The 57671-nt window shown below is 54.7% G+C and carries 49 protein-coding genes and 3 tRNA genes (1 of these 52 running past the window's edge); 26 read left to right on the forward strand and 26 right to left on the reverse strand.

Going from position 1 to position 57671, the window contains the following annotated elements:
- The 5 genes from Q371_RS13440 to Q371_RS13460 all read right to left on the reverse strand — a co-directional run.
- Positions 1-323, reverse strand: a 323-nt coding sequence (locus Q371_RS13440; protein ID WP_034341460.1) for a GTP-binding protein, incomplete at its 3' end; no start/stop codon positions are given.
- Positions 324-394: 71 nt separating this feature from the next.
- Positions 395-469: transfer RNA gene (locus Q371_RS13445), tRNA-Thr, on the reverse strand.
- Between the two features lie 5 nt (positions 470-474).
- A tRNA-Tyr gene (locus Q371_RS13450) sits at positions 475-560 on the reverse strand.
- Positions 561-606: 46 nt separating this feature from the next.
- Positions 607-682 (reverse strand) — tRNA-Thr (locus Q371_RS13455).
- 178 nt (positions 683-860) lie between these two features.
- Positions 861-1790, reverse strand: coding sequence for an L-lactate dehydrogenase (locus Q371_RS13460; RefSeq protein WP_034341462.1), 930 nt, complete (start codon positions 1788-1790; stop codon positions 861-863).
- Positions 1791-2116: 326 nt separating this feature from the next.
- Here Q371_RS13460 and Q371_RS13465 point away from each other — a divergent pair, with 326 nt between their 5' ends.
- The 5 genes from Q371_RS13465 (at position 2117) to Q371_RS13485 (ending at position 9407) form a co-directional block, all read left to right on the forward strand.
- Complete coding sequence (locus Q371_RS13465; RefSeq protein ID WP_034341463.1) at positions 2117-3952, forward strand: ABC transporter ATP-binding protein; 1836 nt, start codon at positions 2117-2119, stop codon at positions 3950-3952.
- Complete coding sequence (locus Q371_RS13470; protein WP_034341464.1) at positions 3949-5805, forward strand: ABC transporter ATP-binding protein; 1857 nt, start codon at positions 3949-3951, stop codon at positions 5803-5805. The genes Q371_RS13465 and Q371_RS13470 overlap by 4 nt, the downstream gene beginning before the upstream one ends.
- Before the next feature lie 230 nt (positions 5806-6035).
- A complete protein-coding gene (locus Q371_RS13475) occupies positions 6036-6965 on the forward strand; it encodes a phosphotransferase (RefSeq protein WP_169743848.1) in 930 nt (309 codons plus the stop codon).
- 272 nt (positions 6966-7237) lie between these two features.
- Positions 7238-7840, forward strand: coding sequence for a TetR/AcrR family transcriptional regulator (locus Q371_RS13480; protein ID WP_034341468.1), 603 nt, complete (start codon positions 7238-7240; stop codon positions 7838-7840).
- A gap of 127 nt (positions 7841-7967) precedes the next feature.
- A complete protein-coding gene (locus tag Q371_RS13485) occupies positions 7968-9407 on the forward strand; it encodes an ATP cone domain-containing protein (RefSeq protein ID WP_034341469.1) in 1440 nt (479 codons plus the stop codon).
- A gap of 73 nt (positions 9408-9480) precedes the next feature.
- Here Q371_RS13485 and Q371_RS13490 read toward each other — a convergent pair whose 3' ends face one another.
- The 3 genes from Q371_RS13490 to Q371_RS13505 form a co-directional block, all read right to left on the reverse strand.
- Entirely contained in the window at positions 9481-10353 is an 873-nt protein-coding gene (locus Q371_RS13490; protein WP_034341471.1) for an NAD(P)-dependent oxidoreductase, read from the reverse strand.
- A gap of 64 nt (positions 10354-10417) precedes the next feature.
- Positions 10418-11059, reverse strand: a complete 642-nt coding sequence (locus Q371_RS13495; RefSeq protein ID WP_157442701.1) for a hypothetical protein — start codon at positions 11057-11059, stop codon at positions 10418-10420.
- Positions 11060-11130: 71 nt separating this feature from the next.
- Positions 11131-11721, reverse strand: coding sequence for a hypothetical protein (locus Q371_RS13505; RefSeq protein WP_034341475.1), 591 nt, complete (start codon positions 11719-11721; stop codon positions 11131-11133).
- A gap of 121 nt (positions 11722-11842) precedes the next feature.
- Between Q371_RS13505 and Q371_RS13510 the strand changes: the two genes are divergently transcribed.
- Positions 11843-12145: a hypothetical protein gene (locus Q371_RS13510; RefSeq protein ID WP_034341476.1), complete on the forward strand. Its 303-nt coding sequence runs from the start codon at positions 11843-11845 to the stop codon at positions 12143-12145.
- 114 nt (positions 12146-12259) lie between these two features.
- On the opposite strand, the gene rpoC is transcribed toward Q371_RS13510, so the two are convergent.
- From rpoC to Q371_RS13525, 3 genes are all read right to left on the reverse strand, one after another.
- A complete protein-coding gene (gene rpoC / locus Q371_RS13515) occupies positions 12260-16837 on the reverse strand; it encodes a DNA-directed RNA polymerase subunit beta' (protein ID WP_034341478.1) in 4578 nt (1525 codons plus the stop codon).
- 71 nt (positions 16838-16908) lie between these two features.
- Positions 16909-20373, reverse strand: a complete 3465-nt coding sequence (rpoB, locus tag Q371_RS13520; RefSeq protein WP_034341479.1) for a DNA-directed RNA polymerase subunit beta — start codon at positions 20371-20373, stop codon at positions 16909-16911.
- Positions 20374-20593: 220 nt separating this feature from the next.
- The gene (locus Q371_RS13525) at positions 20594-21391 is read right to left on the reverse strand and encodes a hypothetical protein (protein WP_157442702.1); all 798 of its coding nucleotides are present in this window, start codon (positions 21389-21391) and stop codon (positions 20594-20596) included.
- Between the two features lie 115 nt (positions 21392-21506).
- Here Q371_RS13525 and Q371_RS13530 point away from each other — a divergent pair, with 115 nt between their 5' ends.
- Complete coding sequence (locus Q371_RS13530) at positions 21507-22940, forward strand: serine hydrolase domain-containing protein (protein WP_169743849.1); 1434 nt, start codon at positions 21507-21509, stop codon at positions 22938-22940.
- A gap of 164 nt (positions 22941-23104) precedes the next feature.
- Here Q371_RS13530 and Q371_RS13535 read toward each other — a convergent pair whose 3' ends face one another.
- Together Q371_RS13535 and Q371_RS13540 are read right to left on the reverse strand one after the other, a co-directional pair.
- The gene (locus Q371_RS13535; RefSeq protein WP_034341484.1) at positions 23105-24661 is read right to left on the reverse strand and encodes an acyl-CoA carboxylase subunit beta; all 1557 of its coding nucleotides are present in this window, start codon (positions 24659-24661) and stop codon (positions 23105-23107) included.
- A 144-nt stretch (positions 24662-24805) separates the two neighbouring features.
- A complete protein-coding gene (locus tag Q371_RS13540; RefSeq protein ID WP_034341486.1) occupies positions 24806-26101 on the reverse strand; it encodes an RNA-guided endonuclease InsQ/TnpB family protein in 1296 nt (431 codons plus the stop codon).
- Between the two features lie 305 nt (positions 26102-26406).
- Between Q371_RS13540 and Q371_RS13545 the strand changes: the two genes are divergently transcribed.
- On the forward strand, positions 26407-27264 hold the full coding sequence (locus Q371_RS13545; RefSeq protein ID WP_169743850.1) for an alpha/beta fold hydrolase: 858 nt from the start codon (positions 26407-26409) through the stop codon (positions 27262-27264).
- A 27-nt stretch (positions 27265-27291) separates the two neighbouring features.
- Here Q371_RS13545 and Q371_RS13550 read toward each other — a convergent pair whose 3' ends face one another.
- A complete protein-coding gene (locus Q371_RS13550; RefSeq protein WP_034341489.1) occupies positions 27292-28134 on the reverse strand; it encodes an N-acyl homoserine lactonase family protein in 843 nt (280 codons plus the stop codon).
- Positions 28135-28238: 104 nt separating this feature from the next.
- Between Q371_RS13550 and Q371_RS25775 the strand changes: the two genes are divergently transcribed.
- Positions 28239-28814: a TetR/AcrR family transcriptional regulator gene (locus tag Q371_RS25775; protein ID WP_051964325.1), complete on the forward strand. Its 576-nt coding sequence runs from the start codon at positions 28239-28241 to the stop codon at positions 28812-28814.
- Between the two features lie 61 nt (positions 28815-28875).
- On the opposite strand, the gene Q371_RS13560 is transcribed toward Q371_RS25775, so the two are convergent.
- Together Q371_RS13560 and Q371_RS13565 are read right to left on the reverse strand one after the other, a co-directional pair.
- Entirely contained in the window at positions 28876-30084 is a 1209-nt protein-coding gene (locus Q371_RS13560) for an aminotransferase-like domain-containing protein (protein ID WP_034341490.1), read from the reverse strand.
- 177 nt (positions 30085-30261) lie between these two features.
- On the reverse strand, positions 30262-30819 hold the full coding sequence (locus Q371_RS13565) for a DUF4384 domain-containing protein (RefSeq protein ID WP_034341493.1): 558 nt from the start codon (positions 30817-30819) through the stop codon (positions 30262-30264).
- Between the two features lie 211 nt (positions 30820-31030).
- Between Q371_RS13565 and wrbA the strand changes: the two genes are divergently transcribed.
- The 13 genes from wrbA (at position 31031) to Q371_RS13630 (ending at position 41786) form a co-directional block, all read left to right on the forward strand.
- A complete protein-coding gene (wrbA, locus tag Q371_RS13570) occupies positions 31031-31678 on the forward strand; it encodes an NAD(P)H:quinone oxidoreductase (RefSeq protein WP_051964328.1) in 648 nt (215 codons plus the stop codon).
- Positions 31679-32236: 558 nt separating this feature from the next.
- On the forward strand, positions 32237-33322 hold the full coding sequence (locus Q371_RS13575) for a GrpB family protein (RefSeq protein ID WP_034341495.1): 1086 nt from the start codon (positions 32237-32239) through the stop codon (positions 33320-33322).
- The gene (locus Q371_RS13580; RefSeq protein ID WP_034341496.1) at positions 33322-33804 is read left to right on the forward strand and encodes a DinB family protein; all 483 of its coding nucleotides are present in this window, start codon (positions 33322-33324) and stop codon (positions 33802-33804) included. The genes Q371_RS13575 and Q371_RS13580 overlap by 1 nt, the downstream gene beginning before the upstream one ends.
- Positions 33798-34274: a GNAT family N-acetyltransferase gene (locus tag Q371_RS13585; RefSeq protein WP_051964331.1), complete on the forward strand. Its 477-nt coding sequence runs from the start codon at positions 33798-33800 to the stop codon at positions 34272-34274. Before Q371_RS13580 ends, Q371_RS13585 begins: the two co-directional genes overlap by 7 nt.
- Positions 34275-34294: 20 nt before the next feature.
- Positions 34295-34579, forward strand: a complete 285-nt coding sequence (locus Q371_RS13590) for a YkgJ family cysteine cluster protein (RefSeq protein ID WP_034341575.1) — start codon at positions 34295-34297, stop codon at positions 34577-34579.
- Between the two features lie 119 nt (positions 34580-34698).
- Complete coding sequence (locus Q371_RS13595; protein WP_051964334.1) at positions 34699-35745, forward strand: 4Fe-4S binding protein; 1047 nt, start codon at positions 34699-34701, stop codon at positions 35743-35745.
- Positions 35746-35847: 102 nt separating this feature from the next.
- On the forward strand, positions 35848-36696 hold the full coding sequence (gene murI / locus Q371_RS13600) for a glutamate racemase (protein ID WP_051964380.1): 849 nt from the start codon (positions 35848-35850) through the stop codon (positions 36694-36696).
- Positions 36689-37393 (forward strand): ribonuclease PH, encoded by a 705-nt coding sequence (gene rph, locus Q371_RS13605; RefSeq protein ID WP_034341497.1) that lies wholly within the window; start codon positions 36689-36691, stop codon positions 37391-37393. The genes murI and rph overlap by 8 nt, the downstream gene beginning before the upstream one ends.
- Before the next feature lie 36 nt (positions 37394-37429).
- Positions 37430-38002, forward strand: coding sequence for an RdgB/HAM1 family non-canonical purine NTP pyrophosphatase (rdgB, locus tag Q371_RS13610; RefSeq protein ID WP_051964336.1), 573 nt, complete (start codon positions 37430-37432; stop codon positions 38000-38002).
- A gap of 10 nt (positions 38003-38012) precedes the next feature.
- Complete coding sequence (locus tag Q371_RS13615; RefSeq protein WP_034341499.1) at positions 38013-38324, forward strand: antibiotic biosynthesis monooxygenase family protein; 312 nt, start codon at positions 38013-38015, stop codon at positions 38322-38324.
- A gap of 236 nt (positions 38325-38560) precedes the next feature.
- Positions 38561-39832: a VanW family protein gene (locus Q371_RS13620; RefSeq protein ID WP_051964340.1), complete on the forward strand. Its 1272-nt coding sequence runs from the start codon at positions 38561-38563 to the stop codon at positions 39830-39832.
- A gap of 287 nt (positions 39833-40119) precedes the next feature.
- The gene (locus Q371_RS25780; protein WP_084571429.1) at positions 40120-40716 is read left to right on the forward strand and encodes a TetR/AcrR family transcriptional regulator; all 597 of its coding nucleotides are present in this window, start codon (positions 40120-40122) and stop codon (positions 40714-40716) included.
- A gap of 125 nt (positions 40717-40841) precedes the next feature.
- Entirely contained in the window at positions 40842-41786 is a 945-nt protein-coding gene (locus Q371_RS13630; protein WP_034341501.1) for an oxidoreductase, read from the forward strand.
- A 170-nt stretch (positions 41787-41956) separates the two neighbouring features.
- Here the strand turns inward: Q371_RS13630 and Q371_RS13635 are convergent, their stop codons facing one another.
- From Q371_RS13635 to glnA, 9 genes are all read right to left on the reverse strand, one after another.
- On the reverse strand, positions 41957-42913 hold the full coding sequence (locus Q371_RS13635) for an ABC transporter permease (RefSeq protein ID WP_034341504.1): 957 nt from the start codon (positions 42911-42913) through the stop codon (positions 41957-41959).
- A 7-nt stretch (positions 42914-42920) separates the two neighbouring features.
- The gene (locus Q371_RS13640) at positions 42921-43949 is read right to left on the reverse strand and encodes an ABC transporter permease (RefSeq protein WP_034341506.1); all 1029 of its coding nucleotides are present in this window, start codon (positions 43947-43949) and stop codon (positions 42921-42923) included.
- A gap of 87 nt (positions 43950-44036) precedes the next feature.
- Positions 44037-45620 (reverse strand): ABC transporter substrate-binding protein, encoded by a 1584-nt coding sequence (locus tag Q371_RS13645; RefSeq protein ID WP_034341508.1) that lies wholly within the window; start codon positions 45618-45620, stop codon positions 44037-44039.
- A gap of 346 nt (positions 45621-45966) precedes the next feature.
- Positions 45967-47133, reverse strand: coding sequence for a branched-chain amino acid ABC transporter substrate-binding protein (locus Q371_RS13650; RefSeq protein WP_034341511.1), 1167 nt, complete (start codon positions 47131-47133; stop codon positions 45967-45969).
- Positions 47134-47369: 236 nt separating this feature from the next.
- On the reverse strand, positions 47370-48080 hold the full coding sequence (locus tag Q371_RS13655) for an ABC transporter ATP-binding protein (RefSeq protein WP_034341513.1): 711 nt from the start codon (positions 48078-48080) through the stop codon (positions 47370-47372).
- Positions 48080-48868: an ABC transporter ATP-binding protein gene (locus Q371_RS13660; RefSeq protein ID WP_034341515.1), complete on the reverse strand. Its 789-nt coding sequence runs from the start codon at positions 48866-48868 to the stop codon at positions 48080-48082. Before Q371_RS13660 ends, Q371_RS13655 begins: the two co-directional genes overlap by 1 nt.
- Complete coding sequence (locus Q371_RS13665) at positions 48868-50172, reverse strand: ABC transporter permease subunit (RefSeq protein ID WP_051964347.1); 1305 nt, start codon at positions 50170-50172, stop codon at positions 48868-48870. The genes Q371_RS13660 and Q371_RS13665 overlap by 1 nt, the downstream gene beginning before the upstream one ends.
- 9 nt (positions 50173-50181) lie before the next feature.
- Complete coding sequence (locus Q371_RS13670) at positions 50182-51162, reverse strand: branched-chain amino acid ABC transporter permease (RefSeq protein WP_034341517.1); 981 nt, start codon at positions 51160-51162, stop codon at positions 50182-50184.
- Between the two features lie 662 nt (positions 51163-51824).
- A complete protein-coding gene (gene glnA, locus Q371_RS13675; RefSeq protein WP_034341594.1) occupies positions 51825-53165 on the reverse strand; it encodes a type I glutamate--ammonia ligase in 1341 nt (446 codons plus the stop codon).
- A gap of 246 nt (positions 53166-53411) precedes the next feature.
- Here glnA and Q371_RS13680 point away from each other — a divergent pair, with 246 nt between their 5' ends.
- On the forward strand, positions 53412-54254 hold the full coding sequence (locus Q371_RS13680; protein WP_034341518.1) for an AAC(3) family N-acetyltransferase: 843 nt from the start codon (positions 53412-53414) through the stop codon (positions 54252-54254).
- A gap of 52 nt (positions 54255-54306) precedes the next feature.
- Here the strand turns inward: Q371_RS13680 and Q371_RS13685 are convergent, their stop codons facing one another.
- A complete protein-coding gene (locus Q371_RS13685; protein ID WP_034341519.1) occupies positions 54307-54906 on the reverse strand; it encodes a helix-turn-helix domain-containing protein in 600 nt (199 codons plus the stop codon).
- Between the two features lie 403 nt (positions 54907-55309).
- Between Q371_RS13685 and Q371_RS13690 the strand changes: the two genes are divergently transcribed.
- The 3 genes in view from Q371_RS13690 to Q371_RS13700 are tightly spaced (at most 55 nt apart) and all read left to right on the forward strand, a layout consistent with a single transcriptional unit that may run on beyond the window.
- A complete protein-coding gene (locus Q371_RS13690) occupies positions 55310-56026 on the forward strand; it encodes a class I SAM-dependent methyltransferase (protein WP_034341522.1) in 717 nt (238 codons plus the stop codon).
- Between the two features lie 37 nt (positions 56027-56063).
- Positions 56064-56957, forward strand: coding sequence for a helix-turn-helix domain-containing protein (locus Q371_RS13695; protein WP_034341523.1), 894 nt, complete (start codon positions 56064-56066; stop codon positions 56955-56957).
- Between the two features lie 55 nt (positions 56958-57012).
- Positions 57013-57671 carry the 5' portion of an SDR family oxidoreductase gene (locus tag Q371_RS13700; protein ID WP_034341525.1) on the forward strand. Its footprint extends 217 nt past the window's final position, so the window shows 659 of its 876 coding nt (coding positions 1-659); it begins with the start codon at positions 57013-57015; the stop codon falls past the right edge of the window.

Consider the following 57671-nt stretch of genomic DNA (forward strand, 5'->3'; position numbering starts at 1 on the left):
GAGACCACGAGGATGGCGCCGTCCATTTGGGCAGCTCCGGTGATCATGTTTTTGACGTAGTCAGCGTGACCGGGGCAGTCCACGTGGGAGTAGTGGCGGGAAGGGGTGTTGTACTCCACGTGGGCGGTGTTGATGGTGATGCCACGGGCCTTTTCCTCAGGTGCCTTGTCGATCTGGTCGTAGGCGAGCTTTTCGATGGTGGGATCGGCAGCTGCTGCGGTAAAGGTGATCGCGGCGGTGAGGGTGGTTTTACCGTGGTCCACGTGACCAATGGTTCCCACGTTCACGTGGGGCTTGGTGCGTTCAAACGTGCCTTTAGCCATGCTAATTTCCTCCTATATATCATGATGATGTGGTCCGCTTTTCACGGACCCCCTCATCGAACCAAAATTTTTGGAGCTCGTGGTCGGGATTGAACCGACGACCTCTCCCTTACCAAGGGAGTGCTCTACCACTGAGCTACACGAGCGTTCCTGGTGGGCAGGGCTGGATTCGAACCAGCGAAGGGGAAACCCGTCAGATTTACAGTCTGATGCCTTTGGCCGCTTGGCTACCTACCCGAGTTTTATACCACACTTATCCTACACTACAAACCCTTTGAAAGTTTGGAGCCACCCATCGGAATTGAACCGACAACCTTCCGATTACAAGTCGGGTGCTCTACCAGTTGAGCTAGGGTGGCGACCGTTCCTTTGGGCTTGGAATTCGCTGATGCGCTTTCCGAGGAGGAATAGTAGCATACCACCATAGGGGTGTCAAGCAACATGGGGGCGGGTCACTTTTTCACCCCACCCTTGACATGGTCAACCCGAGAAGAATGATTGTTTGGATTAGAAATTTCGGTGTTTTTTGTACTGAGTTCAAGCATAAAGATGGTCCATTGCAGAACGGGTGGCTTCACGCAAAACCTCCACACTTCTGGACAGTTGCAAAGCCTCTCGGGTGCTGAGGGGAACCTCAAGGGTTTCCTTGATTCCATCTCCGCCCACAATTCGGGGAAGGGCGTAAGCCAGACCTTCACTGTCAGGGGCAGTCACAGAAAGAATGGCCCTTGCATCCCGTGTGATCACTTCGGTGATGCGGGCCAGAGCCGCACCGATGCCGTAATAGGTCGCGCCTTTGCCTTCAATGATGGTGTAAGCGGCTTTGCGCACTTTCTCATCGATGCTGGACTTGATGGCATCGTCCCACTGGATGCCTCTCTGAACGCAGTATTCTCCGATGGGAATGCCAGAGATGCTGGCGCTTGACCATGCCAGCACTTCACTGTCTCCATGCTCTCCCAGAACAAAAGCATGCACATGTTGCGGATCAATCCCGACATGCTGCCCCACCAGAGCCCGAAACCGTGCGGTGTCCAGTGTGGTCCCTGAGCCCAAAACCCTCCCCTCTGGCAACCCTGCAATTTTTGCGGTGATGGCTGTCAGGACATCCACAGGATTGGTGGCCACGATCAAGATGGCCTCTGGGGCTGCCTGAACGACCTGAGGCACCATCTCCGAAAAGATGTTGACATTTCGTTCGAGGAGTTGCAGGCGGGTCTCGCCGGGTTTCTGGTTGACCCCTGCCGTCAGGATCACCACTTTGGCCCCTTCCAGATCCTCATATTTGCCTGCGGTCACCCGCACTGGATGGGTGAAGGGTGTGGCGTGCTGGATGTCTTCGGCTTCAGCGAGGGCTTTTTTGGCGTTGATGTCAGTGAGCACCAGTTCGGTGCAGCTTCCCCTCAGGGTCAGGGCATAGGCTGCCGCTGCACCCACAAATCCTGTTCCCACAATTCCGACTTTCATGGTGACTCCTTTCAGGAGGCCGAGGGCCGAGAGCAACAAACAAATCACTGTCCAAGATCCATGTGTGGATCATTCAAGGCATGGGCCGAAGCTTCACATGCCCTCGGCCCTTTGCTCTCGGCCCTCGGCTTTGAAAAACACGTCCAAAACCCCATTCCTGTGCATGATTATACCGACCTGCTTACTTGCAAATATGTCATTCGTTCTATGTTTCTTTTACGTCAAAAGGATTAGACTGACCGCACATGGGCCATGATAGGCTTTTAAACCCCCTTGACAATGTCCCGAATTCGAAGTGCGGGACGCTCTTTTCCCTGAGGTGAACAGTGAACCATTTGAAGAAGCTCGCTCCGTACTTGCGAAATCACATGCGCCAGTACGTGATCGGCGTTCTGGCGGTGCTGGTGTCGAACGTGGCCGTGTTGCTTGGCCCTTATGTGGTCCGACTGGCCATTGATTCGATCAGTGCCGCCTTCAAAAACCAGCAGGCCCTGCCCAACCTCTGGATGTATGCCGCAGGCATCATCGGATCGGTGCTGGTCTCAGGCGGTCTGATGCTTCTGGTGCGCAGGCAATTGGTGGTGGCAAGCCGACAGATCGACTACGAGATCCGCCGGGACATTTTTGCCAACATGACCCACCTCGACAAAAGTTTCTTTGACCGGAGCCGCACCGGAGACATCATGAACCGCCTGACCGCTGACCTGAGCGCTGTACGTGAAATGCTCGGGTTTGGTGCTTTTCAGGGGGCTTCGGTGATTTCGGTGTTTGCAGCATCTCTGGTGGTGATGTTCAGCATTTCGGCCAAATTGACGTGGTTGGTCCTGACCGTGATTCCCATCATGATCCTTGTGCTGGCCCTCTTGATGCGCCTGATTGCCAAGCGGTATGTGAAAGCACAGGAACAGTCTTCTCTGATCAGTGCCAAGGCACAGGAAAACTTCTCTGGTGTGCGGGTGGTCAAAGGTTACGCCATCGAAGACACCGAAATCAGAGAATATCAGGCCCTGAATGACGAACTGATCAAGCGCAACCTGAAAGTCACCATGCTGGAAGGTCCCCTGTGGGCTTTTCTGAGCATGTTGATGGGCATCGCTTACGTGCTGGTCCTGATTTACGGTGGGCAAATGATCCTGAGGGGGCAACTGACCCTCGGGGAGTTCACCCAGTTCACCATGACCTTGGAGCGCTTCACCTGGCCCATCATGGCTGCGGGCATGATCCTGACCATCTCCCAGAGGGGTGCCAGTTCATGGGAGCGTCTGCTTGAACTCATGGAAGCCAAACCCGAGATCAAAGACGATGCGGCAGACCAGAGCATCACCACCCTCAAAGGGGACATCGAGTTCCGTGATGTGACCGTGAGGTATGGCAACCGTACCATCCTGAAAAACCTCAATCTGAAAATTGCTGCGGGGCAAACCCTCGGGATCACCGGGGCCACTGGATCAGGCAAGACCATCCTGATGCAACTGGTGACCCGCCTGATTGACGCCACCGAAGGTGAAGTGCTGATTGATGGGGTGCCCATCAAGCGGATTCCCTTGCAGGTGCTGCGTTCCCACATTGGGGTGGTGCCTCAGGAGCCGTTCCTGTTCAGTGAAACGATTGCACAGAACGTGGCTTTTGGGGTCAACACCAGCAACTACCCCGAGATTCCTGTAGGTGTGTCGGTCCTGAAATCTGCTGCTCCAGAGAAAGCCGAACCCATTATCGACATGGAGAAGGTGCGCTGGGCCACCGACATTGCAGGCCTCACCCATGACATTGAGGGCTTTCCCAAAGGCTTTGACACTGAAATTGGTGAGCGTGGTGTTTCGCTCAGTGGGGGCCAGAAGCAAAGGACCGCTCTGGCCCGTGCGATTGCCCGTGAGCCTGAAGTGCTGATTCTGGACGACAGCATGAGCGCCGTGGACACCGAAACCGAAGCCCGCATCCTGAGTGGCCTGAAGAAAGTCATGCCCGGAAGAACCGTGATGCTGGTCAGTCACCGGGTGTCCACCCTCAGGCACGCCGACCACATCATTTTGCTCCAGAACGGTGAAATCATCGAGCAGGGCAGCCACGAAGAACTGGTGTCTCTGGGAGGCGAGTACGCCGAACTGGAACGCCTGCAATCTCTGGCCAGTGATCTGGAAAACGACAAAGAGGTAAATGCATGACCCAGCCTGATGATGCAGGAACCAAGGCTTTTGACTGGGAATTGGCCAAACGGATTTTCACTTACCTGAAGCCTTACCGTTATCTGGTGGGGTTCACCATGGTTGCAGCCGTGTTGATGGCTGCCTTGCAACCCTATTTCGGGGTGCTCCAGAGAAACGCCATCGACTGCTATCTGGCCCCCACCCACTCTGCCAACTGTGGGAATGTGGGCAGCACCGAAGAGGCCCTTTACCGTGGTGTGGTGCAAATTGGCCTGCTGTATCTGGGCCTGAAGGTCTTTGAATTTCTTTTCAAATATGGCTTCACTTATGCACTGAACTGGATTGGTCAGCACGTGCTGTATGACATCCGCAGTGACATCTTTGGCAAACTCCAGAGGCTGCACCTCGGGTATTTTGACAAGAACCCAGTGGGCCGATTGATCACCCGTGTGACCAGTGATGTGGACGCCATCAACCAGTTCATCACCAACGGTTTGTCCTCTCTGGTGACCTCCTCCTTGCTGATTCTGGCTTATGTGGTGATCATGCTCTCCCTGAGCTGGAAACTGGCTCTGGTGTCTTTTACGGTGCTGCCTTTCCTGTTCTGGGCTTCCACCTTCTTTCGCAACAAAATGCGGATTTCTTCCAGAGATGTGCGCATCAAACAGGCCATTGTGAACACCCAACTGAACGAGAACATCACCGGGATGCTCACCGTGCAACTGTTCAACCGTGAAGGGCGCAACCAGTCCAAATTTGACCTTGCCAACCGGGCTTTTCTGGGTGGAATGCTGGAAAACGTGCGCTGGTTCTCCCTGTACATGCCCACAGTTTCTTTGTTGTCCAACGTGGCCATGGCCATGGTGATCTGGTATGGTGGCCGTGAAATCTTGGAAGGGCAGGGCATCACTCTGGGCCTCTTGATTGCATTTACGGCATGGATCACCCAACTTTTCCAGCCGATTCAGGACCTGGCGGATGTGTTCACCAACATGCAGATGGCCATGGCCAGTGCAGAGCGCATTTTTGGAGTGTTGGACACCGATGAAGAAATCAAAGATCCTGCCAACCCCAAAACCGTGGACGGCTTCAAAGGCGAAGTGAAATTCGAGAATGTCTGGTTTGCCTATGACAGCCAGACCCCAGCAGACAGCCCAGAGAAAGACGACCGCTGGATTTTGAGGGGCATTGATTTGCACATCAAGCCCGGTGAAAGTGTCGCTCTGGTGGGGGCCACCGGAGCAGGGAAGACCAGCATCATTTCTCTGGTGTCCCGTTTTTACGACATCCAGAGGGGCAGCGTGAAAGTGGATGGCATCGATGTGCGCGAGTACAGCCAGCACAGCCTGAGGAAACACATCGGGGTGGTGTTGCAGGATGTGTTCCTGTTCGCTGGAACCATCGAAAGCAACCTGCGTCTGGGCAACGAGAGCATCCCCATGGAGCGCATCGTGAACGCCTGCAAATACGTTGGGGTACACGAATTCATCATGACGCTGCCAGATGGCTACCAGAGCGAAGTGCGTGAACGCGGGGCCACCCTCTCTACGGGGCAGAAGCAACTGCTGGCCTTTGCCCGTGCCCTGATTCAGAACCCCGACATTTTGCTGGTTCTGGACGAAGCCACCGCCAGTGTGGACACCGAAACCGAGCTCTTGATTCAGGACTCACTGACCAAACTGATGCATGGGCGCACCAGCATCATCATTGCCCACCGCCTGTCCACCATTGAGCACTGTGACCGGATTGTGGTGATGCGCAAAGGCAAAATTGTGGAACAGGGCAGCCACAAAGAGCTTCTGGCCAGAGGCGGTTACTACGCCAAGTTGCACCAGTTGCAATACTCGGGTCATGCCATGAGCGCCGACTGAACAGGTGTTGCACCGTTTATAGCATTTGACAGAAGAACAAAAGGATGTCTCTCTGGAAAGGGTTTTTTGAAACAGGAGGATTCACCTGAATCCTCCTGTTTCACTGATAAACGCAGCAGAACAGGACCGCAGGGTTCTGTTTTTTGGTGTTCTTGCATGGATTGACATGAATTTGACCACCATCAAGGGGTTGTTATTGCTGAAACCGAGCGTTTAGGATGGTGAGAGCCATGATCCCCGACCCGACCGTGCAACTCTTGACCGAAGCCACCAGCATTCTGGTTCCCAACATTCCTGTTGCCAAATTGGAAGAATTGGCGATCATGCAGGGACGCTCTGGAGCCACTGTGGGTCGGTTCAAAGTGACACCTCAGGGGCAGAAATCCATCACGTTGGTCACCAAGGCTGCCACAGTCATTGAGAGGCGGGTGCTTCACCGACTGCATTTGCAGCGTCAGGCTGTGCCCTGGAGTTACAGTCAGGATCTGGAAAGCCTGCTGCCCATGCAGATTGCCATGCAGGACATCAAAGGTGAGCATCGCCCTGATGTGATGTCTTACATCGATGAGGAAGTGCAACGCAATGAAGCGGCTGCTCTGGCCGCCATCCACGCCCGCAACCTCAAAAAAGAACATGAATTGGGATGGTTGCCCAAGGTGGACTGGGAATTCTTGAATCAGAGCCTTGAGAAATGGTGGAGAACACCCTGGCAGAAAGCTTTGGAGATGCCAGAGTTCAGGCGCACCTTTGGTCCATTGATTCCCAGAATCGAGTCTGCTGCAGACAAAATGCTCATTGAGGTGGCCAGTTTGAATCAGGATTTTCGGAGCTTGACCCTGATTCACAATGACCTGTGCCCTCCCAACGTCTTGATCACCCCCGAAAAACAGGTCTTCATTCTGGACTGGGAGCAGGCCAGATGGGGTTCTTTTTACATGGATTTGCCTCCACACATGCCCACCTTTGAGAGCACTGCGCCTTACCGTCGGGCTCTGGTGCGTGAGGGGGTGACGGTGTCCATTCCAGAGTTCAAAGACAGGTACCGCGCAGCCTGCCATTATGTGGGTTTCGTTAACCTCTGGTCTGCTTTGTCTGCATGGAAACGCAATCCTGCAGATGAGGGGCATGTGCGCCATTGGATGAATTTGATTCTGTGTTGATGGAACGGCACCGTTTTTGACTCAATTCAAAAACTTGTGATACATAATTTCAGCTTTGGATGTTCGGGGTTTGAAGTCACAGTCTAAATTTAGACTCCACGGTCTAAAAATGTCTATACGAATTGAACCGGGTGTTTTCTTGAACTCAAACCAAAAAATCCCCACAGCCACGAAAAATGCCCTTGAAACCGTACCCTTTTTGATGGTCGGTTAGACATCTGAGCTAGAGCACGCGATTTTCATCAAAAAGCAGACACGCTACAATTCTTGTCATGGAGCCGATCACCTTACGGGAACGCCAGAAAGAACGACGCCGTAACCGCATTTACGCCGTTGCCATAGACCTGTTCAAACGCAACGGGTTTCAACAGACCACCGCCACGGACATTGCAAAAGGCGCACACGTTTCCCGAGGCACCTTCTTCAACTACTACCCCTACAAAGAAGCCGTTCTGCTGGACTTCGGAGCAGAACTTGTAGACACCCTTGCAGACCAGGCCGAGAGACAACTGCAAAACGGGGTTTCTCCAGAGCAGGTGCTGCAAGAAATCTTCAAACAACTGGCCCAGTTCTGCAGCAAAGACAAAGATTTGTTTCCCCCTCTGGCTTACGAAGTGCTGAATCCAGACCCTGACCGTGCCAGAACGGCTTATCAGGCCCTGCCCCTCTCCAAAGTCATCGAGATGTGCTTGCGTCCCCTCAAAGAGCAAGGACGCCTCAGAGACGACCTGTCGCTGGAGCGCATGTGCAACCTGATTGCCGACACTTTCCTGATGGTGGCTTTGCGCTGGAGCGCCTACAACTCCGAAGGTGATCTCGAACAGGAATTGAGAAAATCTCTGGCCATGATGCTGGATGGGGTTTTCAAACGCTGAAGGTTCAGGGCAGATGCCCACAACCCTTGCCAGAGGAGGATGTCTCCTCTGGTTTTGTTTTCTTCAGGTGCAGCTTCTCCAATTGAGGTAGAATTCAGGTCTAATCCACTTTCAAGGACATCAGGCAATGCGAAAGATCTTCATCAGCAGCGGAAAACACCAGTGGCCTTTCTCCAAAGGACTTGTGGTGGAGTCGTTGCTGAACGTGGGCATTGATCAGGACGCCGCCACCGCCATCGCCCGCAGTGTGGAACAACACATCCGCAACAAGAAAAAGCGCAACGTCACCCCCGAGGAACTCAAAGACATCGTGACAGCCTTCACCCGCAAGCGGCTCGGGAAGAAGATTGCAGATGATTTCACCCACCAGATTCCTACCTTTACGGACATCACCGTGCAGGATGAGGGAGGGCTCAAGTTGCCTTTCTCCAGAGGCATTCTGGCCCGCAGCCTTGAAGTGGCCCGCCTGACCCCCAAGCAGGCTTACGAAACCGCCAAAGAGGTGGACCGCAGGCTGCGCATGAAGGGCGTGGAAGAAATTTCCTCGCAGGAAATCGAAGCCATCACCGAAGAGGTTTTGGAAGAGACTGTGGGCACAGCTGGACGCTCTTCTTACCGTGAGCGCTACCACTCTACAGGTGCCCTGATGGTTCAGGATCCCAGTGGCCTGATGTATCCCTTCTCCAAGGGTATTCTGGCCCAGTCCTTGCTTGCGACAGGGCTCACCTCTCTGGTGGCCCACCGCATCTCCAGAGACTCTGAACTGCAACTCCGCGAATTGGGTCTCAAGAGCGTGACCCGTGCCCAGATTCGCAACGAAGTGGAACAGGCATTGATCCGCGAAGTTGGAGAAGACATTGCCCTCAGGTACCGCCTGATGCGCGTGATCCGCAACCCCGAGAGACCACTGGTGGTGCTGGTCGGAGGGGTTTCGGGAACAGGCAAGAGTTACATCGCTGCCGAGATTGCCTATCGTCTGGGGATCACGCGGGTGGTCTCCACCGACTCCATTCGTGAAGTGATGCGGGCCATGATCAGCCCTCAACTGACCCCCACCCTGCATGCCAGCACCTTCGAGGCATGGCAGAGCCTGCTCGGACCAGACGATGACCGCGAACTGCCCACCGAAGAACAGTTGCTGCAAGGGTTCCGTGAACAGGTGCAACAGGTCAGCCTCGGGATCCATGCGATCATCCAGAGGGCCATCAAAGAGAACACCAGCATCGTGCTGGAAGGGGTGCACATTGTACCGGGCTATTTTGGCATGATTCAGGAGCCCGGAGCCCTGTTCATTCCCATGCTGATGGCCCTGCCAGACGAGGACACCCACCGTTCACGCTTTTACAGCCGCGATCAGGAGACCCACCAGCTCAGGCCCAAACAGCGCTACCTCAACCACTTTCAGGAAATCCGGTCTTTGCAGGATTACATCATGGGACTCGCCACCAAAACAGGGGTGCCCATCCTGCAATCGGATGGACAGGACCGCAATGTGGAACAGGCCATGGAAGTGATTGCCAACCGGGTGCTCCAGAGTGTGCCCATTGGCATGCCAGAGAAACGCTGAGCACCAAACACAAAAAAACACAAAAAGTGTTTTGCTCGTTACAGCAAAACACTTTTTGTAACCTGTGTAGAGGTTATTTCAAAACCACACCATTCCACGTTTCAAGCATCTTCACCACAGCGGTGTGGTCTTCTGCTGCTCCCACGGTGTCTCTGGCAGCCTTGTACAGGCTTTCTGTGAGGGCGAACAGGGGAGTGGAAGCCCCCGAGGAACGGGCCACATCCAGAGCAATTCCAGCATCTTTGGCAAGCAATCCCAGTGCAAATGTGGCTGGAAATTCACGGGTCAGGACCCTCTGGGGAATCAGGTTCTGGGTGGCGTTGCTGCGCCCACTGCTGACATTGATCACTTCCAGAGCCGCTTCCAGATTCACGCCCAGTTTGGCCAGAGCGACCAGCCCCTCTCCTGCAGAAAGCAAGTTGATGGCCAGCAGCATGTTGTTGACGGCCTTCACCGCATGGCCTGAGCCCACCTCGCCCACATGGACCACTTTGGAGGCAAAGGATTGCAAAACAGGTTGTGCCCGTTCAATCTCTGCTCTGGGACCACCCACCATGACACTCAGGGTGCCCTGAATGGCTCCTGTTGTGCCTCCGCTGACAGGTGCATCCAGATAAGTGACTTCTGCCGCTTGAAGCCTTTGTGCCACTTCCAGACTCTTGACCGGATCTCCAGAGGTGCAATCGATCCACAGGCCGCCTTTCTTCAGGTAAGGCAAGACCTGTTCAAGGACTTCGATGACTTCTCGGGTGGTGGGCAAGCAGGTGAACAGCACGTCCACATCCTGCAGCATGGCAAAACCATCCAGCACAACTGTTCCAAATTCATTGCTGTGCTGATGGGCTTTTTCTGCTGTGCGGTTCCAAACCAGGGTTTTGAAATGTGTGTTCAGGTGTCCTGCCATGGGATATCCCATGGCACCCAGACCAACAAAAGCCGTTTTCATGGGGTTCAGCCTAACATGAAAAACCAGAGGGGCTGAACCCCATGTCGATTTTTGAGCACTGAAATCAATAGGGTTTCAGATCAAACAGGATGTACAGGTTTTTCAGGGGTCCTGGCAGGGCATGGTCATCAAAAAGCTGCACCATGTTTTGCATGTCTTCGATGTGGTACTTGAAGTACAACTTGTTTTCATACAGGTCAATGATGTCCTGATCAATGATTTCTTCGAAACGACCACGGAAGTCATGGTGGTTTTCATAATGGATGGCCATGATCAAGCTCACCAGGGTTCTGCGGGTGATGTACAGGTGAGGTTGGTCTGTGTGCACATACTCCTGCACAATGTCTGTGATTTTTTTCAGGGCCTCGCTGTACTCATGGAATTGCAGCTGGGTTTGTTGCTGGATGAACTGGATCAACACATTGCTGCGCAGGGCTTCACCGAACTCTGGCAGGTAAATGGCTGAACTGAGGAATTCTTCTCCCGATAGGTCAGACCTGTAGTGGTGAATCCAGATGAACAACACCTGATTGTGGAAAGAACTCTTGAGGGAGTACATGTGTTGCTTGCGGACATTGCTGCCCAGATGGACTTCATTTTCAGTGATTTGGAGGATGTCCAGGTCCAGCTTTTGCTGCATGAACACCGCCATGGCCATCACCGGGTCATTGATCCTTTCCAGAGGAATGGTTTGCAGTATCTTCACGTGAACCTCGTCTCAGATTACACCAAACCTGAAAGCGATTTCAGCGAAAATGAGCATCCATGAGCAAAAGATTAACCGTAGTACACGTGATGCTCAGGAGCAGTCACCCACAGCATGTCTCCCTGCACAAAACGTTCCAGAGAGTCCAGCACATCCCATCCCCACCGTCTGAACACGTATTCACCTTGAAAGCCCGTCATGCTGTAAATGGCAGACTGGCTGTCCATGAAAGCATCAAAGACCTCCAGCCCATAAGCAAATGGGGTGAGGTCGGGATTCAGGTGCAAATAGTTTTCCATGTTCAGAGAGCCGAAACCCACTGGAGCGAGGGTCTCTCCCAGCAACTGTCGACCCAATTGCAACATGTCTGAGATGATGTCTCCATCATCGTCCACCAGTTGTATGGTGAAGGTGGAATCGGTGTTCCATCCGCCCAGCCGGAATGGCCCACGACAATGGAATTGCAGGTTTCCAGCAATCTCAAAAGAACGGATGGCATTCAGATAAGCACTGCCCACACGGAACCCATTCTTGCTGAACCGCACAATGGCCTCGTCGTAGAGGGAAATGGCACGGGTTTTGTCCAGCTTGCAAGGCACGGTTTCACCATGCTGCAAGGCAAAGCCAGCAAGTTGTTCCCATGCGATCTGATGCAGTTCCATGATGTTTTCAGTCTAGAGGTCCAGCAGTTACCGAAATCTTACCCATCACACAAAACAGAGGCTTGGACCTGCCTGAACTTTTCTCTGGATGGCTTTGACACCCCTTGTTATACTGCCTGTCATGTTGAAACCTTTTCTGTTGCCCTTTTTGTCCGTTTTGATGCTCACCACAGGCTGCACCATCAAAGAATCCAATGGCGAAACCCAGTCCAGTGCCACCGAGCAACTGTGCATTGCTGCCATCCAGCAGCAGACTTCTGAAGATGCAGAAGTCACCAGAGACTCCGAGACCAGCCTGACCGTTGGAGAGAGCACCACTTATACAGGCATTTACACCGTCAAACAACAGGGAGAGAGCCGCAAAGCCACCTGCAAAGTCTCTGGCAAAGAAGGCGAACAAAAAACCGAAGTCACTCTGGATTGATGCTGGACTGATATTGGCGTGATGCTCAAACAAAAAACCATCAGAATGCTGTTCTGAAGGGCCAAAAGCAAAAATCCTCCCCATTTGGGGAGGATTTGATCTTGAGGGGTTGGCTCAGTCGGCAAGGCCGGGCTGGATGCCAGAGTCAGAGCGGTTGGAAGGTGCCCTTTCCTGTTCCACGCTGGGTTTGGCGTAACGTTCGAGGGTACGGGCATCTGCAATTTGCAGCTTGCGCACCAGATCGAGGCCGGTACCGGCAGGAATCAGTTTTCCGAGGATCACGTTTTCCTTCAGACCGATCAGTTCGTCCACGCGACCTGCGATGGAAGCTTCGGTGAGCACGTGGGTGGTGTGCTGGAAGCTTGCAGCGGAGAGCCAGCTCTGGGTGGAGAGGCTGGACTTGGTGATCCCGAGCAGCACAGGTTTCCAGCTTGCAGAGGTTTGACCCTCTTCCTGACGCTCGTTGAGGCCGTCCACTTCCTGACGTTCCACCACTTGGCCTTCGAGGAGGTCGGTGTCTCCACCGTCGGTGACTTCCACGAATTTCAGCATCTGGCGCACGATGATTTCGATGTGCTTGTCGTGCACCTTCACGCCCTGGTTGCGGTACACACGCTGCACTTCGTCCACGAGGTATTGCTCGGTGGCCTGGGTGCCTTTGAATTCCAGCAACTCGTGGGGGTTGATGGCACCACGGGTGAGGGGTTGTCCGGCCTCGACACGGTCACCATCACGCACAATCATGCGGTACTGGTCGCGGTCGATCTTGATGGCGGTCTTGCTGCTGAAGGCTTCGTCGTCGGCCTGGATTTTGACCAGGTAACGGTCTTCTTCTTCAACAATCTGGACGGCACCATCGCGGTCAGCGAGGACAGCTTTGACTTTGGGCTTGCGGCCTTCGAACAGTTCGATCACACGGGGAAGACCCAGGGTGATGTCGCTTCCACCTGCCACACCACCGGTGTGGAAGGTCCGCATGGTGAGCTGGGTACCGGGTTCACCGATGGACTCTGCGGCCACCACACCGACGGCCTCACCCAGAGACACGGTTTTGGCCTGAGACAGGTCGTAACCGTAGCACTTCTGGCACACACCGCTCTTGACACGGCAGTTGAGGGGGGTGCGGACGTAGACCTCTTTGATCTCCTCGGTGTTCTTCACGAGGATTCTCAGGTCTTCCACAGAGAGCATGTGTCCGGTGGGCAAGCTCAGGTTGGAGGAATCCAGATCCATGGCAAGGGTGCGGCCATAGAGGCTGGTTTCGATCTCGCTGGTCTTGCGGGGGGTCCACTTGCCAGAGCGGTCATCGTAGTGACCGACGGCCACCACGCTGTAGTCGGTGGTTTCGCAGTCTTCATCGCGCACAACCACTTCGTGGGCCACGTCCACCAGTTTACGGGTGAGGTAACCGGAGTCGGCGGTACGCAGAGCGGTGTCTGCACCCCCTTTACGGGCACCGTGGGTGGAGATGAAGTATTCCAAAACGGTCAGACCTTCACGGAAAGACGCTTTGATGGGCACAGGGTAGGTGCTGCCGTCTGGCCTTGCCATCAGACCGCGCATCCCGGCCAGCTGACGGATCTGCTGGGGGTTACCACGGGCACCGGACTGGGACATGATCCACAGGGGGTTGAAGGGGTAGTTCTGCTCGAAGTTTTTGAACACGGCGTTTTTCACGCGGTCCGTGGTTTCGTTCCAGAGCTGGATGACCTGCTTGTAGCGTTCCTCTTCGGTGAGGAAGCCCATGTCGGCCATGGTGTTGATTTCGTCCAGTTTCTCGTCGGCCTCGGCAATGATTTCGGCTTTCTGGGTGGGGATCACCACGTCATCGATGCCGATGGTCACACCGGAAGTGGTGGACAGTTTGAAACCGGAGTCTTTCAGGGCATCCAGCAGACGGGCGGTTTTCTCCACACCGAGGCGCTTGAAAGAATCCACGATGATGTCTTTCAGGGCGTCTTTTTCGTAGACGGTGTGGATGTTCATCAGGTTCTCGGGAACGGTGGTGCCGTCTTCGGCAACGGCTTCGGCAACGATGTTGTAGAAGAACACGCGGCCAGCGGTGGTTTCCTCAAGTTTGCCTTTGAAGCGGATGCGCACGTGGTCCTGCATGTCGATTTCGCCACGTTCCACAGCGTGGAGGGCTTCCTCGGGGTTGGAGAACACGTACTTGATGCGGCCTGCACTGGTGTCCTTGCCAGCCACTTTGATGGGGCTGTTGAGGTTGATGTGGCCAGCTTCCAGAGATTCCAGAGCCTCGGCAGGAGAATCGAATTCGCTGCCTGCACCGAGGTTGTCGGTGCGGATCTGGGTCAGGGTGAAGATCCCCAGAATGATGTCCCGGGAAGGTTTGACGTTGGGTTCACCGTGTGCAGGGGAGAGCAGGTTGTGTGCAGACAGCATCTGGATGCGGGCCTCTGCCTGAGCCTGAGCGGACAGGGGCACGTGGATGGCCATCTGGTCACCGTCGAAGTCGGCGTTGAAGGCTTCACAGACCAGAGGGTGCAGTTGGATGGACTGGCCTTCCACCAGCACGGGTTCGAAGGCCTGAATGCCCAGACGGTGCAGGGTGGGGGCGCGGTTCAGCAGCACCACTTTGTCTTCGATGACTTCTTCGAGGGCGTCCCACACGCTGTCTCGGGTGTCACGGTAACGTTCCAGCATCTTGCGGGCTTGCTTGATGTTGGAGACTTCACCTTTCTCTTCGAGCACCTTGAACAGGAAGGGCTTGAAGAGTTCCAGAGCCATACGCTTGGGAACACCGCACTGGTGCAGACGGAGCTGGGGACCGACCACGATCACGGAACGGCCAGAGTAGTCCACACGCTTACCCAGCAGGTTCTGACGGAAGCGGCCTTGTTTACCACCCAGCAGGTCGGTGAGGGAGCGCAGTGCACGTTCAGAGCCGGGGTTGGTCACAGGGGTGCCACGGCGTCCGTTGTCGATGAGCGCGTCCACAGCTTCTTGCAGCATGCGCTTCTCATTGCGGATGATCATGTCTGGAGCGCCTTGCTGCATCAGCTTCTTCAGACGGTTGTTTCTGTTGATCAGACGGCGGTACAGGTCGTTGAGGTCGGAGGTGGCAAAGCGTCCGCCGTCCACTTGAACCATGGGACGCAGGTCTGGGGGCATGACCGGCACGGTGGCCAGAATCATCCAGCTGGGGTTGTTGCCGCTTCTGACAAAGGAACGGGCCACTTCCAGACGTTTTCTGGCTTTGGCGCGCTTGTGGCGGCTGGAGTCCTTCATCTGTTCGGCCAGTTCGGCTTCCAGGGTGGGGAGGTCCAGATCGTCCAGCAGTTCCTTGATGGCTTCGGCACCCATCTTGGCGGTGAAGTCGTAGGACTCGATGATGCGCACCTGTTGACGCACCAGATCGATTTCCACGCGACCCGAGATTTCACTCTTGACGCGGCCATCATCGGCGAGGTCGTCGCCGGGGGCCACGCGGTCACCGTTCACCACGAGGGGTTCATCGTTGTAGGGGTAAACTCGGGCTTTGGAAACCACGATGGAAGCAGGCTGGTGCAGGTACACCGTGCCGTCTGCTTCGGCGTAGATTTCTTCTTCCTCGTCAATGGCCCCGACCACTTTCTGACCAGAGAGCACTTCGGTGCCGTCGCCGACCAGGAAGTGCATGCTGGGCTTCACATCGTAAGAGGCGATGCGGGTCCAGTTCACGGTCACTTCGGTGATGCCGGATTTTTTCTTGGTGCCCACGCCACTCAGGTTGCTGGCGCGGCTGGTGCGCAGGGTTTTCCCGGCGGCGGCTTTGGCCAGCATGGTGCCTTCCTCGACGATTTCGCCGTGGGCCACCAGCACTTCGGTACCGTGGGGCACGTACAGGGTGGACAGCACTTTGTTGTTGCCGTCTTTGATTTCGATCAGAACGCTGTCCTCACCGAGGTCAGTCACGAAGGCGGTACCGGCCACGGGGGCGTTCAGTTCGAAGTCGGCGGTCAGGTCGGCCAGAATCTCACCGGCACGGAAAGCATCCATTTCCACAAGGCTGCCTGCGGGCAGGTTCAGCTGGGCCACTTTGCTTTCGCGGTAGTGGATTTCGGTGCGGCGGGGGAAGCGGTACTGGGCCAGACCGTCAATGCGGCTCACCACGTTGCCAGCCAGCACCTGACCTTTGGTCACGTACTCGCCGTCGCGCACTTCGGCTTCGGTGCCAGCGGAAATCCCGTAGGTTTCCTGACGGCCGTAACGCAATTCACGGTACTCCTCATCGGACAGGAGTTCACCACGTTTGAGCGGGCGACCATCGCGCATGGCGTTCTGGGGGTCAATCACGATGAACTTACTGAAGTACAGCACCTGTTCCAGTTGGTTGGCGGTCAGGTCGAGCAGCGTGCCAATTTTGGAAGGGGTGTCTTTGACGTACCAGATGTGGGCGCAGGGGGTGGCAAGGTCAATGTGACCCATGCGGTAACGGCGGACGACACTCTTGGTGACTTCCACTCCGCACCGTTCACAGACTTTGCCTTCGTAGCGCTGGCGCTTGTATTTACCGCAGGCGCACTCGTAGTCCTTGGTGGGACCAAAGATCCGCTCGTCGAACAGACCTTCGCGCTCGGGGCGCAGGGTGCGGTAGTTGATGGTTTCAGGTTTCTCGACCTCGCCGAAAGACCAATCTCTGATCTTCTCGGGGCTGGCCAGAGCAATTCTGACTTTTTTGAAGTCTTTCACTGAATCTCCTTGCTGAAAGATTCTCTGGGCCTGAAGGGAGGGTGAAAACCCCCACCTTCAGTTCCGTTGATTTACCGTCTGGGCATCATGCCTTCGAAGATGTCGATGTCCTTGTCACTTTCGTCGAGCACCTGCACATCAAGGCACAGGGAGTGCAGCTCTTTCACGAGCACCTTGAAGGACTCGGGGACGTTGGTGTTGGTGACTTCCTCACCTTTGACGATGCTCTGGTAAGCGGCGTCGCGTCCTTCGATGTCGTCGGACTTGATGGTGAGCATCTCCTGAAGGGTGTGGGCGGCACCGTAAGCCTCGAGGGCCCACACTTCCATTTCCCCGAAACGCTGTCCGCCGAACTGGGCCTTACCACCGAGGGGTTGCTGGGTGATGAGGGAGTAGGGGCCAGTGGAACGGGCGTGCATCTTGTCTTCCACCATGTGGTAGAGCTTCATCACGTACATGGTGCCGACCACCACGGGACCGTTGATGGGTTCCCCGGTGCGTCCGTCGAAAAGCACGCTCTTACCGGTGCGGGCCAGAGCCACCTGGGCCTTGTCGAAGGTCTCTTCGCTGAGGTCGGTGATGCGCTCAACCACACCGAGTTTGCCGGCGCGGGTGATCACTTCGCGTTCGCGCTTGTCGATGCCCAGTCCGGCTTCCTTGCGGGCGTCCAGACGCTGACGGGCAGACTGCTCGAGAATGCGTTTGATGTCGTCTTCGGTGGCGGAGTCGAACACAGGGGTTACGAACTTCACGCCCATCACACGGGCAGCTTCACCCAGGTGGGTTTCCAGAATCTGACCGAGGTTCATCCGGGAAGGCACACCGAGGGGGTTGAACACCAGATCCACGGGGGTGCCGTCTTCGAGGTAGGGCATGTCTTCGGGGGGCAGAATCTTGGAGACAACCCCTTTGTTTCCGTGGCGGTTGGCCATCTTGTCGCCCACCTGCATGCGGCGTTTCTGGGCCACATACACACGGACCATTTCACGCACGCCGGGTTTCAGGTCGACGCCTTCGTCTCCACGGCGGAAGCGCACGGTTTTCACGACGATTCCACCTTCACCCGAGCGCACGCGCAGGGAGGTGTCTTTCACTTCGCGGGCTTTTTCACCGAAGATGGAGCGGAGGAGTCGCTCTTCAGGGGTGGGTTCAGACTCGCCTTTGAAGCTGGTCTTGCCGACGAGGATGTCGCCGGGTTTGACTTCTGCACCGACGCGGACAATGCCGTCTTCGTCGAGGTCGCGCAGGGCGGCCTCACTCAGACCGGGAATGTCGCGGGTGATCTTCTCTGGACCGAGTTTGGTGTCGCGGGCCTCGATTTCGTCTTTCTCGATGTGCACGCTGGTGTAGAAGTCCTTGCGCACCAGGGCTTCGGAGATGCAGATGGCGTCTTCGAAGTTGAATCCATCGAAAGGCATGATCGCGATGGTGATGTTGTGGCCCAGAGCCAGACGTCCAAGCTCGGAAGCCGGACCGTCTGCAAGCACTTGATCCTTCTTGACCTGCTGGCCCACTTTGACGATGGGACGCTGGTCGAGGTTGGTGCCCTGGTTGGAACGGGTGAAGCGCACGAGGTCAAAGGTCTTGACGTTGCCTTTGTTCATGCCCAGCTCGGGGTGGTCTTCGGTCAGGGTGACTTCCACACGGGTGGCGTCCACGTAAGTGACCTGTCCGTTGACGTTGCACACCACGCTGGTGCCAGAGTCGCGCACCACGCGCTCTTCCACGCCGGTGCCCACATCGGGGGACTGGGCGCGCACGAGCGGCACGGCCTGAGACTGCATGTTCGATCCCATGAGCGCGCGGTTGGCGTCGTCGTGCTCAAGGAAGGGAATCAATGAGGTGGAGATGGACACGATCTGCTTGGGAGACACGTCCATGTAGTCCACTTCATCGGGAGGCACGATCACCACGTCACCGCGTTTGCGGGCGATCACGCGGTCCACAGCGAAGGATCCGTCCTCGTTCAGGGGGGTGTTCGCCTGAGCGGTGATGTAACGGTCTTCGATGTCGGCGGTCATGTACTCGACCTGCTCGCTGACCTTGCCGTCGATGACTTTGCGGTAAGGGGCTTCCATGAATCCCAGAGCGTTGACTCGGGAGAAGGAGGCCAGAGAGGAGATCAGACCGATGTTGGCACCTTCAGGCGTTTCGATGGGGCACACACGACCGTAGTGGGTTCTGTGCACGTCACGCACATCGAAGCCTGCGCGTTCACGGGTCAGACCGCCGGGACCCAGTGCAGACACACGGCGTTTGTGACGCAGTTCTGCGAGGGGATTGGTCTGGTCTTTGAACTGTGAAAGCTGGCTGCGTCCGAAGAATTCGCGCATTGCAGCAACGATGGGACGGTTGTTGACCAGCTTGGCAGGGGTGGCAGCGTCGGGGTTGCCGAGCAGCATGCGCTCGCGCACGCCTCTGGCCATTCTTCCCAGACCCACACGCAGTTGGTCTGCGAGCAGTTCGCCCACGGTGCGCACACGGCGGTTCCCGAGGTGGTCGATGTCGTCTTCTTCCACAGGCACTTTGTTCTCGATGACCACGCCATCGGCATCTGCGCTGGTGGTGGTGAACTCTTCGAGACCGTTGTGCAGGGCCAGAAGGTAACGGATGGTGTCGATCAGACCGGCATCGGTGAACTTGCCATCTTCAAAGCCCAGCAGGGTGCGCTCTTCGGTGGTCAGGCCCAGTTTGCGGTTCATTTTGAAACGGCCGGGTTCGCCGAGGTCGTAACGCTTGGGATCGGCGAGCAGGCTGTACAGGTAGGCAATGGCCTTGTCGCGCTTGGGTGGGTCGCCGGGACGCAGCACGGTGAACAGACGCAGCAGGGCTTCGTCAGCGTTCATTCCGGCGCTCTTGTCGTCGGTGAGGTCCACTTCGCCGAACTCGTTGAGCAGCACTTTGATGCTCTCATCGTTCATTCCCAGCACGCGCAGCAGCATGGTGACGGGGAATTTGCGCTTGTTGACTTTCATTTCGAGGACGTCTTGGTTGTTGAATTCAATTTCAATCCAAGGTCCACGTTTGGGCATGGGGATGATGGCACCGGTGTAGTACTTTTTGGCACCACGGTACATGGGGGTGAAGTACACGCCGGGACTGCGGTGAATCTGGGAAATCACCACACGGTCTGCACCGTTGATCACGAAAGAACCGTCTACAGTCATCAGGGGCAGGTCGCCCAGGAAGACTTGGTCTTCTTTGATCAGACCGGTGTCTTTGTGGATCAGTTGCAGTTTGGCGTACAGGGGGGCCTGATACGTCAGGTCCTTTTCACGGCACTCTTCGGGGCTGTAAGGGGCGTCACCGATGTTGTACTCAAGGAAATCCAGAACCAGACCGCCACCGCGGTTCTTGTCTGACTCGTCGATGGGGAAGACTTCCTTGAAGGCGCCCTGCAACCCGACATTCTGACGGCTCTGGGCTTTGACGCCCTTCTGGAGGAACTGATCAAACGATGTGATCTGAACTTCCGTCAGCTCGGGAAGTGGGATGACCTCAGTGATCTCACCGAAGCGTTCGATGCGTTTCGTCATTCACTCTCCTGTCATGTCTATGACTGAAAACTTGTGCCTGTGTGCCCTTTGCCCCTTCAGAGCCCATCGTGGTTAAACAAGGCTAGGAGGAGGGTAAGAATCCCTTACCCTCCGTTGCACGCGACTTAGAATTGTGGTGTCTGCTCTTTCAAGAGACTCCTGAATAGCCCATCATGGCCACCAAACTTTATTTTAGCAGTGAAGTGCCGTTCCTGTCAATTTATTTTTGGACAGCCACCTTGTAACTGGTCCATGCCAGCACCATCACTTTGGGATTCTCAGGATAAGGTTGCAGGTTCAGGTACAGCAACCGATTGGGATCGGATTTCAAAGTGCCAATCCAGGTGAATTGGTCTTTGCCTCCGTACAGGGCGGTCTGGTAGGTGCTGATTTTGGAAATGGCATCCAGCAAGCGCTCCCTGTTGGTTTCAAAAGCCTGACACCCCGAGCCCAACAACTCCGCCTTGGCTTTTGGATCAGTGACCACGTTTTTCAGCAAGGCTTGCGGATCAAAACAGCGGCCCATGGACCACGTGTTGTACACCAGATTGTCGCTGGGTGGGGTGAAACTGAGGGGAATCTGGTTCTGGGGCCTGAACAGGCTTCCTTCCATCACCGAAGGCATTTCAGAGAGCTGGATGTAATACACCTGCATGGTGGAAGTCACTTTGTCCCAGTAAAACTGGAGCAGCATTCCATCCTTGCCTCCCACTTTTTGCCAAACCTGATAGTAGCTTCCATTGGCGTCAAACTGGTCCACTTGCACATCAAAGCCCTGATTCCAGAGGGCTTTTTTGACAGCTCCATCTGCTTCTTTCTTGCTCTGAAGGCACCCTCTGGCACCCATTTTCCCCACCACACCGATGCTGGCAGGGGCGGTTTTTTCGAGGGTGGTCAGGTATTTCTGGCAGGTTTCGGTCTTGAGGGTGGCTTCAAATGAGGCAGGAAAGGGATTTGGGGTGGGCACCTGTGCATAAGCCAGAGACCCCATCAACAAAAAAAGAACCACTTTGCGCATGTCACCCATGCTAAACACCAAACATGAGGAGCACCCACAGCCTGTTCCTCATGAGACATCCCCTTAAGTGTTTCAGCCGATGGGTGCTCACCTCCAAGGCAGTACAGTGGAAACCATGTCTGCATTGAAACGTGCCACACCAGAATCACAGGGCCTCCCATCTGCTGCCATTTCTGCTTTTTTGACCCGCCTTGAAGCCCATGAACTGCACAGTGTCATGGTCTTGCGCCATGGACATGTGATTGCTGAGGGGTGGTGGACCCCTTACCAAAGAGAACTGCCTCACATGATGTATTCGGTGAGCAAGAGTTTTACCGCCACCGCCATCGGGTTTGCTGTGCAGGAAGGCCGTTTGAAAGTCAGTGATCTGGTTCTGCCTTTCTTTCCGAAAACCCACCCTCAGGGCGACCTTGAAAAAATGCAGAAACTCACCATCAAAGACCTGCTGACCATGTCCAGTGGTCATGACGGTGAACCCCAACCCAGAAGTGCCAACTGGGCCAGAGACATTTTGCGCTGGCCTTTCAAAGCTGAGCCCGGCACCACCTTCATGTACAACACGCCTGCCACCTACCTGGCCGGAGCGATTTTGCAACGCAAAACCCGCAAAACGCTGGTGGAATACCTGACCCCCAGATTGTTCGAACCTCTGGGCATCCAGAGCCGCACCTGGGAAACCGATCCGAAAGGGCTCAATGTGGCTGGATGGGGTCTGTACCTGCAAACCGAAGAACTCGCGCTCTGGGGGCAATTCATGTTGCAAAAAGGCCAGTGGGAAGGTCAGCAACTGCTCCCTGAAAGCTGGATTGCAGAGATGACTGCTGCTCAGATTTCCAGTGGAGAAGATCAGGACAACGACTGGAATCAGGGCTATGGCTATCAGGTCTGGCGTTGCAGACACAACACGTACCGTGCAGATGGGGCTTTCGGACAATTCTGTGTGGTGATGCCCGATCAGGACGCAGTGGTGGTCATGACCGCTGGGGAAGCCGTCAACACCGCAGGCATGCTGAATGCCATCTGGGAAGAACTTTTGCCCCACTTTTCAGCAGAGGCCCTGCCTGAAAACCCACAAACACAGGCTGCATTGGGTCAACAATTGGATGCCCTCACCCTCAAAGGTCCTGAAAACACCACACCTTTTGAGAACCAGAGGCACCTCAACCAGACGTTCACCTTCGAGAAGAACGATTGGGGGCTTGCATCTCTGACCCTGCGCCATCAAGCAGGAGAGACCACCCTGGAATGGACAGACACACTGGGCCTGCAAAAAATTCCAGTTCAAGCTGAAGGCTGGGCGTTCTCTGAAAGTCACCTTTTCCAGCACATGATGTGGATTTTGCAAGACCTCGGACCATGGCCTGTTGCTGCTCAGGGCGGATGGATTTCAGAAGACACTTTCAGCGTGCGGGTCTGTCTGGTGCAGACACCCTTCACACCCACCATCACCCTGCATTTTGAAGAAGACCGGGTTTCTGTGGACCTGAAAGGGGCCGTGCACTTTGGTCCTCTGGAGCGTCCTCTGGTGTGGGGGAAGGCCGAGGGCTGAGGGCATAGGGCTGAGGGCTCAAAAACGCTTTGGCTCAAGCGATAAAGGGGCGAGGTATGCCTCGCCCCTACATTTTATTTGGCGGTTTTTTCGGTGTCTGGTACGATGCTCTCGGCTCTCGGCTCTCGGCTCTCGGCTAAAGGCCTAACTCTGACAAAAAACCCTTAAAGCGGAATGTTCCCGTGCTTCTTATAAGGTCTGCTTTCCTCTTTGGCTGCCAGCATGGTGAAACCTTCGATGAGCATGCGGCGGGTGTCTTCCATCATGATCACCTCGTCGATGTAACCTCTGGCAGCAGCCACATAAGGGTTGTCAAAGGCTTCTTTGTAAGCTTTGATTTTTTCTGCCCGGGTGGACTCGGGGTTGGCGCTGTTCTGGATGTCTTTGCGGTACACGATGTTGGCAGCCCCCTCTGCGCCCATCACGGCCACAGCAGCGGTGGGCAGGGCAAAGACCAGATCTGCACCCATGTCCCGAGAGTTCATGGCCAGATAAGCCCCGCCGTAGGCTTTGCGGGTGATCAGGGTGATTTTGGGCACGGAGGCTTCGGCGTAGGCGTACAGCATCTTGGCCCCGTGCCGGATGATGCCAGCGTGCTCCTGCTGCACACCGGGCAGGAATCCGGTCACATCCACCAGAGTCAGGATTGGCACATTGAAGCAGTCACACGTCCGAATAAAACGTGCAGCTTTGTCAGAGGCGTCGATGTTCAGGGTGCCTGCCATGAACTTCGGATTGTTGGCCACGATGCCCACAGGTTGCCCTCCAAGGTGGGCAAATCCAGTCAGGATGTTGCGGGCGAAATCCGGCTGCACCTCAAAGAAGAAGTGGTCATCGACAATTTCGCGGATCACCTCGACCATGCTGTAAGGCTTTTTGGGGCTCGGGTCAATGATTTCCGTCAGTTTGCTGGTCTGGCGGGTTTTGGGGTCTCTGGTGGGTTTGAATGGGGGTTTCTCTTTGGCGCTCTGGGGCAGGTATTCCAGCAGGGTTTTGATCATGCCCAGCGTTTCTTTGTCGCTCTTGCCGGACATGTGGGCCACACCGGATTTTTTCATGTGCACTTCGGCACCACCGAGGTCTTCGAAGGTCACGTTTTCACGGGTGACGCTTTTGATGACCTCTGGCCCGGTGATGAACATGTAACTGGTGCCTTCGGTCATCAGAACGAAGTCGGTCATGGCAGGGGAGTAAACGGCTCCACCTGCACAGGGACCCAGAATGGCACTGATCTGGGGCACACAGCCCGAGTAAATGGCATTGCGGTAAAAAATCTCGCCGTAGCCGCTTAAAGAGTCCACCCCTTCCTGAATGCGGGCTCCTGCTGAGTCGTTCAGGCCAATCACCGGACATCCAGTTTTGGCAGCGAGGTCCATGATCTTGGTGATTTTCTGTGCGTTGCGTTTGCCCAGAGATCCACCCAGCACCGTGAAATCCTGACTGAACACGTACACCCGTCTGCCGTTGATGGTGCCTGATCCGGTCACCACCCCTTCGCCTGGGGCTTCGATTTCTCGCATCAAGAGGCCACCCACATGTTCACTGAAGGTGGAGAGTTCCATGAAGGAGCCTTCGTCCAGCAATTCATGGACCCGTTCTCTGGCGGTCAGTTTGCCTTGCTGGTGCTGTTTCTGCTGGCGTTCCTTTCCGCCACCAAGTTCGACTTTTTGCCGACGCTTTTCCAGTTCCGCAATCAAAGCTTCAAGTTCTGGGTTGTACATATGTCTTTATTAAACCCTGAAAAGCGGCAACTTGCCTAGGTCACTTGTCCGTTCCTTCCTGAGGTACGGGGCATTTTGTCCCGAGGTCCAAACACCGATTTTTGAAAGTTCATTTTCAGAAACGAAAAGGTCAATGACCCGCGACTAAAGTCGCAGGCTTGTGTCTGTACTCCATCTCAGTTCCGAGTAAACGGCTTTGACTTCCCGGTACGACACATCAGGGCGCACTGACAAGGCACCCGTACCCATCCAGTCTTGCCGGACGAGTAACGTTCTCAAGTTGATGTTTCTGGCTGCCGCGAGGTCTGCATGCAATTGAAACCCACACACTTCACACATCATCATCAGCCCTGCATTCGGCCTGTTCCCTTTCGAACAATGACCACACTTCGGGCAGCACTGAGACGTGTGATGGGCATGGACTCTGGTGGTCATGCAGCCCATCAGAGGCGCTTTGTAACTCAAGAAGGCTTGCAATTCCGCAAAGCTCCATTGGCTCCGGCGACGCTTGGACGCTTTCACTTTCTGGGTGGCTTTGGGATGGCTTCTCCCCTCTGTGCGTTCTCTGATGTGGGTCAAGTCCTCAAGTCCGATCAAAGACTTGGGGAAGCGATGCAGCAACCTTTTGGACAGCGAGTGGTTCCAATTCGCAATAAACCGTCTTTCTCTTCCCGACAAACTCACCAAACGGCGAGTGGCGGAACGAGTGCCTTTGCGTTGGAGGGTTTTTCTTGCATGAGCAAAATGATCTTTGGTGTGGCGGGCCTGACCTCCCGCTTGGAACAACGTCCCCCCCGTGTTGCTCTGGGCGACAAAGTGATACCTCTGACCGACATCTACACCCACCACCGTAGGATGGTCGGTGGGTCGGGGGTCAGGAAGTTCAAGGTTCAAAGCCACGATCAAGTAATACTGCTTCTTGGACTTTTGGTAGTAAAGCTTGGCGGCACCCGTTTCAACCCCTTGAGAAATCAAGTCCAGATGTTTCTGGTAGCCTTCGTACTCCAGAACCAGTCGTCCGTTCAGGGTACCCACACTGACCTTTTGGTTTTCCTTCCAAGAGTAATCCCGTCCGTACTGGTATTCCAGAGTGCGAGAAACAAACTTAGGAGGGGCGTCCAGACCTTTGTAGCGGCGTTTGGTTTGGCCTGCTTCTCTGGCTTTGAGGTTTTGCTTGAGTTTGGTCCATTGGGTCTTAAAAGTTGCTGCCACTTGTTTTTCCACCGTACAGGCCAGTTGAGAACCCAGTCCGAAGCGCTCACGAATGACAGGATAAGTTTCCTTGTGTAATTTGGGTTGAGAACTGGTTTTGTCCATCTCAAAGGCCTTTTTGGAGGCGAAGTTGAGCGCATCACGGTAAGCCAGAGTCACGGCATCCAGAGCGGCTTTCTGCTGGGGATTGTGCCTCAACTTGAGCTTGGCGCTGATGGTCAACTTCATAAGCAGGAGTGTATCAGCTATGAACGTAAAACAACAAGAGGTTTCCGCTTCAACTGCCCCTACGGTGCGGTCGTTTCCTCCCTCGACTGAAGTCGTGCGTCTCCAAGGCCGCAAGATGAATGCCAAGAAGGTTCCAGACAAAACAGGGTGGGTCTTGTCCTGTTGGGCTTGTTTTTGCCTTCTGCTTTCTGCTTTCTGCCCTCTGTTTCAGTTCCCTTTGTGCCACTTCTGTGATGAAAATACGATATGCTGAGGAAGCTTTCGAGAAGCACAAAATCAACAAGGAGCTGAGGAGGTTTCCTTTCATGAATGATGACGTGATGGTAGTGGACGATGGACAAGAAACTCCCAAAGCAGAAGCCAAAGTCCGCGTATATGGTGCAGGAAGTCCTGTGCTGCTGCTTTCTGGCGGCCCGGGTTTTTCAGCCGATTACATGGAACCACTCGCCAGAGAATTGGAACTTCAGTACATGGCCGTCCTCCCCGACCTGCGTGGGACCGGTACCAACGTTGTAGACCCCACCCCCGAGAACCTCTCTCTGGATGCCCATGTTCAGGACGTGGAAAACCTGCGCCAGAAATACGGCTGGGACAAGTTCTCTTTTGTGGCCCACTCCAGCGGTGCCCAGATTGCTCTGGCTTATGCCCTGAAGTACCCTCACTTTGTCAAATCTATTGCCCTGCTGGATCCCGCAGGCACCGACATGGCCTATCTGGCAGATTTTGACCGGGAAGCCAACGCCCGTTTGAACCGTTTGGACAAAGAAATCCTTGCCGACTGGAAAGCAGGCAACGGAGATTTCACCGAAGGCCTCGTCACTTTCCTGTACCGCGTGGTGTTTGACCGCCGCACGGCCAACAAGATTGTGGACATGGTCCCCCAGAAGTCTTTTGTGAATGTTCAGACTTCTGAAGTGTTCAACCAGAACCTGATTGACAGTGGCTTCAACATCACCGATCGCCTCGGAGAACTGAGCAACATTCCGGTGTATGTGGCCCACGGTCTGCTGGACCCCCTTCCTTACGAAGTGGGGAAGAGCATCGCTGAAAAAACCGGCGGAAAATTTGTTTTGCAGGACAACTGCGCACACTTCCCCTGGATCGAAGTGCCCAGAGAGTTTTACCCTCAATTCCTCGGGTTTCTGTTCCAAAACGCCTGGTGATCTGATTTGCCTGCAAAACCCTCGCACTCAGGCGAGGGTTTTTTGTGTTTGGAAAGCATGCAAGCGGTCCATGGCTGTAGGGCAATGTGAAGGAAGATAAAGGGCGTTTTGTTCCTGCATGAAGCGCACCATTTTCTGTTTGCTCTGCCGGGCCTGCTGGGGATCAGCCATGGCTGAAATCATGTCCACAGCATCCAAAGTCAGGTATTGCAGGGCTGGAGTCACATCACCTGCCAGCACCAGAAACCTGTCCTGGCTTTTCACAATGACGGACTGGTGACCGGGTGAGTGGCCCGGAGTGGGAACAATCCAGAGGTCTTCAAACAGGGCTTTGCTGGCCTCGAAATGGTGGAAGGTTCCGTCTCTGTAATCGATCAGGTCGGGTTTGAAGCCTTCAGGGAACATGGAAGGCCAATATCCCTTCATGTGGGCAAAAGGTTTCTGGGTGGCTTCAAACTCTGCTCTGGAAACCCAGACTTTGGCTTTGGGAAAACTGCTGAGGTGTCCCACATGGTCCTGATGCAAGTGGGTGACGATGATGTGTTCCACGTCTGAGGCCTGGATGCCCATTTGCTTCAATTGCTCGGGCAGGGGAGACTGAAAATTTTCGGGAAACCGGATCATGTTGCGGGTGATCATGCGAGGGGCCAGAGGATACCTGCTCAGGTCCATGGCCTGCGGTTTTTCTCCGGCATCCACCAGAATGATCCCTGCTCTGGGATGTTCAATGACCCAGCTCAGCATGGGAGACAATTCATGCCATTGTGCATCCTGCATCACCTGTAAAACCCGAGAAAGCCCCTCTTTGGGAGAAGCAAACCAGCTTTTTTTCAACTGTGCGTTGACCGAATTGATGCCCCAGACCTTCATGTGGCTCCTTTGGACACAAGTAAAATATTAGACATATGTCTATTATGTGTCTGTTGTCCAGTAATGTCAATGGCGATTTGGCAACACAGGTTATACTGAGGGCAGTGAAGACCGAAGACCGTCGCATCCAGCGCACCCGAGACCTGCTGAAAACCACTTTGATCCAGCTCATTGAAAAGCAAGGCTATGAAAGCATTGCTGTGCAGGACCTGACCCGAGAAGCCAACATGGGGAGGGCCACTTTTTACTTGCATTACAAAGACAAGCACGATCTGTTGTGGCAAAGTTTGAAGGCCCCTCTGGAAGCCCTGAGAGACCGTTTTCCCAACAGTGGATCCGATCTTCCAGAAGAGCCCAATCCCATGCTGACTGCTCTGTTCGAACTTGCTGGGCAGGAAAAGACCCTGTTCAGGACAGCACTGGATGTGCCCAGTGCCATGCAGGTGGGACAATCCATTCGCAATTACATCGCAGATTTTTTTGAAAACCGCATGAAGGTCAGTGTGCCCCATGCCACCCATCCCAGAATGGTGGCAGAATTTTTGGCTGGAGGCATTCTCGGGGTCTTGCAGTGGTGGCTGACTGAAGAAAACGCTTTGACCGCGGAGCAGGCCACCCTCCTGTTGAAACAAAAGGCCATTTTTCCGGTTTTTCAGACCCTGTCCATTTGCCAGGACTGAGCAGCAAAATTTCGGACAACAAAAAAGAGGGCCCTTCAGGCCCCCTGTGGAATTTTGATGTTTACAGGTTCTTTTTGAGCACTTCTCCGAGGCTGGAGATGCCCCGTTCGATCTGCTCTGCATTGGCGCAGGAGTAGCTCAGGCGCATGGTGTTTTCTCCGCCGCCCAGAGCGAAGAAAGGGGTTCCGGGCACGAAAGCCACCTTGTATTCCACGGCCTGCTTGAGCAGTTCGGTGGATTTGAGGTGCTCGGGAAGGGTGAGCCACAAAAACATGCCCCCCTCGGGATCGGTGAAAGAGACCCCCTCTGGGAGGTGTTTTTCCAGAGCGGCTTTCATCAGGTTGGCCCGTTCGCCGTACACTTTGCGCACCAGTTCGGTTTGTTTGGCCAGCACTTCGTGGACCAATTCAAAGACAATCATCTGGTTGAGGGTGGGGGTGTGCAGGTCTGCCCCTTGCTTGGCCTGCACCAGTTTTTTGTTGATGGTGGGATTGGCAGACACCCATGCCACACGCAGACCGGGCGTGAGGGTTTTGGAGAAGGTGCTCATGTAGATCACGTGGTTCTGGCTTTCATCGCCGCCAGCGTATTCCAGACCCAGAGAGAACAGGCTGGGTGGGAAATCGCCACGGAAACGCAATTTGCCGTAAGGGTCATCTTCCAGCAACAGCACGCCATGTTTGCCGGTGATTTCCACGAGTTTTTTGCGGCGCTCCAGAGACATGGTGCGTCCGGTGGGGTTCTGGAAGTTGGGGATGGCGTAAATGAATTTCAGGTTTTTCTGCTTCAGCAGTTCTTCCAGAGCGGTGGTGTCGATGCCTTCATCATCGGTGGGGATGCTGACGTACTCGGGCTCGTAAGGGCTGAATGCTTGCAGGGCACCCAGATAGGTGGGGGTTTCCACGCCGATCAGGTCGCCGGGGTTGATCAGGATTTTGCCCAGCAGGTCCAGACCTTGCTGGGAACCACTCACCAGCAGGATGTTGTCCGGATTGATGTTGCCCTGTTGTGCAGCAATCCATTTGCGCAGGGGAGCATGCCCTTCGGTGGTGCTGTACTGCAACGATTGTGCCCCCTGTTCGGTCAGCACTTTCTGGGTGGCTGCTGCCACTTCCTGCACAGGAAAAAGCTCTGGGGCAGGAAGGCCACCAGCAAAGGAGATGATGTCCGGTTGCTGGGTGAGTTTCAAAAGCTCACGGATGGTCGAAGAGGTGATGCGCTTGGCGCGATCGGCAAACAGGTGGTCCCACTGGACAAGTGAAGCGGTCATACGGTCCAGTATAAAACTTTTGTGACGCTTTTTTCGTTGGACTGCGTAAAAGCGTCATGCATTTTCAGGCAGGTGACCCATAAAAACAGAAGGTGCACCAACCCGTGCAGGTCAATGTACACCTTCTGTTCACCCTTTCGGGTGTGCTGGGCTTCAGTGTTTCACGCTGTGCTTCACTCAGTATCTGACGTTGTAACGGGCGGTGTCTGTCACCCAGTCCCTCTGGGGCAAAGGCTGAATGATGATGGAGAGCTTGCGGGCGAAGTTCCATTCCCCTTCAATGGTGATGGTGGCGAAGTATTCGTTTTCATCGGTGAAACGGGCCAGAGAACGCAGGTTCAGGGGTTCACGGCTGGCCACGGCCAGCACCTTGTTGATGCCGTATGGAGCAGCAATTTCATATTCAAAGGGATCGTTGCGGTCTGGAAACACTTTGGTGGTGTTGGCCTGCACAAAGTTGTCTCCGTTGTCGTAATTGTTGGGCAAGATCAAATCGATGTGCCCATCGGCATCCACATTGAAGAGGTACACGTAAGCATCCTGATTGACCCGGGTGAAAATGCGAATGTTTTCGCCTGGATAATAACCGGGGGTATTGCCCCCTTTGTCCAGCCAGACATTCACATAAAGGTCGGTGGGCAGAGGGTTCACGATGATCCTCTGGGGGCTGATCTGGGGTTTGGCCAGAGCGACGGAAAGCAGCAAAAGGGGCAGGACGAGAATGTGTCTTTGCATGCATTCAAAGTATCGGTTGGACGAAATCTGGGGATGATAAATGAGAGCCGATTTCTTTATGGAATTTTAGGTTTTTCTTTAGAGACGCCTTTAAAATTCCTTTACTTGATTTTCATAGAGTTTCCTGATGTCTCTGGTGATGTTTGTGACAAGGTAAAAAATCTTGCCATGTGAAGAAAGCTGGATTCTTATCATCAAGCTGGAGGCAAAAATGAACCAGCAGACCATTCAACCCAAAATCGCCGTGATTTATTACAGCTCTACAGGCACCAACCACACAATGGCTTCCATTGCTGCTGAAGCTGCCAGAGAGCTGAACGCAGAAGTTCGGCTCCTGAAAGTCCCAGAAACTGCACCTGAGCAGGCCATCAACAGCCGTCCAGAATGGCGTGCCCTGATCGACCAGACCCGTGACATCCCGGAGGTCACCTTGCCCGATCTGGAGTGGGCAGATGCCTTGCTGTTCAGCACCCCCACCCGTTATGGTGGAGCGGCCAGTCAGATGCGGGCTTTCATTGACACGACAGGACCGCTCTGGGGCAGTGGAAAACTGGCCAACAAAACCGTCAGTGTCATGACCAGTGCTCAAAACCCCAATGGAGGGCAGGAAACCACCTTGCAAACCATGTACATCACCTTGATGCATTGGGGCACCATCCTTGTGCCTCCGGGATACACCGATCAGAGCATTTTTGCTGCAGGGGGCAACCCTTATGGCACCAGTGTGACAGCCACAGGGCAGGGTGTGGATGATGCAAGCAAACAGGCCATTGTTCACCAGACCCGCAGATTGCTGGAAGTGACGCGATGTTGTTTGTTGGGACGTCAAGCCATGCAAGAGGAAAAAGCCCGGGATTGATTGTGCACAAGTTGGTTTGCACTGGGGTTCTCGGGCCTGTTGGCATCACCCTGCAAAACATTTGAAAACCTGAAATCATTTTTCAGAAAGACAGGTCAAATCGATCACATCCACCACTGGTCAAGCCTTGATATATCGGGAATGGATATAAATAAAGGTTTTCATGACATGGTGAAAGCCATTTGCAATTCACCCCACCCTATTGGCGGGTGGGGTTCAACTTCGCACACTCCTTTGAAGTCTTCTGTACTTTAGCACTTCATGAAAGAATCACAAAGACATGAGAAAAAAATGATGGAACGATGCATGTGGATTGAAAGCGTCCAGTTGTTTTGCAGGAAAAAGAGGCAACCGTCTGATGTTCAATGCATCACAACATGCACAAGCAGAAGATTGTGAACAAAACCATGCCAAAGAGGATGTACAACTTCATTGACCTGAAACAACGCTGGTGCAGACCACGGATTGCACTCAGCAACGGGTAAGCCTTTTCCCTTAGCTGACTTTGTCGTGACCAAATGACAACTTTTCTGCGCTGGGATGTGCTATAACCCGAGCATGCCTGAGATTGAACTGGTGGCACACGATCCCCTCTGGAACCAGAAATACCAGCAGGAACGCCGATTGCTGCTGAAAGAACTGTTTCCAGTGACCGGACCTTTGCTCATCGAGCACATCGGTTCGACCGCCATCCAACCCATCCGGGCCAAAAACATCATCGACATCATGGTGGGCATCACCCGGCCCCTCACCCCAGAGGCCATTGAGGTTTTTGCAGATCTGGGCTACGAATTCATGGGAGAAATGGGTGTTCCCGGACGGCTTTTCTTCAAGCGTGAACCCCGAACCCATCATGTTCATGTGGTTGAAATGGACAACGATCAGGGGTTCTGGTGGGAACATGTGCTTTTTCGGGATTACCTGCGGGCTTTTCCAGAGGCTGCCAGACGCTACGAGCAAGTGAAATTGCACCTTGCAGCCCTGTACCCCAATGACCGACCTTCTTACACCCTGTCCAAAGGCGCCATCGTGCATGAGCTTTTGGAAGAAGCCATCCAATGGGAAAAAAGCCTCGGGCCTGTCAAGAGGCTGCAAAAGGTTTTGCAGGATGCCCCGTTTGAGTGGGCAGTGGCCGGAGGTTGGGCTCTGGCCATCCAGAGGGGCCATGCGGTGCGCCACCATGAAGACCTTGACCTGTTTGTTTACCGGGATGAGCAGCACATCCTCCAGCGGTATTTTCAGGAAAAAGGCTGGACCCTTGAACGCATCCATCAAGGCCAGTTCTTTTCGTGGGACCCTGCCGAAGACATCATGCTTCCCGACCATCAAGTGCATGCCATGCATCCTGCACACCCCACCCTGGACTTGCTTTTGAACGACAGAGATGCCGAACAGTGGACCTACCGCAGAAATCCGACCGTTCGCTGCTCTGTCGTGATCAAGCACTGCAGACAGGGTTTGCCTTACCTCTCACCCGAGGTGGTGTTACTGTATAAGAGCGGAAGTTCAGCAGGAATTCGAACCAAAGACTGGGAAGATGCCGAACAGACTTTTCCCCGTCTGACAGCAGACCAGCGCGATTGGTTGCTGTCCAAACTGCCTGCGGACCATCCATGGCAAGCTTTCGCACTTCTGGAGGGCTGATGAGCGATTTGACACGAGGGGCCACCCCCCAACTGCTCGCCGATGGCTTCATGGGCGGCGGGTCTTTTTTGAATCCTGAAAAAATACTGTTGGACCTTTCTGCCCCTGTGGCTTGCCAGAAGCCTCTGGGTGCACCTCACAGTGCAGCAGAGGTGGTTGCCCACATCGACTTCTGGCAAAACCACATTCTGGATGAACTGAGTGGTGTGGAAAGCAAAACCGTAGAACATGCCTCAGAAAGCTGGCCTGCAGTGGACCCAGAGGGCTGGGAACTCCTGAAAACCCGCACCCTAAGCAATCTGGAACAGTTGCGCAGGTATGCTCTGGAAGAATCCGAACGGGTTCTGCAAGACCATGAAACGGTGGGAGCCCGTCTGGAGGTTTACCTTCTGCACAATGCATACCACTGGGGACAGGTGGTTTTGCTTCGTCGCATGATCGACCCCGAGTGGCCCGCAGCAGGGGAGGGCCTGACATGGTGACGGTTTCCGTGCGTTCTTCGGATCCCATGTCCATCGGAGCAGAGGACCTGATTCACCAACTGTCCCCAGAGCCCAACGCAGCCTACACCGTCAATGAAACCCTCACCACGGGCAGTTTGTATGCTTTTTTGAAGGCAGGATCGGACTTTTTTCTGGCTTACGTTGAAGGTCGGGTGGTGGGTTGCGTGGGTTACCGCAAATTCCCTTTTGAACAAACCGATACCATTGCCCAACTGCGTTTGTTGCTCGTCAACCCCGAGTACCGCTGGCGTCAGGTGGCCACAGCCCTGCTCAGGGAAGCCGAACAGACCGCTTCCAGAAGGGGTTATGTCACCCTGCGCGCAGAAGTGGACCTCAACCACACCGCAGCCCAGCACTTCTTTGAAGAGCATGGCTACAGCAGGGTGCCCAAATATGGTCCTTACGCAGATGATCCCATGGTGATTTGCATGGAGCGACTGATCATTTGATGGTCCATGCGTAAATGGTCATGAACCGTTTTGACCCCCCACCAGAGCATCCTCCCAGAAGCATGTTTCATCGGGAGTGCACCGCTTGTGGGGCTTGCTGTTCTGCGCCGGACATCAGCACCTTGCAGAAACCTCTGGGTGTGCCCTGCAAGCACCTTCAGGCCGATTGCCTGTGCAGCATCTATCAGGAACGCCCTCTGGTGTGTCGCAATTACCAGCCCGACTGGGTGTGCGGTGAAGTGGCCCCTCTGCCCACATTGGAAAAGCGCATCCAGAGGTTTCTGGAGATTTACGGGTTGGGATGAAAAAGGCAGAAGGCAGAAATGTTTATGCTGGAGCCTTAAGAGGGCCTTGGCCTTCTGCCTTCAGCTTTTTGCTTTTGCATCACCTTTCCCCTCATCCAGACGTAGTAAGCTGACAACATATGCTCGGCGGGCTGTTCAACTCCTTCTTGAAACTCACCAACCCCACCCCACGGTTCACCCCTGAACGTTGCTTGCTCACCCGCTATGCGGTGGGTGGATGCTCGAAATGTCAGGATGTGTGCCCCCACAATGCCATTGACCTGTCGGGCAACACCGTCACCATCAGCGAAGTGAACTGCACTGGATGCGGTCTGTGCACGCAGGTGTGTCCCTCGGGTGCTCTGGAATTTGACATCGAGAGCACCATGCACGCCATCCACAAACAGCAGGGTGCAGAATCCACACTGGCCTGCTCGCAGCTCAGCACGCCCCATCCGACCCTCAAGTGCCTTGCCAGAGTGACCCCGGCTTCTCTGGTGGCTGCTGGAGCGTGGAACAAAGAAGTCACCTTGCTTCATGGAGATTGTGCCAGTTGTCCGGTTGGGGGTCCAGAGGTCCTGCGCCACCTGATGGATGTCGTGGACAAAGCGGACCAGTACCGGGAAGCCACCGGGCAGCCCCTCAAAGTCAACCTGCAACAAGGGCAGAACGCCACTGCAGAAAACAAAGGGGCCATCGTGAGCAGGCGGGGCATCATGGGAAGCCTGCTCGGGACCGCCAAACAGGTGGTGGCAGACCTCATCCCAGAGCAGCCTTTGCCGTTCGTAGACTGGTCGGACCCCAGAGAACGCATCCCCACCGATTGGATCTGGCGCAAAAAAGCCCTGAAACCCAGCCCTGCCCCAGACACCGAAGTCTACTGGGTGACCCCTCAGGTCAACGATGAGTGCAACTTCTGCCCGGTCTGCATGAACGTGTGCCCCACCGAAGCCATCAAGCGGGAGATCACTCCAGAGGGGGATTTCCGCATTCTGCTGGAGGTGGCTTCCTGCACCGGATGTGGAGCCTGCATTCCCAGTTGCCCTCAGGAAGCCATGTTCGAGCAAACCCACCGCCCTTTTTCGACCCTGTCAGAAGTGGTGGTCCTGAAAGAACAGGCACAGGGGCCCAACTGGTTCGATGAACCTCTGGAGGAAGAGGGCACCAGCACCGGACAGGAAGAATAGCAGCAGCCAGAAATGCTTATGCCAGAGGCGCATTGTGCCTTTGCATCTGTGCCTCTGGTTTTCCACAGAAAAAGCCTTTTGATGCTGTACAATCTTTGGGTGATGCCAAACGAGCAAAACCAGTCCCAACCTGCCCTCCAGAAGGCCCCCATCGGGGTTTTTGACTCGGGGATGGGTGGGCTGTCGGTCCTCAAAGAACTGGTGCGCCTGCTTCCAGAGGAGCACTTCATTTATCTGGCGGACACCCTCAACTGCCCTTACGGTCAGAAGTCGGATGCTGAAATTCAGCGGCTTTCCCTGAACGTCATGCATTTTTTGCAGGATCAAGGGGTGAAATCGCTGGTGGTGCCTTGCAACACGGCATCTGCAGCAGCCCTGCAAACGCTGCGTGAAGATGCCGGGCCGGATTTTCCGGTGGTGGGTCTGGTTCCTGCGGTCAAACCTGCTGTGGAACGCACCCGGACCGGAACGGTGGGCGTGCTGGCCACCGAAGGGACTTTGAGGGGGCGTTTGCTCCAAGAGGTGATCGAGCAGTTTGCACAGCCACGGAACGTGACGGTGCTCAAGGCCACCCATCCCGAGTTGGTCCCTCTGGTGGAATCTGCCCAATTGAACACCCCATACACCCGGGAGGTGTTGCAGCAAACCTTGCAGCCCCTCATCGATGCTGGGATGGACCATCTGGTGCTGGGGTGCACCCATTACCTGTTTTTGAAGGAGGCTCTGGGCCTCCTGTATCCGAATTTGACTTTGCTGGACTCTGGATTTGCTGTGGCAAAACAGACCCGCCGGGTCCTGACCGAAAAACAACTGCTGTCTGAAGGCACCACGGGAAAAGTCACGGTCTTCACCACTGGAGAACCCAACGCTGTCGCCCCGATTGTCCAGACCCTCTGGGGTGAACCCATGGTTGTGCACCGCGCAACCCCAAGGAAGGAAGAACATGCCTAGAACGTCCCGTGGCACGCTGGAATTGCGTCCCCTGAAAATTTCCCGCAAAGTGAACCGTTATGCCGAGGGCAGTTGCCTGATCGAAATGGGCCACACCAAGGTGCTGGTCACCGCCACCCTCGAAAAGAAAGTGCCCTTCCACGTGAAAGGCACCAAACAGGGCTGGCTGATGGCCGAGTACAACCTGCTGCCCAGAGCCACCCACGAGCGCATTTCCAGAGAGCGGGTCGCCAACGGTGGACGCACACAGGAAATCCAGCGTCTGATGGGCCGGGCATTCCGTTCCTGCGTGGACCTCGGGGCTTTCCGTGACCAGACCATCATCATTGATGCCGATGTGATTCAGGCCGATGGAGGCACCCGTGTGGCGTCCATCATTGGGGGTTACGTGGCTTTGCATGACCTGACCGAACGGCTGTTCAACTCGGGGAAAATCACCGACTGGGCGCTCACCCATGAAATTGGGGCCATCAGTGTGGGCATGGTGGATGGCGAAATCCGCGTGGACCTCGACTATCAGGAAGATGTCAAAGCCGAGGCAGACCTGAACATCATCGCCACAGGCAGCGGTCAACTGATCGAAGTGCAAGGTGGCACCGAGAAAGACCCCATCGACAAAAACAAATTTGCTGAGATGGTGGAAATTGGTGTCCTGAGCGTGCAGGACATCGTGAAAATCGTCAAAGAACAACTGTAAAGAACAACTGGAAACAAAAACCGTGAGGTGCCCTGCATGAAAGTGATCATTGCCACCGGAAACCCCGGCAAAGTCAAGGAAATCGGTCTGGCCATTGCCCCTCTGGGCTGGGAAGCCCTCAGCCTCAAAGATTTTCAACTGGAGATGCCAGAGGAAACCGAAACCACCTACGAGGGGAACGCCCTGCTCAAATCCAGAGCCATCTGCAACGCCACAGGGATTGCTGCTCTGGCAGACGATTCTGGCCTTGAAGTGGAAGCCCTTGGGAATGAACCCGGTGTGTACAGTGCCCGTTATGGTGGCGATCTGCCCAGCGATCAGGCCCGTTATGAACTCCTCCTGAAGAACCTTGGAGCCAACACCCACCGCAAAGCCAAATTTGTGAGCGTGGTGGTGGTCTCTCATCCAGACGGCACGGACGAGTTTTACCGGGGCGAAGTGGAGGGTTACATCACCCGTGAACCCAGAGGCTCGGGCGGTTTTGGTTACGATCCAGTCTTTTTTGTGCCCGATTACGGTTGCACCATGGCCGAACTGACCCCTGAAGAAAAACATGCGATTTCGCACCGGGGCCGGGCTTTGAAAGCCCTGATCGCTGCCCACCCTTGAGGAGTTGACCATGATCACTGTTGCCAACCGCATTTTTGTCCACCCCGAGTACGCAGAGCAATTCGAGGAGCGTTTCAAAAACCGTGCCCGTCAGGTGGACCAGATGCCTGGTTTCCTTCGAAACATGGTGCTGAAACCCGCCAAACCCGGCGATCCTTATGTGGTTTTGACCCTCTGGGAAAGTCAGGAGGCCTTCAAGGCTTGGACGGAATCGGAAGCCTTCAAACAGGGACATGCCCGCAGTGGCACCCTGCCCAGAGAGGCGTTCTCTGGCCCCAACCAGTTGGAAGTCCATGAAGTGATTCTGGACTCTCTGGAGTGAGGTTTACAGTTTCAACCAGCAATGCAGTCAAGGCGAGGAGGCACCTCGCCTTTTTTGATGGGATCTGATGGTGGTCACAAACATGAAAATGAGATAAAGATAAGATGGAGCCACAATTGTGAGAAAATCGGAGACTCAGGGAATTCCCGAGTTTACAATTTAAAGCAACCCGAGCAACACCTTCAAAAAAGGTGCTGCCCATGTCAGAACACCTGCCCTCCATCTGAAAGGTTCACATGAAACACACCCCATTGCAAAAAGCTTCCCTTCCTGTGCTGGTTTTGCTGGCTTCCCTCACCTCTGCTCTGGCCCAGAACGATGCCTCCGAACCAGAGCCCCAAACCCAGCAGGAAGAACAAAAACCCTCTGGTGAAACCGAAAAACCAGAGGCCCAGAAGCCCGAACCCAAACTGGACTTCAAGCTGATCCTGAAAGTCAACGAGTACCGGATTCGCTCTGGGAAGCTGGAAAACTTTGTGATTGTGAAGTCTTTCAAACTGGACAACAACCTGATCGAGCGCTCTGAGAAATACAAAAAGATCTCCAGCAACCTGCGCCCGGATCTGGAAAAAGTGTACAAGCAACTCAATGCCCGAGGGCCCAAAGAAGCCCTGTTTTCCAACAAGGAAGGCAACTGGTGGGCCGAACAGCAATCGGGCTGGAAGGTGGATGAAAAAGCCACCGAAGAAAAACTGCTGGATGCCATCATGTCCGACAAGCCCAGCAGTGAACTGGTGGTCGAGCGCACCTCTCCCAAACGTTCGGTGCAGAAGTTTGCCGATCAGGGCATCCTGTACCACTTCGGAGGAGGGGAGTCCAGTTTCAAAGGAAGCCCGAGTTTCCGGGTCACCAACATCGTCAATGGGGCCTCCAAAATCAACGAGCAGTACATCGAGGCAGGCAAGGAGTTTGACTTCAACAAAACCGTTGGGGACATCAGCAAAGCCAATGGTTTTGTGCCCGGTTATGTGATTCTGGGCGACAAACTCGGGATGGAGGACGGAGGAGGCATCTGTCAGGTGTCCACCACCATTTTCCGTGCTGCTTACGAATCGGGTCTGCCCATCACCGAGCGGCATTACCACTCTTACTGGGTGCACTACTACGACCCTGTGGGTTATGAGGCCACCGTTTACAGCCCGGTGAAAAACCTCAAATTCAAGAACGACACCGGAACCAACCTGTTCATTCAGGCCAAATGGGACACAGCCAAACAAACCCTGCGTTTTGACCTGTTCGGCCCCAAACCTGACCGCAAGGTGGAGGTCGGCAAATCCCAGATCTCCAACGTCAAGCCTCCTGCTGGACCCCAGTACGTTGCAGATGCCAGTGTGCCCAGAGGAGGCATCCGCCAGATCGACAGTGCCCAGAAGGGCGTGACGGTGGTGATTGACCGCACCGTGAAGTATGACAACGGAGAGGTCAAAAAGGACTCCATCAAGAGCATTTACAAGCCCTGGGGGAACATTTTTGCGGTGCACCCAGAGGATCCTCGGGCCAAGGAGTAAGGCTGAGGGCCGAGAGCCCAGATCCAAAGGCGTCGTGTAAGACGCAAAAAACATGGTCAATGGGATCTGTAGGGGCGCAGCGTGCTGCGCCCTCAAAGCTTCTTTCTTGGCCCTCGGCTCTTGGCTCTCGGCCTCAAGGCCACGCACACGTATCCCCTACAGGACTCGTGGCTTTCTCCTCTTGCATTCCTGTCCTTTCCATGCTAAAACTAGAATGAACGTTCGATCTAATCGAATGTTGATTTCGCTCCAGCTTCAGTTTCCAGAGAGGGCAGTATAGTACTGTTATGCCTCAGACCCGCCCAACCCCCAAAACCACTTCACAGGACAGGCGAGCGGCCATTTTACAGGCTGTACTGGAACTCATTGCCGAAAGGGGATTTCACGATACACCCATGTCCATGATCACCCAGCGTTCCAGAGCCAGTGCAGGCATCATCTACCACTACTTCGAAAACAAAGACGAGATGATCCATGCCCTTTACACCGAAGTCAAACTCTCTTACAGCCGCGCTCTGGTCCAACACCATCCAGAGCAGTTGCCACCTGCGCAGGCGTTCCGGCAAATCTGGCTGAATGGTTACCAGTACCATCGGGACCATCCCAAAGAGACCCTCTTTCTGGAGCAGTTTGAAAACTCTCCTTATTTTCAGAAACATGGAGAAATCAAAGAGGCAGAGGATGCTTTGAACCAGATGCTGGACATTTTCTCTGGTCCTGAAGGTCGCCTCAAGGCTTTGCCACTTGAAGTGTTGTGGGAGATGTCTCTGGGTGTGGCTGCCCGGGTGGCCCGCACCGAACACCTGACCGGAAGCCTCAGTCTGGACCAGCAACAACTGGAACAGATTGCAGATGCTTGCTGGCTTGCCGTTTCTGAATCCTGAGTTTTGCAGATTGAAATGGGAATGGTTTTACAACACACACCCTTTTTTGTGCTTCAACTAGAATGAATGTTCGATCTATAATGCTTGCTTGACCCTTCGCAAACCCACTCCACCCGAGGAACACCATGAGCCAACAACCCTGGACCATCCATCAGATGCCTTCTCAACAGAACAAAACCTTCATTGTGACCGGAGCCAACAGCGGAATTGGGCTGGAAGCCGTCAAAGTTCTGGCTGCAAGAAATGCAACCGTTGTGCTGGCTGTACGCAACACGCAAGCCGGAGAAGAGGTGGCAGCCAACCTCCGCAAACAACATCCACAAGCTGAGTTGCAAGTCATGCCTCTGGACCTTGCAGACCTGAAAAGCATTCAAGCCTTTGCCCAGATGTTCATGCAAAAACACCGCAAACTGGACGTGCTGATCAACAATGCAGGCATCATGGCCATCCCCAGACGCACCACCAGAGATGGTTTCGAGATGCAACTCGGGACCAACCACCTCGGGCACTTTGCCCTGACAGGGCTTCTGATGCCTGTGCTCCTCTCTACACCCCATTCCAGAATTGTGAACGTCAGCAGCCGTGCCCATGTGATTGGACGCATGAATTTCAGGGACCTGATGGGTCAAAAAAGATACTCTCCTTGGCCCGCATATGGCCAGAGCAAACTCGCCAACTTGCTGTTCACGCTGGAATTGCAACGGCAACTCAAAATGGCCCAGAGCAGCACTCTGGCGGTCAGTTGCCATCCCGGATGGGCTGCCACCAACTTGCAATATGTAGCACCCAAAATGAGTGGTTCCAGCTTCATGATGCAACTCAACCAACTCGCCAACCGTCTGTTTGCTCAACCTGCCGATCAAGGGGCACTGCCCACCCTGTTTGCAGCCACCTCAGACACCATTCGGGGTGGGGAATACATCGGACCCCACAAAGACACCAAGGGACATCCAGTGCCAGTCAAAGCCAATCCCAGAGCGTACGACCTGCAATCTGCAAGAACCCTCTGGACCATCTCTGAAGACCTGACCCGGGTCCAGTATTCGTTCCGGGTTCCGGTTGGCAGATGAGCATCAAAAAAGCGCAGAGGGTGTTCTCCTCTGCGCTTCTTGTTGTTTTGGTCAGTGGGTGGCCTGACCCATTTCTTTTCGCTGTCTACTGTGAACTGTTCACTTCTGAGCCGAGAGAACCCGCTCGTTTGTTTGATCAACTGTTTGATCAAAGCTTGGCCAGTTGAACATCAGTGGTTGCTTCTGGGGTCCAGCACGTCGCGCAGACCATCTCCCAGCAGGTTGAAACCCAGCACCCAGGTCAGGATGGCCAGACCGGGAAAAATCATGGTCCAGGGGGCACTCTGGTACAGGTCCTTGGAGTCTGCAATCATGGTGCCCCACTCGGGGAAGGGAGGCTGTGCACCCAGACCAAGGAAGCCCAGAGCGGCAGCTTCAAGGGTGGCGGTGGCAATCGAAAGGCTCCCTTGCACAATCAGGGGGGTCAGGCTGTTGGGCAGCACATGTTTGAAAATGATCTGGTTGGTGGGGGCTCCCAGAGCGGTGGCTGCCTGAATGAACTCGCGCTCTTTGATGCCGATGACCACACCCCGTGCCAGACGGACGTACACCGGAATTTGCACCACCGACACCGCCACCATGGTCAGGTACAGGGCTGCTGTGGCGCTGATGTCTGGCGGACGGATGGCTGAGACCGCAATGGCGAGCAAAATGCCCGGAAAGGCCAGCAAAATGTCGGTGAACCATCCGATGGTGTTGTCCACCCACTTGCCAAAGTAACCCGAGATGATCCCGAGCAGGCTTCCCACCAGCATGGCCAGCACGGTGGCGGCCAGACCGATTTGCAAAGAGATGCGTGAGCCGTGCAGCACCCGCACCGCCACATCACGCCCGAGGTTGTCGGTGCCAAACGGATGCTTGAAGTAATTCACCTTGCCGTTTTCATCGGTGAGTTTTTCCTTCAGTTCGGTGTCCCACAGGGCCATGATGCTTGGGGGTTGCTGGCGGTCCCGGAAGGAACGGTCGGTGGTGGGATCGTAGGGCTTCAGGATGGGTCCAATCAGGGCGATCAAAACCCAGATGAGCACCACCACAGCACCGACTTTGCCGGGGCTGGACTTCTTAAAACGTTTCCAGAACACGCTCTGGGCTTTTTTGGGTGGGGTTGTGTTGGTGACTGCAGTCATGTGTGCCTCACGAGTAATGGATCCTGGGGTCGAGGTAGGCGTAACTGACATCCACCAGCAGGTTCACCACAGAAATCACCAGAGCACCGAAGATGATGCCTCCCTGAATCACGGGATAGTCACGCTCGAAGATGCCCTGTGCCAGCCATGAACCGATGCCGGGCCACGAGAAAATGGTTTCGGTCAGGATGGCTCCGCCCAGCAGCAAGCCGACTTGTAGACCAATCACGGTCACCACAGGGAGCAAAGCATTGCGCAGGGCGTGTTTGAGTACTACTTTGCGGTGTTCAAGACCCTTTGCGGTGGCAGTGCGCACGTAATCCTGACTGAGGACCTCCAGCATGCTGGAACGGGTGATGCGGGCGATGATCGCCATTGGAATGGTGCCCAGAGCAATGGACGGCAAAATCAGGTGGGTGAGGGTGCTGCCGAAACCATCCAGACGACCATGCAGCAGGCTGTCAATCAGGTTCATGCCGGTGATGCTGTCAAAGTTGATGCTGGGGTCCAGACGACCACTCGGGGGAAGCCAACCCAGTTGCACCGAGAAGAAAAACACCAGAATCAGGCCCAGCCAGAACACAGGCATGCTGACCCCAATCAGGCTGATGGTCATGGCGATGTTGTCCAGTGGCTTGTTGCGGTTCAGCGCTGCGATGATGCCCGCAGGAAGTCCGATCAACAAGGCAAACAGCATGGCCCCCAGAGACAATTCCACAGTGGCAGGGAAACGGGATTTCAGTTCATCGGCCACTGGAATCTGGCTCTTGATGCCTTGCCCAAGGTCCCCTTTGGACACCTGTCCCATGAAGCGGAAAAACTGGGTGTCCAGCGGATTCTGGGTGTTGATGAAGATGGGTTTGTTCAGGCCCAGCCTTTCTCGGAAGGCTTCCACCACTTGAGGGTTGGCCCGTTCTCCCAGCATCACCACGGCGGGATCACCGGGAATCAGTCGCACGAAACCGAACACCACAATGGTCACCCCGATCAGCACGGTGAACATTCTGAACAGTCTTCGGAAGATATAAGCAGTCAAAGGTGCTCCTTACACAGCAACAGGGACACAGCTTCACACCATGTCCCTATCAACAGTCCTACATAGATGTTGTTGCGGCCTTAAAGGTTACTTTTTGCCGTCGATGGTGATTTTGTTGAAGGCTTCAGAGCCGAGGGGACTGGGGACCCAGCCTTTCACGTACTTGGCTTTGCCGGCCAGAGGCTGGCTGTGCACCACAGGAATGCGCACGTAAGCGTTGTAGGTGATTTCGTGGATTTTGCTGTAGACGCGGGCTTTGGCAGCCTGTCCTTTGGCAGCTTTGCCTTGCTCCAGCAGGTCAGCGAGTTCTTTGGGGTTGTAACCAGAGTCATCGCTGGCGCTCGGGCCGTAGTAAGCGCTGTAGAAGTTGTCAGGGTCGCCGTAGTCACCGGTCCAGCCGATCATGTACACATCGAAGAAGGGAGCAGTGTTGCGGTCTTGCAGGTACTGGGCCCAGTCTTTGGTCTTCAGGTTGACCTTGATGCCGATGCCCGAGAGTTCTGCAGCAATGGCCTCAGCGATGTCTTTGGGGTTGGGGAAGTAAGGACGGGAGACGGGCATGTACCAGAAGTCCATGCTGAATCCGTTGGGGTAGCCAGCTTCTGCCAGCAGTTTCTTGGCAGCAGCAGGATCGTACTTGTAGTCGGCAGGCACTTTCTTGCTGTTGGCCCAGTTCATGACGGGGGGCAGGAAGCTGGCGTTGGACACACCGAGGTCGCCCCAGAACTCTTGCACAATGGCTTTCTTGTCGAAGGCCATGGCAATGGCCTGACGCACCTTCACGTTTTTGAGGTACTCGTTGCGCACGTTCAGGCTGATGAAGCCCACGTTGAAGGAGGGTTTCAGAACAGCGTCCACTTTGGCGTCGTTCTTGAGGCCTTTTGCGGCCTGAGGATCGAGATCAGAGGTGAAGTCGATGGTTCCGGCACGCAACTCGTTCAGGCGCTGGTTGCGGTCGGTGATGAAGCGGAAGACCACTTCGTCCACGTTGGCTTTGTCGGACCAGTAGTCTTTGTTGGCTTTGACCACGATGCGGTCACCGGTTTTCCAGCTGTCAAAGGTGAAAGGACCGGTTCCGACAGGCTTGGAAGCAGGGGTACCATATTTGGCGCCCTGTTCGCGGATGGCTTTGGGGCTGGCAATGCCAAAGTAGCCAGAGCCGATCAGGTCAGGGAAGACGGTCACAGGGCTGGTCAGGGTGAACTTCACAGCGTAGTCATTGACCTTGGTGACGCTCTTCAGGAAGCTGGCTGCTTCGCCTTTGTAGCCGCCCATGAGTTGGCCCCAGATTTCGTAGGTTTTGCCGCTGTCGCGGTAACCAAATTCAAACTTGGGATCCCACCAGCGGTTGACGTTGAAGATCACCGCATCGGCGTTGAAAGGGCTGCCGTCGTGGAATTTCACGCCTTTGCGGAGGGTGAAGGTCCATTCGGTGGCAGTTTTGTTGGAGGACCAGCGGGTGGCAAGACCGGGAATGGCTTTGGTGCTGCCATCAGCGAAATCAACCAGGGTGTCGTAAATCTGGCGTTGCACAATGATGCTGTTGCCGTCGGTGATGTTGCCGGATTCGAGGCTGACTGGCTGACCGCCCGAACCATAAACCAGGGTCCCACCAGCGGCAAAAGCAGCGCTGGAGAGGGCGAGAGCAGCAGAAATGGCGATTCGCTTCATACATCCTCCTTCAAGAAACGTAGGGTTTATTCACGTTTGCGTACAGCCTAACCAGAGAACTTAAACTTGTCAACTGTTCCGCTTTTTTGCTTAAATGCATAAAAGTGGCTTTTTCTCGTGTTCGTCGAAGAAAAACAGCGTGTATCCTGCATACATTGTAAAATTTGTAAGGAAAAATCGAAAATTCTCCTTGCAAATGAAGGTCACGCAACTGAATAACATTGCATAAAAATGTTCTCCATCCATGACCGTTCTGGAATGCAGGGCTCTGGTTGGCTCTGGTGCTTTGGTGCCAACTGAGGCGAACAAAAAAGCGCAGCAGAAGCTGCGCTTTCAGGGTTCAGGTTTACTTCTTGGGGGCTTTGACAGGCACGCTGCCGATCACCTTGGTGCTCAGGTCATCCTGAACTTTGGTGACGTACAGGTAGCCTGCTTTGCGGTCACCCACGCTGTTGAACTCCACGGTGCCGGAAAGGGTTTCCACTTTCACTGCACGGATGGCTTTCATCACCTGTGCACGGGTGGGGGCCACGCCTTTTTTCAGTTTGTTGTCTTTGATGGCTTTCTCGATGGCGGCAAGCACCACGTTGGCTGCATCGTAGGACATCAGACCGTAGCCGAGCATTTCTTTGTTGAAGGTTTTCTTGAAGTTGGCTTCAAGGGCTTTTGCAGCAGGGACCACATCCACGGAAGCTGCAGCAGTGGTGAACAGCACACCTTTGGCAGCGTCACCAGCTTGTTTTTGCAGTTCGCTGTCGTCCAGACCGTCGCCGCCCATGTATGCAGCTTTCACACCAGAGTCACGCAGTTGCTTGACGAACAGGGCACCACCGGTGGAGGCCAGACCGCCGTAATACACAGCGTCAGGGTTGATGGCTTGCACTTTGGTCACCAGAGGAGCGAAGTTGCTCTTCTCATCGGTGCCTTCGAAGACCACACGCACACCCTGGGCTTCCAGGCCTTTTTTCACTTCGGTGGCAAGACCTTCACCGTAGGTGGTCTTGTCGTGAACCACATACACGGTTTTGACTTTCAGGTTTTTCACCATGTAGTCTGCACCGGCGGCACCTTGAGCATCGTCACGGGCGCAAATGCGGTTCATGTTGGGCAAACCACGGTCGGTCACGGTGGTGGCAGTGTTGGCAGGGGAGACGATGGCCAGGTTGTAGGACTTCACAGCTTCGGAGACAGGGGTCACCACGCTGGAGTTCAGGGTTCCCACAATGGCCAGCACGCGCTTGTCAGTGGCGATCTTCTTGGAGGCAGCCACACCCACGGAGGCGGTGGCCTGGTCATCGTTGCTGCTCACTTGCAGATCGATGCCGTACTTGTCCAGGAACATCTTCTTCTTGGCATCAACAGCAAGTTTGGTGCCCAGGTTGATCTGTTCACCGATGTTGGCCACAGGTCCTGAGAGGGGGCTGAGGGTGGCAATTTTGACAACCGTGGCAGCGTTGGCACTGCCGAGGGCCAGACCTGCAAGTACAGCTACACCTAAAACTTTTGCACGCATACCTTTTCCTCCTGTGGAACTCCCAATCCCGCTGGCGGGATGGGACACTGCTGTTTTATGCAAGCTGCGATCATGCTACCCCTTCACTTGTATTTTGTCAAACCATAAACCATGAGATAAAACACGGTTTTGATGAAAAAAGCACTTGTATGAATAAAACGTCATGGAAGACCAAAAGACCCCTCAAGGTCTCTTGATCTTCCATGGATCCAACTATTAAAAAGGCGGTTTAAACTTTAAGCTTCACCGAGATATGCTTCTTTGACGCTGTCATTGTTGGCAATCTCTTCTGCTTTTCCAGAGAGGATGATCTCGCCGGTTCTGAGCACGTAAGCACGGTGGGCAATGTCCAGAGCCATGCTGGCGTTTTGCTCCACCAGCAAGATGGTGGTTTTCAGTTCGGTGTTCAGCTTCAGGATGATGTCGAAGATGGCTTCCACGAAAAGCGGGCTCAGACCCATGCTGGGTTCATCCAGCAGCAGGATTTTCGGTTCGATCATCAGGGCACGGGCCACAGCCAGCATTTGCTGCTCGCCCCCGGAGAGGGTACCTCCCAGTTGGGTTTTGCGTTCTGCTAGACGGGGAAAGAACTCGAAGCCACGCTGCATTCTCTGGGCGATCAATTTCTTGTCGTTGACCAGATATGCACCCATCTCCAGGTTCTCCATCACGGTCAGGCGAGGGAAAATGCGGCGTCCCTCGGGAACGTGGGCCATGCCTTTGGCGGTCAGTTCGTTGCTGGGAATGCCGTTGATTTTCTTGCCTTCCAGCAGAATGTCACCGGATTTGACTTTGACCATGCCAGAGATGGAGCGCAGGGTGGTGGTTTTGCCTGCACCGTTGCCTCCGATCAGGGCCACGATTTCGCCTTGATTCACTTCCAGACTGATGCCTTTGAGCGCCTGAATCTGGCCATAAAACGTGTTCACATTGCTGAGTTGCAGCATCAGGCACCTCCTCTTTTCTCACCGGCTGCATGTCCACGCCCGAGGTAGGCTTCGCGCACTTTGGGGTTGGTGCGGATGGTTTCGGGCAAGCCTTCTGCGATCTTGGTGCCGTAATCCAGTACGGTGATTTTTTCGCTGATGCTCATCACTAGACGCATGTCGTGCTCGATGAGCACCACCGTCACACCCAGATCGTCACGGATGCGGCGGATCAAGTCTTTGAGCTCCTCGGTTTCTCTGGGGTTCATGCCTGCAGCGGGCTCGTCGAGCAGGATCAATTTGGGGTTGGTGGCCAGAGCACGGGCAATTTCCAGACGGCGCTGGTCCCCGTAAGGCAGGTCGGTGGCCCCTTCGTTGGCTGCGCGGCGCAGACCCACAAAGTCCAGCAGGGTCAGGGCAGCATCCAGAGCCTCTTTTTCCTGACGCTTGAAATTGGGGGTGTGAAACAGGGCGTCCAGAAAGCCCACTTTCATGCGCACATTGCGGGCCACCAGAATGTTTTCCACGGCGGTCATGCTGGGGAACAGACGGATGTTCTGGAAGGTGCGGGCAATGCCTGCCACCGTCACTTCATCGGGTTTCAGGCCAACAAGGTCTTTCCCTGCAAGGTTGATGGTTCCGCGATCCGGCTGGTAAATGCCAGTGATCATGTTGAAGAAGGTGGTTTTTCCGGCACCGTTCGGTCCAATCACGCTGATGATGCTGCGCTCTGGCACCTGAAAAGTCACATCGTTGACGGCCACCAGACCCCCGAAGGTCTTGCGGAGGTTTTCGACAGACAGAAGCATTATTTGACCCCCTGATTGGTTTTGGCGGCTCCCACTGTGGCAGCATCAGGAATTTTGATGTGCTTGCGAACGGCAGGCAACAGGCCTTGAGGACGGAACAGCATCATCAGGATCAAGAGCAAACCGAAGAACAGACGCTCGTATTTGGCGGGATCAAAGGTGCTGTTGCCCTGAAAAGCAGGCAGGCTCTGCAGGTACTCTGAGAGGGATTTCAGGAAGTCCAGTTGCAGCCAGGTCACGGCCATGGCTCCCACAATCACGCCGGGAATGCTGCCCATGCCCCCGAGAATCACCATCACCAGCACACCGATGGACTGGAAGAAAGTGAAATCTTCAGGAGAAACAGCGGTTTGTTTGATGGCGAACACGGCACCCATCACCCCAGCAAAGCTTGCACCAGTGGCAAAGGCAATCAGCTTGGTGCGGACCAGAGGCACACCCATGGCCTGAGCAGCAATCTCGTCTTCACGGATGGCAATCCAGTTGCGGCCAATGTGGCTCTGGTCGAGGCGCAGGTTGAACAGGATGATGATGCCGATGATCACCAGCACGAGGAAGTACAGGAACAGTGCGAACACCTGGGGTTCTGTCAGGCCGAACCGGTCAATGATGGGGCTCAGCAAGCCAGAGAACCAGGTGATGTGGGGCGGGTTGATCCCGAGCACCCCGTTGGGTCCGTTGGTGATGGGGGTCAGGTTGTTGGCGAACACGCGGATCACTTCACCCAGCCCGAGTGTCACAATGGCAAGGTAATCGCCTTTGAGTTTCAAAACGGGCAGACCGATCAAAACACCCACCAGAATGGCCAGAATCACAGCCAGAGCAAGGAAGAGCCAGAACCAGTTGCCGTCCAGACCTTCGCCCCCTGCACCGGTGATGCGTCCCAGCTGGGCAGAACCAAAAATCCCCCAGGTGTAAGCGCCCACTGCGAAGAAGGCCACATATCCAAGGTCCAGCAGACCGGCCAGACCCACCACAATGTTGAGACCCAGTGCCAGAGCGGCGTAAATCACGATCTGGAGCACCACTTCCAGCAAGAACTCGTTGCGCAGGCCCACGATGGGCATCACGATCATCAGGGCTGGAGCCAGAGAGAGGATTTTGGCCCAGGTGTGTGCTTTGCTTTTGAAAGTCAGGACCACGGTGCCCAGGAAGGCAGCAAAGAACATGGCCTGTGCGAGGTTGTTGACCTGGGTGGCCACAGTCAGCATCAGGGTGCTGGTGATGGCGGTGTACATCAGCACGATCAGAGAAGCGATCTGCGGATTGTCCAGAATGCCTTGTTTTTTGACAGCTTGCGTCATGCTCACCTCTTATACCTTCTCGGTGGTGGCCTTGCCGAGCAGACCAGCGGGTTTGAAAATCAGGATGATGATCAGCACCATGAAAGCGCCGACGTCTTTCCACTGCACGCCCACATTCATCAGCACATTGCCGATGCTCTGGACGAAACCGTTGGTGGAGAAGGACATCTTCACCCCGAAGATCGAGATGGCTCCGATCAGGTTTTCCAGGAAGCCCAGCACCAGTCCGCCGACCACTGCGCCAGGAATGCTGCCGATGCCCCCGAGCACAGCGGCCGTGAAGGCTTTGATGCCGGGAATGATGCCGATGTAGCCGTCCACCTGGGTGAATTTGACGCCCCAGAGCACCCCCGCAGCACCACCGAGTGCACCCCCAATGAAGAAGGTCAGTGCGATGATGTTGTTGGTGTTGATGCCCATCAGACGGGCGGTTTGCTGGTCCTGTGCCACGGCACGGATGGCGGTTCCCAGTTTGGTGTAGTTCACCATGTAGTTGAGGACCAGCAGCATCAGGGCGGCCACCACGAACAGCAGCACGTCGGTGGGGTTCAAACCCAGAATTTTTTCGGTGCCCAGCACAGAGGGATAAGACAGACGGTCGGTTTGCTCTTTGAGGTTGATGAACATGCGCAAGGAGTCTTGCAGCAAGAAACTGACCCCAATGGCCGTGATCAGTGGCACCAGTTTGGGTGCTCCCCTGAGCGGCCTGTAAGCCAGCCGTTCAATCAAGATGTTCAGCAGACCAGAGAAGATCATGGCGCCCAGAATGGCCAGAATGACCTTCAGGTAACCGTTCATCTCCACGCCATTCAAGGCGGCAAGCACTTGATACCCCACCACGGCCCCAGTGGCAAAAACCTCTGAGTGGGCGAAGTTGATGAGTTGCAGCACCCCGTACACCATGGTGTATCCGAGTGCAATGATGGCGTAGACCACGCCCAGAATCAGCCCGTCTCGAAAAATCGAGATCCAGATTTGTAAGTCGCTCATTGAACCTCCACACGTTGCACCTCGGGTTGGAACCGTCGGTGTTCCCCAAACCTTGTCTTCACCTTGCTGCCATTCCGTTTTGTGTGTCTGAAATGAGCAGAACCTGAATACCCGGTCATAATAACGATGGGTCAAATCCTTGTCAATGAAAAATCGGGTGAAATTGTGCTCTGGGTGCATAAAAAAGCTGGACTGTATACATTTGTACCCGGAAAAATTCGTACACAGCGGCATTTGTTGTTATTCACCCGGATAAGCATAAACGCTTAGTGTACATTGGACGCTGTTTTCTTGTGAAAAATCTCCTTTCAGAGGATCAAGCTTCATGTACTGGATCCTGTAAGCCACGATACCTTGTTTTTTTCTGCAAAATGTCCCCAAAATTTTGAGCAATCTGCAAATGGAAATGATTCCATAGACCAATCAAAGTGTTACTCCTGACGTAGACCTGATGTGCAGGCATGGAACACGCCCTCAGGGCAAAAAAACAGGCTGTGCAAACTTCGCACAGCCCAAAACGAAAGTGACAATCCCTACTGCGTTCATCAGTGAAACAGGAGGATTCGTCTGAATCCTCCTGTTTCAAAAAACCTTTTCCAGAGAGACATCCTTTTGTTCTTCTGTCAAATGCGATGAAAGAACAAAGGATCAGTCCAAAGTGCTCAATAGTTGGTCAGGTAGGTGTCCAGTTCCCACTGGTGGACCACGGCACTGTATTCACGCCATTCCTGACGTTTGGCTTCCACAAAGTGTTCCATCACATGCTGCCCGAGGCACTCAATCATCACTTCGCTGCGCTCCAGGGCGTCCACGGCCTGATTCAGGTCGCCGGGCAATTCACGGATTTTGTGCTTGCGTTTTTCACGCACGGTCATGTGGTAAATGTTCCTCTGGATGGCCGGGGCGGGCTCCAGTTGCTTCTCGATGCCGTCCAGTCCGGCAGCCAGCATCACGGCCAGAGCCAGATAAGGGTTGCAGGCAGGATCGGGCATGCGCAGCTCGGCTCGGGTTCCGGCCCCTCTGCGTGCAGGAATCCTGACCATTGCAGAACGGTTGGAGGTGCTCCAAGCGATGTTGACCGGCGCTTCATATCCGGGGACCAGACGCTTGTAACTGTTCACCAGAGGGTTGGTGATGGCGCACATGGCATCGGCATGCTCCAAAAGGCCACCAATGAAGTACAGGGCTGTGGCAGAAAGCTGATGTTCTGCTTTCTCGTCATAGAAGGCATTTTTGCCGTTCTTGAACAGGCTGAGGTGCACGTGCATGCCGCTTCCACTGATGCCAGCCACCGGTTTGGGTAAAAAGCTGGCCAGCAAACCATACTCCAGAGCCACCCGTTTCACCACAAATTTGAAGGTGGAGATGTTGTCGGCGGTTTCCATGGCAGGGGCATAACGGAAATCAATCTCGTGTTGGCCGGGAGCCACTTCGTGGTGGGCAGCTTCAATTTCAAAGCCCATTTCCACCAGTTTGTTGGTGATTTCACGGCGGATGCGTTCACCTTTGTCGATGGGGGCCAGGTCAAAGTAACCGGCCTGATCGTTCACTTTGGTGCTGGGTTTGCCATCTTCGGTCTGCTCAAACAGGAAGAATTCTGGCTCTGGACCAGCGAACAGTTCAAAACCCAATTTCTTGGCCCGGGCGATCTGGCGTTTGAGCACATAACGGGGATCCCCCTCAAAAGGGGTGCCGTCTGGCAGGGCCACATCGCAAATCAAACGGGCCACTTTGCCCCGTTCATGCTCCTCGTGGCTGAACTTGGGAAAAATCAGGAAGGTGCCCAGGTCGGGTTTGAGCAGCATGTCCGATTCTTCAATGCGGGTGAACCCCTCGATGGAAGAACCATCGAACATCACCTCGCCATTGAGGGCTTTTTCAAACTGGCTGGAAGGCACCTCAATGTTCTTGACGATGCCCAGAATGTCGGTGAATTGCAAGCGCAAAAATTGAACGTTGTCGTTTTTGAGGGCCTGCAGGATGCTCTCTCTGGTGTATGCCATCACGCCCATCCTTTCTGAAGTGGCGAATTCAGGGAATGTGTTTCAGAAGGACCAGCAACAAGGGACCTTCCAGATCCAGAGCGGTGGGCTCTGGCACATTGGGAAACGCTGGGGTTGTTTCCAACATCCAAAGTCTAAGTTGATGCCTTGTGGGTGTCAATGTGACACAGAAGGCAAAAGCCTGATCTGTGAAAACTGGAGGAGGCTCTTGGTGCCCGGCATTTTCTGGCGTGTTACCATAAGCCTGTGCTCCACCTGCACCGCCGCAACAAAACCGTCCATGCCACCGATGTCCAGCAGGCTCTGGAAGCCCTCGGTCTTCGGGGCAAAGACCACCTCATGGCCCATGCTTCTTTGAGTGCATTTGGTTACGTGCATGGCGGCGCAGAAACCTTTGCTGAAGCCCTCAAAACCAGTGCTGCCACCGTGGTGATGCCTGCGTTCACCTATTACACGCTGGTCTGGCCCGAGCCGTACCGCACCCCAGAGTGGCCCCCCCATCCTCCCGGTCCGATGGGTTCTTTTCACCGGTTTTCGAAGGTGTCCCGTGACATTGGTCGGGTGCCTCAGGCTCTGGTGGATGACCCCGAGGCCCTGCGCAGCCAGCATCCTGCCCTCAGTTTCGTGGCTTATGGCCAGAGGGCCGAGGATGTCCTGAATGCCCAGTCCCTGCGTGAGCCGTATGCGCCAGCAGGTGCGCTTTACGATCTGGCAGGCAAAGTGCTGTTGATGGGCACGGACCACACCTCCAACACCAGCATCCACTATGGCGAATACCTCGCAGGGCAACTCGAATTGCCCCGTTTTGTGGTGCAGGACGGCAGGATGCAGGAAACCTATTTTCCCAACTGCTCTGCAGCTTTTGGTCGAATTGAACGCCACCTGATGCACAAAAAGAGTGTGCGTCTGGGATCAGGGAACATTGGCCTGTACGATGTGCAGGAACTGATTGATGTGACGGTCCTGCTGCTGGCCAGAAATCCCGAGGCTTTGCTGTGCCACTACTCGGGTTGCCGCTGCAATTATGTGCGGGGTCTGCTGAAGTATCACGCCATTTCGCCAAGAAGCCATCAGCCAAAAGTGCAATGAAAAAACCCCGTTGCAGGGCAACAGGGTCTTTTGGAATCAGAGGGTTTAGGGTTTACTCTGCTGCGATGTCGCGCAGGGCGTTCAGGTCTGCCAGCACCACACGGCCATATCCGGCATGGATCACGCCTTCTCTGGACAGTTCGCCGACCACTTTGGTCACGGTTTCACGGACCGAGCCCACTGCTGCAGCCAGTTCGTCGTGGGTGGCGTAAATCAGGATTTCGCCATTGTCCTGTTTGGTGGCCAGAGCGGTGTCTTTGAGTTCCAGCAGCTCAGCGGCAATGCGGCTTCTGAGGCGTTTGCCCACCAAGCGGTAGATGTTTTCGTAAGCGCGGTTGATGACGTTCACCAGATGGTTGGTGACCTGCACGGTGTCTTCTGCGCTGAGGAGCGCAGGGTTGATCACATCCACGCTGGAGTTGGTGACGGCTTCTGCGAAGTATTTGCGGTCCACGCCAGAGAGGGCTTCCTCTCCGAAGTATTCGCCGGGTTTGACGTAGCGCAGGGTCAGGCCGTTTCCTTCATCGTCCATGGTGTGGACGCGTACAAGGCCGCTGGAAACGCGGTACAGCATGTCAGATTTTCCGGGATAGAGAATGACTGCGCCGGGGCGGTAAGTCACAGTGTCTACAAAAGTTTTGGTCGAGATCATGTTGCCCTCCTTGGGTGGCACTGATTACTATGTTTATTATAGTACCCTTCTGGTATTTTGTAAACCAATTGGTTTCTTTAATCCCAAGATAAGTCACAATGCTTAGTGGGCAGTGAGAGCATTCCTGTGGTCAGGTACGGAGAATTGCCCGGAAAAGTTCATGTTCTCATTGTGGCTACAGCTCCATCCATCACACCTCAAATGGTCCTGAAACACCATAAGGGAAAGACCTCTGGAAATCCTTGACCTGGGTCAAGGGGAAGGCAGAAGGGTACAGGCCGAGAGCCCAGAGCTGAGGGCAATTGTAAAGCTTTTGCTGAGGCTTGGTGGCTGAGACTCGCCCCTTCAGCTTGCTTGACCAGAGTCATGGCTTTGTTCTTCCAGCAAGGCTTACGCTGAAACCATGTCCTTCTATGCTGCGTTGTCCTCGGTTTACGATCAGGTTTTTCCTGCTTCTGAGCTGCAAATTGCGTTTCTGAAGAAACACCTCTCTGGTTGGGTGCTGGATGTGGGCGCAGGAACTGGAACCTTGATGTTGCACCTCAGTGCACACGTTGAACAGGTGGACGGACTGGAATACAGTCCAGAGATGGTGGCTCTGGCCCAGAAAAAGCTGGCTGGGACTTCCAACACCTGCATCAAAGTCGGAGACATGCGCCGAGTCAAAGACCTGTTTGCTGGACCTTATGACTGTATATATTGTGTGGGCAACACCTTGCCCCATCTGCAGGGACCACTGGAAATCCTTGAGGTGTTCAGGCAGTTTTATGGTTTGCTGAAACCCTCGGGTTTGTTGATTCTGCAAACCGTCAATTTCCATCAGGTGCTGCACCAAAAACACCTGACTTTTCCGGTGCTCAGCAGGGGAGACTTGACTTTTCAGAGGACCTACACCCTGCAAGACGGCAAGGTGCTGTTCTCTGGAAAAGTCGAGCAGCAAGGCAAAACGTTGGTGGCTGAGCAAACGCAGCTTTACCCGATCCAGCAGACTGAGATGGAACAGTTGCTTCTGGAAGCTGGGTTTCAAGACCTGAGATTTTGGGGAGATTTCAAGGAAAATCCCTTCCAGCAAGATGCCGGGGCTCTGGTGGTGCTGGCCTGCAAGCCAGATCAATTTTGATCAAATGTGGGGTCAGGTTTTCTTTTAGGATGGAGCCATGCAACCGTTCCAGTCGCGCATCGAAAACCTGCTGAAGTTGCTGTCTCAGGACCTTGGAAAGCCTGTGCATGGACCCGAGATGGTCCACAAAATGCAGCTTTCACAGGAGCACAGCATCCGCATGTTTGAGCAGGCATACCGGGAGACTCCAGCTGCTTTTCGCAAAAGGTTGACGCTGGAAAGGGCTGCATATTGTCTGGGACGGACGGACCAGAGCATCACCAGCATTGCTCTAGATGCGGGTTATGGATCTCTAGAATCCTTCACCCGTGCCTTCAAGAGAGCCTTTCAGGTGAGCCCGAGTGCCTACCGGGCCACCGAGACCCCCAGTTTCTGGTTGCCTGCGGAAAATGGCATCCACTATGAACCTCAGGTGATTCGCAAAGAAAAGATCGATCTGGACCTCATCGACCTGCTGTTCCAGCATGATTTCTGGTTGACTTCAAGGATGCTGGAAGCAGCGGCAAAACTGCCAGACCAGCAACTCGATCTTGCAGTGGGAAAAATGGAGGTGGCCCCGTACCATGTGCCTGCATTCAGCATTCGGGACATGCTCAGCAGCCTGATTTCCGACAAAGAAGTCTGGCTGGCCGCCCTGTACGGACAAAGCCAGACCGACCACAGTGACATGAGTGTGCAGGGCCTCAAAACCCGAGCCGAGAAAGCTGCTCTGGACTTCATGGCTTTTGCCCGCACCATCAAAGAAAAAGGGGAGTGGCATGTGGAATTTGTGGATGCGGTGTGCACCCCTCCAGAGACCTTCACGTTTCGGGGCATTCTGGCCCATGTGATCACCTTCAGTGCCATCAAACGCCAGCACCTGCTGGACGCTTTCAGAACGCTGGGGATCGACCTCGGGACCAACGATCCCATTTTGTTTGAGCGGCAATAAAAACCATCAACCCCTGTATTCTGCGGTCTTTCATGGACCACAGAAAGGAGAAAACATGCAAACCTTGAACGGAAAAGTCGCACTGGTCACCGGAGCCACCCGTGGAGCAGGACGGGCCATCGCCATTGAACTCGGGCGGGCAGGAGCCACGGTTTATGTGACCGGGCGGACCACCCGAGCCCACACTTCAGAAATTGGACGCAAAGAGACCATTGAGGACACTGCAGAGGCCATCATTCAGAACGGAGGTCAGGCCATTGCGGTGCAAGTGGACCACACCTCACCAACACAGGTGGAAGCCCTGATTCAGCGCATCTCCAGAGCATCAGGCAGACTGGACATCCTGATCAATGATGTGTGGGGCGGCGATCACCTCACCCAGTGGGTGAAATTCTGGGAACATGACCTTGGAAATGGCCTGAAACTGCTCGACAATGCTGTGAAAAGCCACATCATCACCAGCTTTTATGTGGCTCCCCTGATGGTCCAGCAAAAAGCTGGACTGATCATCGAAATCACCGACGGCATCACTGAAAAATACCGGGGCAGCCTGTTCTACGATCTGGCAAAAGTGGCTGTGAACCGTCTGGCTTTCGCACAGGGTGCAGAACTGGCCGAGCATGGCATCACCGCTCTGGCATTGTCTCCGGGTTTCCTGCGTTCAGAAGCCATGCTGGACCACTTCGGCGTGACCGAAGAAAATTGGCGTGATGC

Source organism: Deinococcus misasensis DSM 22328 (genome assembly GCF_000745915.1).
GTDB lineage: Bacteria > Deinococcota > Deinococci > Deinococcales > Deinococcaceae > Deinococcus_C > Deinococcus_C misasensis.

Bases quoted from the DNA above. Each gene is read 5' to 3' on its own strand.
- Q371_RS13510 (WP_034341476.1), top strand. From the start codon at position 11,843: ATGTTGAAACCTTTTCTGTTGCCCTTTTTGTCCGTTTTGATGCTCACC.
- Q371_RS13475 (WP_169743848.1), top strand. From the start codon at position 6,036: ATGATCCCCGACCCGACCGTGCAACTCTTGACCGAAGCCACCAGCATT.
- Q371_RS25780 (WP_084571429.1), top strand. From the start codon at position 40,120: ATGCCTCAGACCCGCCCAACCCCCAAAACCACTTCACAGGACAGGCGA.
- Q371_RS13620 (WP_051964340.1), top strand. From the start codon at position 38,561: ATGAAACACACCCCATTGCAAAAAGCTTCCCTTCCTGTGCTGGTTTTG.
- Q371_RS13560 (WP_034341490.1), bottom strand. From the start codon at position 30,084: ATGACCGCTTCACTTGTCCAGTGGGACCACCTGTTTGCCGATCGCGCC.
- Q371_RS13645 (WP_034341508.1), bottom strand. From the start codon at position 45,620: ATGAAGCGAATCGCCATTTCTGCTGCTCTCGCCCTCTCCAGCGCTGCT.
- Q371_RS13635 (WP_034341504.1), bottom strand. From the start codon at position 42,913: ATGACTGCAGTCACCAACACAACCCCACCCAAAAAAGCCCAGAGCGTG.
- rdgB (WP_051964336.1), top strand. From the start codon at position 37,430: ATGAAAGTGATCATTGCCACCGGAAACCCCGGCAAAGTCAAGGAAATC.
- Q371_RS13480 (WP_034341468.1), top strand. From the start codon at position 7,238: ATGGAGCCGATCACCTTACGGGAACGCCAGAAAGAACGACGCCGTAAC.
- Q371_RS13505 (WP_034341475.1), bottom strand. From the start codon at position 11,721: ATGGAACTGCATCAGATCGCATGGGAACAACTTGCTGGCTTTGCCTTG.
- Q371_RS13470 (WP_034341464.1), top strand. From the start codon at position 3,949: ATGACCCAGCCTGATGATGCAGGAACCAAGGCTTTTGACTGGGAATTG.
- Q371_RS13580 (WP_034341496.1), top strand. From the start codon at position 33,322: ATGAGCGATTTGACACGAGGGGCCACCCCCCAACTGCTCGCCGATGGC.
- wrbA (WP_051964328.1), top strand. From the start codon at position 31,031: ATGAACCAGCAGACCATTCAACCCAAAATCGCCGTGATTTATTACAGC.
- Q371_RS13695 (WP_034341523.1), top strand. From the start codon at position 56,064: ATGCAACCGTTCCAGTCGCGCATCGAAAACCTGCTGAAGTTGCTGTCT.
- Q371_RS13670 (WP_034341517.1), bottom strand. From the start codon at position 51,162: ATGAGCGACTTACAAATCTGGATCTCGATTTTTCGAGACGGGCTGATT.
- Q371_RS13575 (WP_034341495.1), top strand. From the start codon at position 32,237: ATGCCTGAGATTGAACTGGTGGCACACGATCCCCTCTGGAACCAGAAA.
- Q371_RS13530 (WP_169743849.1), top strand. From the start codon at position 21,507: ATGTCTGCATTGAAACGTGCCACACCAGAATCACAGGGCCTCCCATCT.
- Q371_RS13615 (WP_034341499.1), top strand. From the start codon at position 38,013: ATGATCACTGTTGCCAACCGCATTTTTGTCCACCCCGAGTACGCAGAG.
- Q371_RS13545 (WP_169743850.1), top strand. From the start codon at position 26,407: ATGAATGATGACGTGATGGTAGTGGACGATGGACAAGAAACTCCCAAA.
- Q371_RS13535 (WP_034341484.1), bottom strand. From the start codon at position 24,661: ATGTACAACCCAGAACTTGAAGCTTTGATTGCGGAACTGGAAAAGCGT.
- Q371_RS13550 (WP_034341489.1), bottom strand. From the start codon at position 28,134: ATGAAGGTCTGGGGCATCAATTCGGTCAACGCACAGTTGAAAAAAAGC.
- Q371_RS13655 (WP_034341513.1), bottom strand. From the start codon at position 48,080: ATGCTGCAACTCAGCAATGTGAACACGTTTTATGGCCAGATTCAGGCG.
- Q371_RS13490 (WP_034341471.1), bottom strand. From the start codon at position 10,353: ATGAAAACGGCTTTTGTTGGTCTGGGTGCCATGGGATATCCCATGGCA.
- Q371_RS13590 (WP_034341575.1), top strand. From the start codon at position 34,295: ATGAACCGTTTTGACCCCCCACCAGAGCATCCTCCCAGAAGCATGTTT.
- Q371_RS13460 (WP_034341462.1), bottom strand. From the start codon at position 1,790: ATGAAAGTCGGAATTGTGGGAACAGGATTTGTGGGTGCAGCGGCAGCC.
- Q371_RS13485 (WP_034341469.1), top strand. From the start codon at position 7,968: ATGCGAAAGATCTTCATCAGCAGCGGAAAACACCAGTGGCCTTTCTCC.
- Q371_RS13595 (WP_051964334.1), top strand. From the start codon at position 34,699: ATGCTCGGCGGGCTGTTCAACTCCTTCTTGAAACTCACCAACCCCACC.
- Q371_RS13650 (WP_034341511.1), bottom strand. From the start codon at position 47,133: ATGCGTGCAAAAGTTTTAGGTGTAGCTGTACTTGCAGGTCTGGCCCTC.
- Q371_RS13690 (WP_034341522.1), top strand. From the start codon at position 55,310: ATGTCCTTCTATGCTGCGTTGTCCTCGGTTTACGATCAGGTTTTTCCT.
- murI (WP_051964380.1), top strand. From the start codon at position 35,848: ATGCCAAACGAGCAAAACCAGTCCCAACCTGCCCTCCAGAAGGCCCCC.
- Q371_RS13565 (WP_034341493.1), bottom strand. From the start codon at position 30,819: ATGCAAAGACACATTCTCGTCCTGCCCCTTTTGCTGCTTTCCGTCGCT.
- glnA (WP_034341594.1), bottom strand. From the start codon at position 53,165: ATGGCATACACCAGAGAGAGCATCCTGCAGGCCCTCAAAAACGACAAC.
- Q371_RS13525 (WP_157442702.1), bottom strand. From the start codon at position 21,391: ATGCGCAAAGTGGTTCTTTTTTTGTTGATGGGGTCTCTGGCTTATGCA.
- Q371_RS13630 (WP_034341501.1), top strand. From the start codon at position 40,842: ATGAGCCAACAACCCTGGACCATCCATCAGATGCCTTCTCAACAGAAC.
- Q371_RS13660 (WP_034341515.1), bottom strand. From the start codon at position 48,868: ATGCTTCTGTCTGTCGAAAACCTCCGCAAGACCTTCGGGGGTCTGGTG.
- rpoB (WP_034341479.1), bottom strand. From the start codon at position 20,373: ATGACGAAACGCATCGAACGCTTCGGTGAGATCACTGAGGTCATCCCA.
- Q371_RS13540 (WP_034341486.1), bottom strand. From the start codon at position 26,101: ATGAAGTTGACCATCAGCGCCAAGCTCAAGTTGAGGCACAATCCCCAG.
- Q371_RS13685 (WP_034341519.1), bottom strand. From the start codon at position 54,906: ATGATCTCGACCAAAACTTTTGTAGACACTGTGACTTACCGCCCCGGC.
- Q371_RS13585 (WP_051964331.1), top strand. From the start codon at position 33,798: ATGGTGACGGTTTCCGTGCGTTCTTCGGATCCCATGTCCATCGGAGCA.
- Q371_RS13665 (WP_051964347.1), bottom strand. From the start codon at position 50,172: ATGACGCAAGCTGTCAAAAAACAAGGCATTCTGGACAATCCGCAGATC.
- rph (WP_034341497.1), top strand. From the start codon at position 36,689: ATGCCTAGAACGTCCCGTGGCACGCTGGAATTGCGTCCCCTGAAAATT.